The sequence below is a fragment of the Pseudoduganella sp. GCM10020061 genome (assembly GCF_042683405.1).
In the GTDB taxonomy this organism is placed as follows: domain Bacteria; phylum Pseudomonadota; class Gammaproteobacteria; order Burkholderiales; family Burkholderiaceae_D; genus Telluria.
On the sequence record NZ_JBHUJS010000002.1, the window covers coordinates 395,356 to 451,494 of the forward strand.

At 66.5% G+C, this 56,139-nt stretch carries 50 protein-coding genes and 1 pseudogene (2 of these 51 cut by a window edge); 29 read left to right on the plus strand and 22 right to left on the minus strand.

What is annotated here, in order from left to right:
- The 5 genes from ACFSQR_RS05610 to ACFSQR_RS05630 form a co-directional block, all read right to left on the minus strand.
- Positions 1-244 carry the 5' end (the start) of a TspO/MBR family protein gene (locus ACFSQR_RS05610; protein WP_377728638.1) on the minus strand. Its footprint begins 248 nt before the window's first position, so only the first 244 of its 492 coding nucleotides appear in the window; its start codon is at positions 242-244; the stop codon falls past the left edge of the window.
- 108 nt (positions 245-352) lie between these two features.
- Complete coding sequence (locus ACFSQR_RS05615; protein ID WP_377728639.1) at positions 353-847, minus strand: YybH family protein; 495 nt, start codon at positions 845-847, stop codon at positions 353-355.
- 172 nt (positions 848-1,019) lie between these two features.
- The gene (locus ACFSQR_RS05620; RefSeq protein WP_377728640.1) at positions 1,020-2,012 is read right to left on the minus strand and encodes a DUF2268 domain-containing putative Zn-dependent protease; all 993 of its coding nucleotides are present in this window, start codon (positions 2,010-2,012) and stop codon (positions 1,020-1,022) included.
- A 71-nt stretch (positions 2,013-2,083) separates the two neighbouring features.
- On the minus strand, positions 2,084-4,174 hold the full coding sequence (pbpC, locus tag ACFSQR_RS05625) for a penicillin-binding protein 1C (protein ID WP_377728641.1): 2,091 nt from the start codon (positions 4,172-4,174) through the stop codon (positions 2,084-2,086).
- On the minus strand, positions 4,175-9,829 hold the full coding sequence (locus ACFSQR_RS05630; protein ID WP_377728642.1) for an alpha-2-macroglobulin: 5,655 nt from the start codon (positions 9,827-9,829) through the stop codon (positions 4,175-4,177).
- A 186-nt stretch (positions 9,830-10,015) separates the two neighbouring features.
- On the opposite strand from ACFSQR_RS05630, the gene ACFSQR_RS05635 reads away from it, so the two are divergent.
- The 4 genes from ACFSQR_RS05635 (at position 10,016) to ACFSQR_RS05650 (ending at position 13,743) form a co-directional block, all read left to right on the plus strand.
- Positions 10,016-11,443: an L-cystine transporter gene (locus ACFSQR_RS05635; RefSeq protein WP_377728643.1), complete on the plus strand. Its 1,428-nt coding sequence runs from the start codon at positions 10,016-10,018 to the stop codon at positions 11,441-11,443.
- 67 nt (positions 11,444-11,510) lie between these two features.
- On the plus strand, positions 11,511-12,269 hold the full coding sequence (locus ACFSQR_RS05640; RefSeq protein ID WP_377728644.1) for a histidine phosphatase family protein: 759 nt from the start codon (positions 11,511-11,513) through the stop codon (positions 12,267-12,269).
- A gap of 13 nt (positions 12,270-12,282) precedes the next feature.
- On the plus strand, positions 12,283-13,176 hold the full coding sequence (locus tag ACFSQR_RS05645) for an NAD(P)H-hydrate dehydratase (RefSeq protein WP_377728645.1): 894 nt from the start codon (positions 12,283-12,285) through the stop codon (positions 13,174-13,176).
- 168 nt (positions 13,177-13,344) lie between these two features.
- A complete protein-coding gene (locus ACFSQR_RS05650) occupies positions 13,345-13,743 on the plus strand; it encodes a hypothetical protein (RefSeq protein WP_377728646.1) in 399 nt (132 codons plus the stop codon).
- Positions 13,744-13,830: 87 nt separating this feature from the next.
- On the opposite strand, the gene ACFSQR_RS05655 is transcribed toward ACFSQR_RS05650, so the two are convergent.
- The 3 genes from ACFSQR_RS05655 to ACFSQR_RS05665 form a co-directional block, all read right to left on the minus strand.
- Entirely contained in the window at positions 13,831-17,031 is a 3,201-nt protein-coding gene (locus ACFSQR_RS05655) for an efflux RND transporter permease subunit (protein WP_377728647.1), read from the minus strand.
- 3 nt (positions 17,032-17,034) lie between these two features.
- Positions 17,035-18,210 carry an efflux RND transporter periplasmic adaptor subunit gene (locus tag ACFSQR_RS05660; protein ID WP_377728648.1) on the minus strand — a complete coding sequence of 392 codons (1,176 nt, stop codon included), beginning with the start codon at positions 18,208-18,210 and terminating at the stop codon, positions 17,035-17,037.
- 187 nt (positions 18,211-18,397) lie between these two features.
- The gene (locus tag ACFSQR_RS05665) at positions 18,398-18,820 is read right to left on the minus strand and encodes a divergent PAP2 family protein (protein ID WP_377728649.1); all 423 of its coding nucleotides are present in this window, start codon (positions 18,818-18,820) and stop codon (positions 18,398-18,400) included.
- Positions 18,821-18,961: 141 nt separating this feature from the next.
- On the opposite strand from ACFSQR_RS05665, the gene ACFSQR_RS05670 reads away from it, so the two are divergent.
- A complete protein-coding gene (locus ACFSQR_RS05670; protein ID WP_377728650.1) occupies positions 18,962-19,996 on the plus strand; it encodes a DUF475 domain-containing protein in 1,035 nt (344 codons plus the stop codon).
- A gap of 26 nt (positions 19,997-20,022) precedes the next feature.
- Here the strand turns inward: ACFSQR_RS05670 and ACFSQR_RS05675 are convergent, their stop codons facing one another.
- Positions 20,023-22,275, minus strand: a complete 2,253-nt coding sequence (locus tag ACFSQR_RS05675; protein ID WP_377728651.1) for a hypothetical protein — start codon at positions 22,273-22,275, stop codon at positions 20,023-20,025.
- Positions 22,276-22,377: 102 nt separating this feature from the next.
- Positions 22,378-23,373 (minus strand): serine/threonine protein kinase, encoded by a 996-nt coding sequence (locus ACFSQR_RS05680; RefSeq protein ID WP_377728652.1) that lies wholly within the window; start codon positions 23,371-23,373, stop codon positions 22,378-22,380.
- Positions 23,374-23,422: 49 nt separating this feature from the next.
- On the opposite strand from ACFSQR_RS05680, the gene ACFSQR_RS05685 reads away from it, so the two are divergent.
- The gene (locus ACFSQR_RS05685) at positions 23,423-24,112 is read left to right on the plus strand and encodes a UPF0149 family protein (protein ID WP_377728653.1); all 690 of its coding nucleotides are present in this window, start codon (positions 23,423-23,425) and stop codon (positions 24,110-24,112) included.
- Positions 24,113-24,157: 45 nt separating this feature from the next.
- On the opposite strand, the gene ACFSQR_RS05690 is transcribed toward ACFSQR_RS05685, so the two are convergent.
- From ACFSQR_RS05690 to orn, 5 genes are all read right to left on the minus strand, one after another.
- A complete protein-coding gene (locus ACFSQR_RS05690; protein ID WP_377728654.1) occupies positions 24,158-24,586 on the minus strand; it encodes a VOC family protein in 429 nt (142 codons plus the stop codon).
- A 79-nt stretch (positions 24,587-24,665) separates the two neighbouring features.
- Positions 24,666-24,830 carry a hypothetical protein gene (locus ACFSQR_RS05695; protein ID WP_377728655.1) on the minus strand — a complete coding sequence of 55 codons (165 nt, stop codon included), beginning with the start codon at positions 24,828-24,830 and terminating at the stop codon, positions 24,666-24,668.
- Between the two features lie 51 nt (positions 24,831-24,881).
- On the minus strand, positions 24,882-26,012 hold the full coding sequence (locus ACFSQR_RS05700; RefSeq protein WP_377728656.1) for an HPP family protein: 1,131 nt from the start codon (positions 26,010-26,012) through the stop codon (positions 24,882-24,884).
- A gap of 122 nt (positions 26,013-26,134) precedes the next feature.
- Entirely contained in the window at positions 26,135-26,581 is a 447-nt protein-coding gene (trxC, locus tag ACFSQR_RS05705; protein WP_377728658.1) for a thioredoxin TrxC, read from the minus strand.
- Positions 26,582-26,667: 86 nt separating this feature from the next.
- On the minus strand, positions 26,668-27,252 hold the full coding sequence (gene orn / locus ACFSQR_RS05710) for an oligoribonuclease (RefSeq protein ID WP_377728660.1): 585 nt from the start codon (positions 27,250-27,252) through the stop codon (positions 26,668-26,670).
- A 50-nt stretch (positions 27,253-27,302) separates the two neighbouring features.
- On the opposite strand from orn, the gene ACFSQR_RS05715 reads away from it, so the two are divergent.
- From ACFSQR_RS05715 to ACFSQR_RS05750, 8 genes are all read left to right on the plus strand, one after another.
- Positions 27,303-28,565: a M48 family metallopeptidase gene (locus ACFSQR_RS05715; protein WP_377728661.1), complete on the plus strand. Its 1,263-nt coding sequence runs from the start codon at positions 27,303-27,305 to the stop codon at positions 28,563-28,565.
- Complete coding sequence (locus ACFSQR_RS05720) at positions 28,562-28,894, plus strand: 4a-hydroxytetrahydrobiopterin dehydratase (protein WP_377728663.1); 333 nt, start codon at positions 28,562-28,564, stop codon at positions 28,892-28,894. Before ACFSQR_RS05715 ends, ACFSQR_RS05720 begins: the two co-directional genes overlap by 4 nt.
- Positions 28,891-29,784, plus strand: a complete 894-nt coding sequence (gene rsgA / locus ACFSQR_RS05725) for a ribosome small subunit-dependent GTPase A (RefSeq protein WP_377728664.1) — start codon at positions 28,891-28,893, stop codon at positions 29,782-29,784. The genes ACFSQR_RS05720 and rsgA overlap by 4 nt, the downstream gene beginning before the upstream one ends.
- A 61-nt stretch (positions 29,785-29,845) precedes the next feature.
- The gene (locus tag ACFSQR_RS05730; protein WP_377728665.1) at positions 29,846-32,683 is read left to right on the plus strand and encodes an ATP-binding protein; all 2,838 of its coding nucleotides are present in this window, start codon (positions 29,846-29,848) and stop codon (positions 32,681-32,683) included.
- Positions 32,684-32,873: 190 nt separating this feature from the next.
- The gene (gene argF / locus ACFSQR_RS05735) at positions 32,874-33,797 is read left to right on the plus strand and encodes an ornithine carbamoyltransferase (RefSeq protein WP_377728666.1); all 924 of its coding nucleotides are present in this window, start codon (positions 32,874-32,876) and stop codon (positions 33,795-33,797) included.
- A gap of 23 nt (positions 33,798-33,820) precedes the next feature.
- The gene (locus tag ACFSQR_RS05740; RefSeq protein ID WP_377728667.1) at positions 33,821-35,050 is read left to right on the plus strand and encodes an argininosuccinate synthase; all 1,230 of its coding nucleotides are present in this window, start codon (positions 33,821-33,823) and stop codon (positions 35,048-35,050) included.
- 139 nt (positions 35,051-35,189) lie between these two features.
- Positions 35,190-35,819 (plus strand): ricin-type beta-trefoil lectin domain protein, encoded by a 630-nt coding sequence (locus ACFSQR_RS05745; RefSeq protein WP_377728668.1) that lies wholly within the window; start codon positions 35,190-35,192, stop codon positions 35,817-35,819.
- Positions 35,819-36,598, plus strand: a complete 780-nt coding sequence (locus ACFSQR_RS05750; protein WP_377728669.1) for a hypothetical protein — start codon at positions 35,819-35,821, stop codon at positions 36,596-36,598. Before ACFSQR_RS05745 ends, ACFSQR_RS05750 begins: the two co-directional genes overlap by 1 nt.
- A gap of 42 nt (positions 36,599-36,640) precedes the next feature.
- Here ACFSQR_RS05750 and ACFSQR_RS05755 read toward each other — a convergent pair whose 3' ends face one another.
- Positions 36,641-37,798 (minus strand): branched-chain amino acid ABC transporter substrate-binding protein, encoded by a 1,158-nt coding sequence (locus ACFSQR_RS05755; RefSeq protein ID WP_377728670.1) that lies wholly within the window; start codon positions 37,796-37,798, stop codon positions 36,641-36,643.
- Between the two features lie 98 nt (positions 37,799-37,896).
- On the minus strand, positions 37,897-38,916 hold the full coding sequence (gene murB, locus ACFSQR_RS05760) for a UDP-N-acetylmuramate dehydrogenase (RefSeq protein WP_377728671.1): 1,020 nt from the start codon (positions 38,914-38,916) through the stop codon (positions 37,897-37,899).
- A 106-nt stretch (positions 38,917-39,022) separates the two neighbouring features.
- Here murB and ACFSQR_RS05765 point away from each other — a divergent pair, with 106 nt between their 5' ends.
- The 7 genes and pseudogenes from ACFSQR_RS05765 (at position 39,023) to ACFSQR_RS05795 (ending at position 45,469) form a co-directional block, all read left to right on the plus strand.
- Complete coding sequence (locus tag ACFSQR_RS05765; protein WP_377728672.1) at positions 39,023-39,508, plus strand: YajQ family cyclic di-GMP-binding protein; 486 nt, start codon at positions 39,023-39,025, stop codon at positions 39,506-39,508.
- Positions 39,509-39,540: 32 nt separating this feature from the next.
- Complete coding sequence (locus tag ACFSQR_RS05770) at positions 39,541-40,806, plus strand: nitronate monooxygenase (RefSeq protein WP_377728673.1); 1,266 nt, start codon at positions 39,541-39,543, stop codon at positions 40,804-40,806.
- A gap of 551 nt (positions 40,807-41,357) precedes the next feature.
- Entirely contained in the window at positions 41,358-42,116 is a 759-nt protein-coding gene (locus ACFSQR_RS05775; RefSeq protein ID WP_377728674.1) for a PEP-CTERM sorting domain-containing protein, read from the plus strand.
- 254 nt (positions 42,117-42,370) lie between these two features.
- Positions 42,371-43,606, plus strand: coding sequence for a sensor histidine kinase (locus ACFSQR_RS05780; protein ID WP_377728675.1), 1,236 nt, complete (start codon positions 42,371-42,373; stop codon positions 43,604-43,606).
- An 83-nt stretch (positions 43,607-43,689) separates the two neighbouring features.
- On the plus strand, positions 43,690-44,454 hold the full coding sequence (locus tag ACFSQR_RS05785; RefSeq protein ID WP_377728676.1) for a LytR/AlgR family response regulator transcription factor: 765 nt from the start codon (positions 43,690-43,692) through the stop codon (positions 44,452-44,454).
- Between the two features lie 48 nt (positions 44,455-44,502).
- Positions 44,503-44,631: pseudogene (locus tag ACFSQR_RS05790) on the plus strand (LytTR family transcriptional regulator DNA-binding domain-containing protein); the annotation flags it as partial.
- A gap of 127 nt (positions 44,632-44,758) precedes the next feature.
- Positions 44,759-45,469: a sensor histidine kinase gene (locus tag ACFSQR_RS05795; RefSeq protein ID WP_377728677.1), complete on the plus strand. Its 711-nt coding sequence runs from the start codon at positions 44,759-44,761 to the stop codon at positions 45,467-45,469.
- 31 nt (positions 45,470-45,500) lie between these two features.
- Here the strand turns inward: ACFSQR_RS05795 and ACFSQR_RS05800 are convergent, their stop codons facing one another.
- The gene (locus ACFSQR_RS05800; protein WP_377728678.1) at positions 45,501-46,148 is read right to left on the minus strand and encodes a class I SAM-dependent methyltransferase; all 648 of its coding nucleotides are present in this window, start codon (positions 46,146-46,148) and stop codon (positions 45,501-45,503) included.
- Positions 46,149-46,181: 33 nt separating this feature from the next.
- Complete coding sequence (locus tag ACFSQR_RS05805) at positions 46,182-47,123, minus strand: CysB family HTH-type transcriptional regulator (RefSeq protein WP_377728679.1); 942 nt, start codon at positions 47,121-47,123, stop codon at positions 46,182-46,184.
- A 141-nt stretch (positions 47,124-47,264) separates the two neighbouring features.
- Between ACFSQR_RS05805 and ACFSQR_RS05810 the strand changes: the two genes are divergently transcribed.
- Genes ACFSQR_RS05810 through cobA form a run of 6 tightly spaced genes read left to right on the plus strand, consistent with a single transcriptional unit; the run spans position 47,265 to position 53,250 of the window.
- Positions 47,265-48,953 carry a nitrite/sulfite reductase gene (locus ACFSQR_RS05810; RefSeq protein ID WP_377728680.1) on the plus strand — a complete coding sequence of 563 codons (1,689 nt, stop codon included), beginning with the start codon at positions 47,265-47,267 and terminating at the stop codon, positions 48,951-48,953.
- Positions 48,946-49,479, plus strand: coding sequence for a DUF934 domain-containing protein (locus ACFSQR_RS05815; RefSeq protein ID WP_377728681.1), 534 nt, complete (start codon positions 48,946-48,948; stop codon positions 49,477-49,479). The genes ACFSQR_RS05810 and ACFSQR_RS05815 overlap by 8 nt, the downstream gene beginning before the upstream one ends.
- Positions 49,476-50,204 carry a phosphoadenylyl-sulfate reductase gene (locus ACFSQR_RS05820; RefSeq protein WP_377728682.1) on the plus strand — a complete coding sequence of 243 codons (729 nt, stop codon included), beginning with the start codon at positions 49,476-49,478 and terminating at the stop codon, positions 50,202-50,204. The genes ACFSQR_RS05815 and ACFSQR_RS05820 overlap by 4 nt, the downstream gene beginning before the upstream one ends.
- 12 nt (positions 50,205-50,216) lie before the next feature.
- On the plus strand, positions 50,217-51,149 hold the full coding sequence (gene cysD, locus ACFSQR_RS05825) for a sulfate adenylyltransferase subunit CysD (protein WP_377728683.1): 933 nt from the start codon (positions 50,217-50,219) through the stop codon (positions 51,147-51,149).
- The gene (locus ACFSQR_RS05830; protein ID WP_377728684.1) at positions 51,149-52,465 is read left to right on the plus strand and encodes a sulfate adenylyltransferase subunit 1; all 1,317 of its coding nucleotides are present in this window, start codon (positions 51,149-51,151) and stop codon (positions 52,463-52,465) included. The genes cysD and ACFSQR_RS05830 overlap by 1 nt, the downstream gene beginning before the upstream one ends.
- The gene (gene cobA / locus ACFSQR_RS05835) at positions 52,462-53,250 is read left to right on the plus strand and encodes a uroporphyrinogen-III C-methyltransferase (RefSeq protein ID WP_377728685.1); all 789 of its coding nucleotides are present in this window, start codon (positions 52,462-52,464) and stop codon (positions 53,248-53,250) included. Before ACFSQR_RS05830 ends, cobA begins: the two co-directional genes overlap by 4 nt.
- Here the strand turns inward: cobA and ACFSQR_RS05840 are convergent.
- Entirely contained in the window at positions 53,185-53,385 is a 201-nt protein-coding gene (locus tag ACFSQR_RS05840; protein WP_377728686.1) for a DUF2892 domain-containing protein, read from the minus strand. The two genes, cobA and ACFSQR_RS05840, sit on opposite strands and share 66 nt — an antisense overlap.
- Before the next feature lie 128 nt (positions 53,386-53,513).
- Here ACFSQR_RS05840 and ACFSQR_RS05845 point away from each other — a divergent pair, with 128 nt between their 5' ends.
- Both ACFSQR_RS05845 and ACFSQR_RS05850 read left to right on the plus strand, forming a co-directional pair.
- The gene (locus ACFSQR_RS05845; RefSeq protein WP_377728687.1) at positions 53,514-54,338 is read left to right on the plus strand and encodes a hypothetical protein; all 825 of its coding nucleotides are present in this window, start codon (positions 53,514-53,516) and stop codon (positions 54,336-54,338) included.
- Positions 54,339-54,376: 38 nt separating this feature from the next.
- Positions 54,377-54,634, plus strand: coding sequence for a hypothetical protein (locus tag ACFSQR_RS05850; protein ID WP_377728688.1), 258 nt, complete (start codon positions 54,377-54,379; stop codon positions 54,632-54,634).
- A gap of 42 nt (positions 54,635-54,676) precedes the next feature.
- Here the strand turns inward: ACFSQR_RS05850 and ACFSQR_RS05855 are convergent, their stop codons facing one another.
- Both ACFSQR_RS05855 and lptG read right to left on the minus strand, forming a co-directional pair.
- Positions 54,677-55,054 (minus strand): sirohydrochlorin chelatase, encoded by a 378-nt coding sequence (locus ACFSQR_RS05855; protein WP_377728689.1) that lies wholly within the window; start codon positions 55,052-55,054, stop codon positions 54,677-54,679.
- Positions 55,054-56,139 carry the 3' portion of an LPS export ABC transporter permease LptG gene (gene lptG, locus ACFSQR_RS05860; protein ID WP_377728690.1) on the minus strand. It continues 81 nt past the right edge of the window, so the window shows 1,086 of its 1,167 coding nt (coding positions 82-1,167); the start codon falls outside the window, past its right edge; the stop codon is at positions 55,054-55,056. The genes ACFSQR_RS05855 and lptG overlap by 1 nt, the downstream gene beginning before the upstream one ends.

The following is a 56,139-nucleotide window of genomic DNA, read 5'->3' on the forward strand; positions in this document are numbered from 1 at the left end:
GCGTGCGCGGCGCGGTTGCCGTTCCGCGAATGCGCCACACCGTCCACACGGCCAGCGCCATCAGCGTATAGAGCACCGACCACACAGGGCCGAACACCGAACCGGGCGGCGCCCAGGACGGCCGCACCAGCTGCGCGTAGAAGTTCTCGGCTCCCGCCGAGGCCATCGCACCGATGCCGGCCGCCGCGAACGTAATCGCGAACCAGGCCAGCAGGCCCTTCACCTGTTTCCCTCTTTGTCCCATGCTCCCTCCCGATCAATATGGTGATCATATCGGAAGAGCGCGCGGGGGACCGTCCCTAACGGAGACTGCTCCGTGGTCTTTGCCTGAACGGTCCGCGTTCCCTGCCCTTTACTGCGGCTTGGGGGCGCGGCGCGGCATGGAGTTCATGTTGTCCATGTCGGCGGCGATCTGCCATTTGCCGTCGGCGCCGCGCTTCAGCACGATGATGAACTTGCCGCCGTCCGGCTGGCCGGCCTGCTGTGCGAAGCCGCCGACGATGTAGGCCATATCCTTCGATTCGGAGTAGGCGATCGCGCGCAGGGCCAGCGGCCCGCCGGCGTTGCGCGCGTAGGCTGCAGTGATTTGCGCGGCGCCCTGCGCAGGCATCTGGCCGTTCGGAAGGGCCATGCCGTCCGCAGCGAACAGCGCGGCCACGGCAGCAGGGTTGTTGGCGCTCCAGTGTTTTTCGTAGTCGCGCAGGATGCGCTCGGCCTCCGGCGGCAACTGCACCGATGGCAGCGCCGGCGCTTGCGGCGCTGCGGCCTGCGGCGCGGGCGACTGGGCAAATGCGAGGATAGGTGCGGCGGACAGCGCGAGCACGCACGCGGCGGACTTCAGGTTCATGGGATTCCCTTGTGAGCGTTGGACGATGCGGTGCGGCGCTTCCAGTGTGGCCGCTCCTGCTGCGCGAGTATGTCGCGAATTGATTGTCCAGGCAACATACAGACGTCGCGCTCCGGCTCGCAAAGGCGGAGCGTGCCACGTAGGCCAGCCCCCTTCAGCTCATCGCCGGGAATTAGTCGAGGGTGACCTTCTCACCGGCTTCGAGTTCGGCCAGCGCCTGCTCGATCTCGGGGCGCAGCTCGCTCAGCGGCGTGTGCGCCAGCTCCTGCAGCGTGTGCCGCTTGGCCAGCTTCTTCGCTACCAGGTAGCCCATCACATAGCCGGAACGCGACGGCACTTCGGCCTTCTCGTCGAGGCCGAGGAAGTAGCGGCGGTAGTCGTCGGACGACTTCGAGTCGAGCAGCGCGCGCAGGTTCTTTGCCAGTCCCGGCACGTCGGCCAGCACGCGCTCGGGCGTATTGCGCGGCAGGCCGAAGATCTCGACGCCGCCAGTGCCGGGATTGAGCGCCTGCGCCACGTAGGTCGCCAGGCCCTCGCCCCACAGCGCGCCCAGGATGCCTTCCGGCTGGTCCTTGTGCTTGAACTGGCGGTGGTAGATGTGGAACAGCTCGTGGTGGAAGAACGGTTCAGGATTCGCACCTTTCCCGTACACCCAGGTGATCATGTCCAGGCCGAACAGCAGCGCGGAGTTGCCCTTGATGTTGCGCACGCCGCCATCGAAGCCGCCGAGCGAATACATGAAGTAGATGTCGCCGCTGTAGGCCAGGTCCGGGAACGACTTGCGGAAGGTGGTCTCGTACCTGGTCAGGTCCTTCGAGATGCGGTTCGAGACGTCGCGCATCACGTCCATCTGCGAACCGATCCGCTCCTGCACCATCTTGTAGCGCCGCACGATCTCGTCGTCCAGCGGCTTCCCGTTGCGGATGCCGACCACGTCGGCGGCATACACCTCCGGATAGCGCCTGGCGACCATGCGGTTGAACAGGACGGCCTGCGCTTCGGGCGCGAGGCCCTGCGTCTTCCCGTAGAACTCCCAGAAGGCCGGCATGAGGTTGATCACGCGGTAGCCCGGCTGCGGAGCGGCCGGCTTGCCGGCGCCGAATGCGGTAGTGGAGACGAGGAAGGCTGCAGCCAGCGGCAGCGCGCATCGCAGGAGACGGTTCATCTTGGGGTCCGATGTTAAAAAGACCACAAGCGTAATCCACTTGCTGGGATTTCGCAACTTAGCAGCAGGGATCACCTTTCATTGCCGCGAACTTGGAACGCATGTGCTACGGCCACCCGCCCCTGCCCATCGACCAGCGCCAACTTGTGGCGTCCCGCGACGGGACGCCATGACAGCGGCACATCGGCCGGCGCCAGGCGCTCCCCGTTCAACTGCCAGTACAGCCCCTGCCCGGCCTGCGCGCTGAAGCTCACCCGTTCCAGCTGTTCCGGGATGTCCGGATCGAGCGCCAGCAGCGCCCCGTCGGCGGGGTACAGGATGCGCGGGTTGCGCTGCTGCGGCGTCACCAGCGCCACCACCGCAGTGGCGGTGCCTGCGAGGAAGGCCTCCTCGCGCGGCGGCTCGAGCGCCGGGTCGAACGACACGGACTGCTTCACGACACCAGGCGGCGCCGCAGGCGGCTGGCCCGGCGTGTGCGCGTGCAGGTAATCCATCACGTCGCGCCACAGCGGCGCGGCGCCGGTCACGCCGGACACGTCCCACATCGGGCGTCCGTCGAAATTCCCGACCCACACGCCCACGGTGTAGCGCGCGGAATAACCCACCGCCCAGTTGTCGCGCATGTCCTTGCTGGTGCCGGTCTTCACCGCCGCCCAGTAGGTGGTGGCCAGGTCATTGCGCAGTCCGAAGGTAACGCTGCGCGCCGCCCGGTCCGACAGGATGTCCGAAACGATCCACGCCGCGACCGCATCGGCCACGCGGCGGCGCTGTTCGGGCGCGCGCGGCGCCAGCGCCGGCGTGCCGGCCATGCCGCCGTTGGCCAGCGTGCGGTAGGCATTGGCCAGGTCGAGCAGGGTCACCTCGGCCGATCCGAGCGCGAGCGCGAAACCGTAATAGCCCGCGTCCTCGCCGATCGTGCCCAGGCCCAGCGCGCGCAGGCGCTGCAGGAAGCGCTCCACGCCAACCAGCTGCAAGGTGCGCACGGCCGGCACGTTGAGCGATCCCGCCAGCGCATTGCGCACACTGACGTAGCCCTTGAACTGCCTGTCGTAGTTGTTGGGCACATACATGCCGCCGGCCGTCGCGATGTCGAGCGGCGCGTCGTCCACCAGCGAGGCCGCCGTCAGCAGGCGCCGCTCGATCGCCAGCGCGTACAGGAAGGGCTTGAGCGTGGACCCGGCCTGGCGCGGCGCGGCCACGCCGTCGACCTCCACGTCACCGGCATTGCCGACGTAGGCCAGGATGTCGCCGGACGCGTTGTCCAGCACGACCACGGCGCCGTCGTTCACGTTGCGCTCGCGCAGCGCGGCAAGGCGCTGGCGCAAGGCCGCGGTCGCGTAGCGCTGCAGTCCCGCGTCGAGCGTGCTGCGGGCGTTGGCGGAAGCGCCGGACAGCAGCTTGCGCGCGACCTGCGGCGCTGCCATCGACATGGCAGCGCTGGCCGCCGGCCGGTCCAGTGCGCGCAGCGTATCCCATTCGATGCCGGAGCACGGCGCAGCGAGCTGCATCGCGCGCGCCAGCGCGCAGGCGCGCCGCGCCACCGTGCGCGGCGATGCGCCGGGCGCGCGCACCAGGCTTGCCGCGATCACAGCCTCGGTCTCGTTCAGTCCGGACGCGGCCTTGCCGAACAGCCCGCGCGCCGCCGCGCCGATGCCGCGCATCTCGCCGCGAAACGGCGCCAGGTTCAGGTATGCCTCCAGGATCTGCTGCTTGCTCCACGCGGCTTCGATCTCGCGCGCGGCGAGCGCCTGGTCCCATTTCTGGCCGAGCGTGCGTCCGCCCTTGCCGCGCGCCAGCGCCGGATCGAGCATGGCCGCCAGCTGCATGGTGATGGTGGAGGCGCCGCGCGAGCCCGTCCCGGCCACGCTGTCCAGCGCCGCCTTGCCCATTGCGCGCAGGTCCACGCCGCCGTGCTGCATGAAACGCTGGTCCTCGGCGTGCACGATCGCGCGCCGCATCGCGGGCGAGATGTCGGCAAAGGCGACCCAGTGCAGGCGGCGCGCATCCATGTCGATGCGCAGCGACTGCACGGGCTCGCCGTGCCGGTCGAGCAGCACCGCATCGGACGGCCGGTGCGCCGCCCTCACCTGTTCCAGCGTGGGCGGCTGCGCCGCTGCCGCCCACGGGCACAGCGCCAGGACCAGGGCGAGCGCGCCGCGCACCTACTGCGCCACCGTCATGGGAGCATTCGGCAGGTCGCCGAACATCTCCGGGTTGTACATGGCTTCGACGTGCGTCGGCGGCAGCACGAACTGGCCCGCGTTATTCAGCCGGACCGTGTATTCCAGGCTCCATTTGCCCTTGGGGACGAACTCGTAATACGTGCGCAGGCCGGTATGGGCGCGCTCCCTGAAGGCCGGGATCACCCAGCCCCGCTGACGCTCGCCCGCAGACTGGATCTGCGAGTCGCCACCGAGTCCGCTGCCGAGCACCGTGGCGCCGGCCGGGATCGGATCGTCGACCACCACCCAGGTCATGTCTGCCTGCGCTTCGAGGTCGAGGCGCACGCGGTACACGTCGCCGCGCGACCACTTGCCCGGCTCCTTGCGGTCGACCGGCGTCACCGTACGCACGATGCGGTAGCCCGACGACAGCGGCGCGGCCAGCGGCACCGCCGCCAGTGACTGGACCGTCGCCCATGGCGCGCCGGCGCCGCTGTGCGCCAGTCCGAGCTGCTGCACGCCGGCGGGCCAGGCAAAGCGTGCGGTGTCCTGCCCCTCCGGCGCCGGCATCCCCACCGTTGCCGTCGAGGCGCCAAGGCGCGCGGCGGAGGCGCCGGTCACGGGAATACTCTCGAAGCGGGCCGAGAACTTCTCCATCGCCAGCACGCCCCACGCGTTCGCCACCGTCGTGTCCCAGCGGCCCTTGCGCTGGCGTCCGAGCGCACCGCGCGCCAGGCGTCCCATGTCTTCGCGCCATGCCGGGTTGTCCAGCATCGCCAGAAGCAGCCGGTTCGCGTTCGCGTCGGAAGACATCATCAGCCACCACCAGTCGTCGCTGCGTTCGGTCGAGAATCCCAGCGTGGTGCCCTGCAGGTTCAGGCGGGCGCGCAGCACCTGCCCGGCCTGCGCGAGCCGGGTGTCGCGCTCCGGCAGGCCCGGGCTGCGCTTCAGCACGAGGTACCAGTCGATCAGCGCCGCGGTCGGCCACAGGTTCGGCGCAACGTCGAAGGAGCCGAGCAGGTCGGCGCCGACCGGCTGCGAGCGCGACAGCGCCTCCAGCGCGCCGACCTTGCGCACCGCGAGGTCGGCCGTGCGCAAGGGACCGTGCCGCACCAGCGTGCCGCGCACGAAACCGGTCAGCCCCTGCACCATGCGTTCGCGCAGCGCGGCGGGAATGTCATAGCCGGCCTCGTGGGCCACGCTCAGCACATAGGCCGTCAACGTGTCCGACCCGCGCTCCATCAGCGTGAAGTACTTGACCAGGCCATCGCCGTCCAGGTGGGCGGGCAGCGCCGCCATCAGCACGTCCCAAGCCTTCCGGTCGCGCAGGGCGACCGCGCGCGAGGCGCGCTGCTCGAAGCAGGTGTACGAATAGGCTTGCATGTACTCGATCACGCCGGGCATCGCCGAAGCGAGCCTTGGCGTGAAACGCACCGCGATGCCGCCCCGTCCCGGCAACGCTCCGGCCGGCGCCTGCACCGGCAGCGCCAGCGGACGGTCGACACGCACCAGCGTGGCCTGCAGCGTGCGCACCGGCACCGCCGAGCCCACTTCCTGCTTCGTGCGCAGCAGGTCGCGCGCCTGTCCGGAGACCGCTTCCGCCTGCCATGCGAGCGACTTTGCACCGGCCGGCACGCTGTAGTCCCAGCCGATCTCGCGCGCCTGCCCGGCCTCCAGCGTCACCTGCTGCGCAGGCAGCACCGACGGCGCACCGCCGTCGGCCGCCACCGAGGCGGCGACGCGTGCGCTCATGCTGCCGCCGGAGGCGTTGCGGACGGTGAAATTGGCGCGCGCGCGGTCGCCCTCGCGCACCAGCTGCGGCAATCCGGACAGCAGCATCAGGTCCTGCGAGCTGCGCACTTCTGCCGCCCCGGTGCCGAACAGGCCTTCGCCGGCGCTGGCGATGGCCACGATCCGGAACGATGTGAGCGAATCGTTCAGCGGCACCTGCACACTGGCTTCGCCGTTCGCGTCCAGCGCCACGCGCGCCTTCCAGAACAGCAGCGTGTCGAACAGCTCGCGCCCCGCGCCGCGCCCGCCTCCGCCGCCCGGCGGCAGCGCCTTGCGGCCGAAGTGGCGCTTGCCCACCACCTGCATTTGCGCCGTCGACGTTTCCACCTGCAGGCTGCGCTCCTGCATCATCGCCTCCAGCAGGTTCCAGCTGGTGTTGGGCATCAGCTCCAGCAGCCCGGTGTCGACGGCTGCCAGCGCGATCTCCGCGCCGGCCGGCAGGCGCTTGCCGTCCGCGCGCGCGACCCGCACCCTGACGGCGGCCTTCTCGCGCACCTTGTAGACCTCCTTGTCCGCGCTCACCTGCACCTTCAGTTCATGCGCGGCCCAGCCGACCTGGACCCGCGCGATACCCAGCTTGTACGCAGGCTTGCCCAGGTCGACCAGCGCGGTCGGCTGGATGCCGGCGACGCGCCCGCGCACCACCAGCGCCGACACAAACACGTTCGGCGCATAGCCCGGCTTGACCGGGATGGTGAAGGTCGGGTCCTTGCCGCGCAGCCGCCGCACATAGCTGTCCATGACGCCTTCGCGCTCGACCGTCACCAGCGCGGTCGCCTCACGGAACGGGCTGCGCACCTGGAAGGTGGCGCGCTGCCCCGGCTCGTAGCGCTTCTGCAAAGGCAGCAGGTCGATGCGGTCGCTGTCCGAGACGTCGAACCATTGCTCGTCGCCGCCGGCCAGCCAGACATCGCGGCTGGCGAACACCGCGCGCCCCTGCGCATCGGCGGTGCGCGCCTGCACGATCACATTGCCTTGCGCGGGCGAAGCCACCGTGCATTCGAGCAGGCCCTTGTCGTCGGTGACGCCCTCGCACGCCTGGGCCACCTTGCGCACCTGCGCGGTGTGCTGGTAAGAATACAGGCCGCCCACCAGGCGCTTACGGTGGGTGTACGTGGTGCGCTGGAACAGCTCGATCGTCACGCGGCTGCCCGCGACCGGCTTGCCGTCCAGGTCCAGCACCACCGCCTGGAAGCGCAGCGCGTCCTGCTTTGCCACCCAGTCGTCCTGGCGCAGCCCGAGCGTGACGGAGGCCGGCCACAGCGCGACCCGCTGCGACACCGTCTGCACCTCCCCGTTCGGGTCCTGGTAGGACATCTCGGCGACCAGGCTTCCCGGCGTTTGCACCGCCGGCAGCTGGTCGATCGTCACGCGCGCGCCGCCGGCCTTGTCGAGCACGGCCTGCCGGGTGCGCACGTCGGGCGCCGCGCCGGCGCCCTCTTCCTCCTCGTAGCCTTCTTCCTGGAACGTGGTGGCCGATGTGGCGGCCGATTCGCGCACCTCCTCCGCGGCGAAGGCAAACGCCTCGTAGCCGGGGAACGACACCGAGCGCGGCGTCACGGTGGTGCGCACCGTGACCGGCGCGAACGAGGCGCCGCCGCCGGCCAGGTAATTGAGCTGCAGGTCGAGCGGCAGCGACGCCGGCGCGACCTGCGCCGCGCGCGGCCCCTGTACGCTGCCCTTCATGAGCGGCACGCGGAACTGCTCCACGCGGAACGAGCCGGACACGCGCCCGCCGACGAACACTTCGTACGTCCCGAGCTTCGCGCCATCCGGCACTTTCCACTCGCCCGCCGCCACCGCATTGGCGTCCCATTGCAGCGGCAGTTCGAACTTCTCGTCCGTCCCCTGGTGCACGATCCAGGCCTTTGCCGGCCGCGCGGACTGGTCGGCCACCTTCAGTTCGCTGGCGCGCCAGCCGTACGCGTCCGGCCGGCGCCGGTCGCCCGCGGCGACCGCCTCGACCCCGCGCATCGTGTGCTTGCGCAGGAAGTGCTTCATGTGCACCGTTTCGCCGGTACGCAACAGCATGCGGTCGAACACGGTCGCGGCGATGGTATCGTCGTCGGTCAGGCTGGCAGTGTTGACGCCAAAGCGGTACGGCTCGATCCCGTCGTTCCAGGACGACAGCGTGAAGGTCATGTCCTCGCCCAGCGTGGCGCTGACGAACAGGCGCTCGCCGCCGCGGCAGCCGGACGGCAGTTCCTGCGCGATCCGCGCGATGCCGTTGGCGTCGGTGCGGCCGGTCCACAACGGTTTGGCCTTGCAGCCGCGCACCGTCACCTGCGCGCCCGGCACCGGGCGTCCCTTGTCGAGCGAGGTCACCCACACCACCGACGAACGGCCGCCGCGCTTGAAGTGCGCCACCATATTGGTGACCAGCGCGGCGGCGCTCACGTAGGCGCTGCGCTTTTCCCCGGCCAGCGCCTCGCCCAGCATCGGGCTGGCGATTTCCACCACGTAGAAGCCGGGACGCGCGAGGGGGATGCCGATCACCTCCATGCCCGCGCCCTGCCTGCGCGGCAGCGTGATCTGCCGGGTCGCCACTGATTTCGGCAGCAACGGCTTTTTCATCTCCTCCAGGTACAGTTCGCGCGGCGACCATGAGCCCGGGTACGACAGCTTCTCCAGCCAGCCGATCACCTGCTCTTCGCTGGCGCGCACCACCGCGCCTTCAATGCCGGCGCCGGCGACCCTGGCCGCAAGCGGCCGCTCGACCGCGCGCACCGTGACCGGCAGCATGGGATTGGCGCGCGCCTCAAGGATGCCGAAACGTGCGGGGAACTTGACCAGCGGCGGGTACGGGCCGGTCCTGACCTGCATCGGGAACGACGCGGCATTGACCAGCGCCCGCCCGGCATCGTCGGCAAGGCCGGGTGGCAGCGACAGCGTCAGCGTGGCGTCCGGCGGGAACGGTCCCTTGAAGGTGATGCCGTCGACGGTGTTGGCGTCGTCCTGTTCCCGCTCCTGCACTGCCGGGTAGGCCTTGCCGTCCGCCCCGCGCAACGTGACCGCTGCCAGCGCTGCGCGCTCGACCGGTGCGCTGAAACTCAGCGACAGCGGCAGGAACGGGATGCAGCCGGCCTTGGGCGCCATGCGCTGGCAGCCGAAAGTGGCGCTGAAATCCGGGCGCGTGCGGAATGCGAGTTCCTGCGCCTGCGTGGTCGCCACGCCCGACTGGCCCGCGATGCCCGCGCCCCACACCAGCTGCATCCTGGCGCCGGCCGGCAAGGTGCGCTGGCACTGCAGCGCGACGACACGGTCGTCCGGCGCCTTGCCCTCCGGCGCGAACTGGCGCACGAAGTAGCGGTGCGCGGCCAGCATGCGCCCGCGCTCGGCGCCGCCGAGCACGCGCACGCCGATGCGCTCGTTCACGCCCTCGGCCTTGCACCAGGCGTGCGCCGCGACCGAGGCCGGCGTGGCGTCGCCGTCCAGGCCCAGCAGGAATACCTGGTCCTCGTCCACCTGCCAGCCTTCGCTGGGTTGCGACTGCATCACCGCGGGCCCGCCCGTGTCGAACGCATAGACGGCACCGGCGACCGGCCGGCCGCCCAGGTCGCGCAGGCCGGCCCGAAGCGTGAAGCTGCAGCGCTGCCCGGCCGCCAGGTCTTCCGTGAAATCGTAGCTCCAGTTGCGGGTGTCGATCCAGCGCCCCTGGCCGGCTGTCGGACACGACACCGTAAACGGATCCGGCTGCGCCAGCGTGCCCAAGGGGACCATGTCGGCAGAGAAGCGGGCGGTTGCCTGGCGCACCTTCTTCACGGTTCCCGTGGGGGAGAACGATTCCACGGCCGCCTGGCCGAAGGCCGGCGCAGAAGCAGTGGCGAGGCAGGCCAGGGCCAGCAACAGGGTCGGTGCGCGCATAGATTCCTTCCGTCCGTCGGGAAACGCCAGCATAGATAGGTGAACTCAAGCAACATTATGGTACGTCAACGGCCATTCTCATGTTGCTTTATTCGCATGCTCGTCGCTGCCGCCCCCGCCGCCGCCGCTGCAGGGGAGCGCAAATACCGATAGAATGATCCGGCAATTATTTTTTGGAAAGAAACAATGTCCCTCCCGCTCATCCTCAACCTTGTCTGCGCCCTTGGCGTGTTCGCCTGGCTGTACTGGATGCAGGAGCGGCATGCGACATTCACCCGCCGCGTGTTTGCCGCCCTTGGGATCGGCCTGTTGCTGGGCGCCGCGCTGCAGGGCCTGTACGGGGCCGAGTCGGCGGTGGTCAAGGACACCGCGGCCTACCTCGACATCGCGGGCGTCGGCTACGTCAAGCTGCTGCAGATGATCGTCATCCCGCTCATCATGGTGTCGATCATCTCGGCCATCCTCAAGCTCAAGGATGCGTCCTCGCTGGGCAAGATCAGCGTGCTGACGATCGGGCTGCTGATGGGCACGACACTGATCGCCGCCTCGGTCGGCGTGCTGATGGCCCATACCTTCGACCTGACGGCGATCGGCCTGACCTCGAGCAGCGCCGAAGTCGCGCGCGGCGAGTACCTGCTGAACAAGGTGCCGGAAGCGCAGGCGATCTCGCTGCCGGGCATGATCCTGTCGTTCATCCCGGAGAACCCGTTCCTGGACATGACCGGCGCGCGCAATACCTCCACCATCGCCGTGGTGCTGTTCTCCATCTTCGTGGCGATTTCGGCCACCGGCATCGCCGCCAAAAAACCGCAGGTGTTCGCCTCGTTCGACCACTTCATCGAAGTAGTCCACGCGCTTGTCATGCGCATGGTGACGCTGGTGCTGCGCCTGACCCCGTTCGGCGTGTTCGCGCTGATGACCAAGATGGCCGCCACCTCCAGCATCGACAACATCCTCGCGCTGATCAACTTCGTGGCCGCCTCGTACAGCGCGATCCTGATCATGTTCGGCGTGCACCTGCTGCTGATCGCCGCGGTCGGGCTCAAGCCGCTGCGCTTTGCGAGGAAGATCATGCCGGTGCTGGTGTTCGCCTTCACCTCGCGCACCAGCGCGGGCTCGATCCCGATGAGCGTGCAGGCCCAGACCACGCGCCTGGGCACCCCGGAAGGCATCGCCAACTTCGCCGCCTCGTTCGGCTCGACCATCGGCCAGAACGCCTGCGCGGGCATCTACCCGGCGATGCTGGCGGTGATGATCGCCCCGACCGTGGGCATCGACCCGTACACCGCCTCGTTCCTGCTGCCGATGCTGGCAATTGTCGTGATCGGCTCGGTCGGCGTGGCCGGCGTGGGCGGCGGCGCCACCTTCGCCGCCCTGATCGTGCTGTCCTCGCTCAACCTGCCGGTGGCCCTGGCCGGCCTGCTGATCTCGATCGAACCGCTGATCGACATGGGCCGCACCGCGCTCAACGTGAGCGGGTCCATCACCGCCGGCACCGTCACCAGCCGCCTGCTGGGCCAGACCGACACCGCCGTATTCAACAGCGATGCCGAGGTCGATCTCGACGTCGTGGAACAGCCCAGCGCGCCAAGCGCCCCGCCGGCCGCGCGTTAATCGTGCGCTGAGCCGCTGCCGAATCCGTCTATGATTGACCCAATTTTGACGGACCGACAGGCTGGCGATGGAACAGAAATGGCCCCAGCAGATCTGGCTGGTGCGGCATGGACAGAGCGCGGGCAACGTCGCGCGCGACGCGGCAGAAGCGGCAGCACACCACATCATTGACATCGAGCATCGCGATGTCGACACACCGCTCTCCCAGTTGGGGGTGCAGCAATCCGAAGCGCTGGCACGTTGGTTCGCGGCAATGCCGCCGGACCAGCGCCCCAATGTGGTGCTGCATTCGCCCTACGTGCGTGCCGCCGAAACCGCACGCATCGTGCTGCACCAGATGGGCGGCGCCGACACCGTGCAGGCCGACGAGCGCCTGCGCGAAAAGGAATTCGGCATCCTTGACCGCTTGACTCCGCTCGGCATCGCCCATAAGTACCCGGAACTGCACGAGCAGCGCAGCCACGTCGGCAAGTTCTACTTCCGCCCGCCGGGCGGCGAAAGCTGGTGCGACGTGATCCTGCGCCTGCGCAGCGTGCTCGACACCATCGTGCGCGAGCACCGCGGCGAACGCGTGCTGGTGGTGGCGCACCAGGTCATCGTGAACTGTTTCCGCTATCTGCTGGAAAGAATGACGGAAGCGGAAATCCTGGAATTCGACCGCGCCGGCGACGTGCCGAACTGCTCGGTGACCTCGTACCGCTTCGACCCGGCGCGCGGAACGAAAGGCAAGCTGGTGGTGGACCTGGTGAACTTTATTGCGCCGCTGGAAGATTCGGGAACGCCGGTGACGGTACAGAAAGATGTGCCCGCTGCTCCGAAAGCGTAGGCGGCCCCACCCGATGCCGCCCCGCACCGCGCAGACCATCGACGACGCCCTGCTGGCCGGCTGGCCCCTGCCGCAGCCGGACGCAGGCGGCGACAAGGAAGTGCGCGGCCACGTGCTGGTGCTGGGCGGCTCGCACGAAATGCCGGGATCGGTGATCCTGGCCGCCACCGCCGCCATGCGCGCGGGCGCGGGCAAGCTGACGATCGCCACCGGCGCCAGCGTGGCGCAAACGGTGGCGCTGGCGATGCCGGAATCGCGCGTGATCGGCCTGCCCGAAACGCCCGACGGCGGCATCATTCCCGGCGCTGCGGCGCGCCTGGACCGGATTGCCGACCGCGTCGACGCGGTACTGGTCGGGCCGGGCATGCAGGACGATGCGGCCACCGCGGCGCTGGTGCGCGAGCTGCTGGCCAGGCTGGGCAGCACGCCATTGGTGCTGGATGCCTGCGCGATGGACATCGTGGCCCGGCACGAAGAACGGTTTGAAGTACCAGTCATCGTCACGCCACACGCAGGCGAAATGGCGCACCTGACGGGCGGTGACAAGCGCGACATCCTGGCGGATCCCGACCGCTTCGCGATCAGCGCAGCCGAACGCTGGAATGCCGTGGTGGCGCTCAAGGGCGCGCGCACGGTGATCGCGACACCCGGCGACGGCAAGTTGTGGCAGCACGAAGGCGGCAATATCGGCCTGGCGACCTCCGGCTCCGGCGACACGCTCGCCGGCATCGTGGCCGGCCTGGCCGCGCGGGGGGCGACCCTCGCGCAAGCCGCTTGCTGGGGCGTGGCATTGCATGCCCGCGCCGGCGAACGGCTCGCGGCACGTTTCGGCGTGCTCGGCTACCTTGCGCGCGAGATTCCCGCTGAGGTCCCCGCCCTCATGGAAGCGCTGGCGCGCCAGGATTGACCCTGCCGCCGGGCAGCAAGCCTGTCCCGGCAGGAATGGCTGTGACAGTGACCGCAGGCCATGAACCTTTACCGGCCCCGCTGGTCAAAACTCCGCAGCTCGATTTCACTCGGCTTGTTGCCGGTGGAACAGGCGGCGGTTACCCGACTTAACCATGAGGAGCTTTGAATGAACGCACTGACCAACACCCCGAAGGTACTGCTGGGCGCCGCACTGCTGGCCGCGCTGCTCGGCGGATGCAAGAAGACCGAAACCACCACCACCACGACCACTGAGCCGGCGGCCACGGCTCCGGCCACGACCACCGGCACCACGGGCGCGACCGGCACCACCGACACCGGCACCATGACCCCGCCGGCCGAGACCACCACCACGACCACCACCACCACCACCCCGCCGGCCGACACCACCGGCACCACTCCGCCGGCCGACGCGACGGGCACCACCGGCACCGGCACCGGTACCGGCGCCACCACCAGCGGCACCTCGACCGGCGGCGAGACCGGCACTGGCACCGGCACCGGCACCGAGGACACCTCGACCAAGCGCAACCGCGACAAATACTGACGCGGCGGGGACGGTCCCCAGATAAAAAAAGAGCCTGCTGTTGCAGGCTCTTTTGTTTTACGGCAGCGCCCTGGCGGGCGCCCGGGCTCAGGCGGCTGCGCCGCGGCGGCCCATGGCGAAACCGACCAGCTTCATGACCATGCGGTAGATGAAGCGCACGAACGTAATCGTCAGCAGCGCTTCGACGAAGGTCATGATGAACGCCGGCAGCGCGGACCAGCGGCCCACACGGCGGTGGAACTTCGCGCCCATGCGGTCGACCGAGATCTCGATGCTGTCGTAGAAAGTCGGCACCACCAGCAGCGTCAGGATGGTCGAGGTGATCACGCCGCCGATGATGGCAATCGCCATCGGACGGTAGAACTCGCCGCCCTCGCCCAAGCCCAGCGCCACCGGCAGCATGCCGGCGATCAGCGCGAACGTGGTCATCAGGATCGGACGCAGGCGGACCCGGCCAGCGTGCATCAGCGACTCCTCGCGGCCATAGCCTTCCGCCTCACGCTTGCGGGCCGCGTCCAGCAGCAGGATTGCGTTCTTGGCCACCAGGCCCATCAGCATGATGATGCCGATGAAGCTCATCAGGTTCAGCGTGTTGCCGGTGATCAGCAGCGCCAGCACCACGCCGATCAGCGACAGCGGCAGCGACAGCATCACGCCCATCGGTGCGGTGAAGGAGCCGAACTGCATCACCAGGATCAGGTACATCAGGCCGATACCGGATACCAGCGCGATCGTCATCTCGCGGAACAGCTCGGCCTGGTCTTGCGACTGGCCGGCCAGTTGCAGGCCGTAGCCTGGCGGGAACTGGAATTCCTTGGCCAGCTTCATCGCGTCTGCAGTGACCTCGCCGTTGGAGCGGCCCTGGGCATTTGCCGAGACAGTAATGGTACGGTTGCCGTCGGTGTGCTGGATGCTGGACGGACCCTTGCCCATCGTGATGGTAGCGATCTGGTCGAGCGGCACCATCTGGTTGGTTCCGGTGACGGCGATCGGCAGGCGCTCGATGTTCGAGGCATCCACGCGATCTTCCGGATGCAGGCGCACCGACACATCGCGGGTTTCGCCGGATGGATCGACCCAGTCGCCGATCTCGACGCCGGCGAAGGCAACGCGCAGCGATTGGGCGGCATCGCTGACCGAAATACCCATCGAGTTGGCCAGCCCGCGGTCCAGTTCGATCTGCAGTTCGTTCTTTGGATCCTGCTCCGACAGGCCGACATCGACCGCACCGGGAACCTGGCGCAGCTTGTCCATGTAGGCACTGGTCAGTTCCATCAGCTTGCGCGAATCGGCGCCGAAGAAGCGAATCTGGACCGGCTTGCTACCGCCGTTGTTCAAGTCTTCCTGCACCGTGTACTCGGCGCCGACCAGGTGGCTGACCTTTTCGCGCAGTTCCTTGGCGATTTCCTTGGCGCTGCGTTCACGCTCGTTTTTCTTGCCGATGTCGACGTACACGCGGCCGCCGCTGGCACGGATCCACGAGTTGGTTTCTTTGGTTTCCTTGATTTCGCGCGCCAGTACCGCCGCCGCTTCCATCTTCAGGCGGGCATATTCCAGCGAGGACGACGCCGGAGTGCGCACATCGATCGCAATCGTGCGCGAGTTGACTGCCGGCAGGAAGCTGGAACCGCCGAAGAAGCCGTGCAGCGCAATCGCGGCCACGAAGGTGCTCAGCGCGATCGCCGCCATCCACTTGCGGTGGTGCAGCGCCCAACCGACCACGTTGCCGTAGCGGTCAGCCTGGTGATCGAACCACTCGTTGAAGCGGTGCAGTACGGCCGAGATGCCCTTCTTTGGCGCCGTATGGTAGTCGGGCGGATCGCCCCAATAGGCCGACAGCATCGGATCGAGCGTGAAGGAAATGAACAGCGACACCATCACCGATACCGTGACCGTCAGGGCAAACGGACGGAACCATTCGCCGGCCATGCCCGGCATGAACGCCACCGGAATGAACACCGCCATGATGGAGAACGTGGTGGCAGCCACCGCCAGGCCGATTTCAGCGGTGCCCTCGAGCGCCGCCTTGCGGCGGTCCGAGCCCATTTGCATATGGCGCACGATGTTCTCGCGCACCACGATCGCATCGTCGATCAGCACGCCGATCGCCAGCGACAGCGCGAGCAGCGTCATGAAGTTCAGGGTAAAGCCGCAAAGCCAGATACCGATGAACGCGGCCACCACCGAGGTCGGCAGCGACAGCGCGGTAATCAGGGTCGAGCGCCAGGAGTTCAGGAACGCGTACACCACGAAGATGGTCAGCAGCGCGCCCAGCACCAGCGCTTCGATCACGTTGTTCAGGCTGCTCTGCGCATCCTCGCCGCCATCGCGGGTGATTTCCAGCTTGGTGCCGGCAGGAAGCTCGGCCTGGATTTCATCCACCAGCTTGCGCACGTCCTTCGCCACCGAGACGGTGGAGGCATCGCGCGAGCGGTTGACCTGGATGCCGACGTTCGCCTTGCCGCTGCGGATCGTCATGCTTTCCGGCTCGGCGAAGCTGTCGGCGATCTCGGCCACCTGGCCAAGGCGCACGATCTCGTCGCCGCGGCGCTTGATCACGATCTGCTGGAAGTCTTCCGGACGCTCGATGCGGCCGACCAGGCGGATACTCTGCTCTTCCAGTGTGCCGCGCACCTTGCCCACAGGGGCATTGGTATTCTGGGTACGCAGCGCGGAGGTGACCTCGCTCACCGAGACATTGTATTCGCGCAGCTTTTCGGCACGCAGCAGCACCGTCAGCTCGCGCCGCAGGGCGCCGTTGACGTTGACATTGGACACCCCTGGCACGCCGCGGAAGCGGTCGGCCAGCTCATCCTCGGCAAAGCGCGAGATCTCGGCATGCGACTGGCTGCTGGTGGACAGGGCCAGGTTCATGATCGGCTCCTGGCTCATGTCGAAACGGCGCAGGATCGGCTCGCGCATCTCGATCGGCAGCTTGTAGCGCACCGCCGCGATCGCGTTGCGCACGTCGTCGCTTGCCTCGATCAGGTTGCGGTCGAAGTCGAACTCGATCTCGAAGAAGGCCGAGCCTTCGTTGGCGCGGGAACGGATCTCCTGCACGCCCTGGACGCTCTGCAGCGATTTCTCGATGCGGTTGACGATTTCACGCTCGACCGTGTCGGGCGAGGCGCCGGGGTAAGGAATCGACAGGAACAGCGAAGGGATTTCGACGTCCGGATTCTGATTGACGCGCAGCTTGGACAGCGCAAGCATGCCCAGCGCCATCATCGCGACGATCAGGACAACCGTAGCGATCGGTCGCTTGATACTGAAGTTGGACAGGAACATGGTTTAGTTTCCTTGTGCTGGCTGGGTGGTGCCTGCGGCGCTGGCCACTTTGGAAGCAGCCGACATCACGACCTTCTGGCCCGGTTCGAAGTTCGAGCTCGGGGTGCGCAGCACCACGTCGCCGGCGGCCAGGCCGCTCTTGACTTCGAAGAAACCGGTGCGGGCGTCGCGCGGGCCCAGCTTGAGGTCCGCCTTTTGCAGCTTGCTGTCCTTGACGCGCCATGCGTAGGCGCTGTCGCCGTTACGCACCAGCGCCTGCTCCGGCAGCGCCACGGCATCACGCGAATCGGACAGGATGGTGCCTTCAGCATACAGGCCCGACACGCGCGGCTGCGGCGAATCCGGGCTGAACGAGACCAGCACTTCGACCTGGCGGGTGACGTCGTTGGCGGCCGGATCGACACGGCGCACCACGCCGCGGAATTCCTGGTCGCCGTAGCCGTTCACGCGGAAGGTGACCGGCAGGCCCGGACGCACCTCGGAGATCTTGTCGGCCGACACGCGGCCTTCGAAACGCATCGAGTTCGGGTCGATGACTTTCAGCAGTTCCTTGCCGATCGAGGCGGTGTCCCCGGCCGATACCTTGCGGTCGGACACGACACCGTCGAACGGGGCGCGCACGGCGGTGCGGGCCAGCTGCTGGCGCGCGGTGGCGGCGCGCGAGCGCGCGGCGGCCAGGTCGGACTGGGCATTGTTGCGGCGCACCTGGGCGTCGTCCATGGCCTGGACCGACGTCATGCCGGACTCGCGCAGGGTCTTCATGCGGGTCAGGGTGCGTTCGGCCTGCTCGAAGGCCTGGGCCGATGCGCGCGCGGCTTCGTCGGCGGAGGACAGGGCGTCGCGGATCGCGGTATCGTCCAGGCGCACCAGCAGGTCGCCCTTGCGCACCACGTCACCATTCTCCTTCAGCACCTGCAGGACCACGGCCGACACCTCGGCGCGCAGGTCGGCGCGGCGTTCAGGCTGGACCGAACCGGTCACGACCGGGCCGGACGTCATGGCGTTCGACTTGACGGTCAGGATATCTTCCGGAGCGACGGTCAGGCTGGTGGGGGCTTTTTTGCCATTGGCCTGCGCGGTGGCCGGGGCGCCGGCTTTGGCAGGCTCCTTCGGAGCTTCCTTGCTGCAAGCAGCAAGGGCCGAAGCGATGGCGAGGACTAGAATGGTTTTGCGCAGCATTATGGTTCTCCGGAATGTTATCTCTATAAACCTAGAATTAGGTAAGGTCTGCTGCGGCGAAGTATCCGGAGCAGCACGACGTTCGTCAATCGGCCATCTGTCGGTTTGCGGTTTTCGATGGCTGAACTGCGGTTTTTGGCGACTGAAATGCATGCGGCCGTATCGCCGCCCATCCTGCCGCCCCGCGTCAGGCGGCTGGCGCCAGTGTAAATACCGCGTAACCGACCAGCATGCCGGTCACGATCCCGCCGCAGATTTCGACCAGCGTGTGGCCCATCCGTTCGCGCAGCGCCGGCAGCGGATCCTTGCCCACGGCCAGGCGGTTGATCGCCGCAGCCTGGCGCCCGACGTGCTGGCGCAGGCTGTTGGCGTCGATCATCACGATGAACGCCAGCGTCACCGCCACGCCGAAGGCCGGATGCCCGATCCCTTCGCGCAGCGCGATCAGGGTCGCCATGCTCACCACCACCGAACTGTGGTTGCTGGGGAAACCGCCATTGCCTACCAGGTCAAATGCCCAGCGGCGCTTGCGCGCGCTGTTGATCAGGAATTTGATGGGCCCGACCACAATCCAGGTAATGAACGGGGTCAGCAGGTAGGCGAGGTCCATCAGGCGACTTTCTTATAGTGGGAAAACCACGGATTATGGCAGCCGATTACCCTTCTGTACATCGGTCCTTGCCACCGCCGACGCCGCAAGCGCGTAAGATGGGGCAAGCGTAGCATCCCATTCAACATTGACGAGGAAGCAATGCGTCATTTCCGCGTTTCGCTGGCCGTGACCGTCATCCTGCTGGGCCTTGCCACATGGTGGGGCTACTACCAGCTCGGCTGGCGCGGCGCGCTGGCCGGACTGTGGCTGGCGATCGTACTCGGCATCATGGAAGTGTCGCTGTCCTTCGACAACGCGGTGGTCAATGCCTCCGTGCTCAAGCACTGGAACCCGTTCTGGCAGAAACTCTTCCTCACGGTCGGGATCCTGATCGCCGTGTTCGGCATGCGCCTCCTGTTCCCCTTGCTGATCGTCGCGGTCGCCACCGGCCTGGGGCTGGTCGAAGTCGGGGCGATGGCGCTGGACGACCCGGGCTCCTACGCCCGCCACCTGAACGAGCATGCCGCCCAGGTGGCGGCCTTCGGTGGCGCGTTCCTGCTGCTGGTGTTCCTGAACTTCGTGTTCGACGAGCAGAAGACCCTGCACTGGCTGGGCCGGGCCGAAGCCAAGCTGGTTGAGTTCGGCTCCGAAGGGCTCGCCATCGTGATCGTCATCTCGGCGCTGTTCGGCTGCGTATCGATGGTGCCGCTCTCCAGCCGCTATGCCGTGCTGGCGGCGGGCGTGGCCGGGGTGGCGGTGTATGCGGCGGTGCGCTGGATCGCGGTGGTGCTGGCGCGCGGCCAGTCGGGGGTGGCGCACCGTGCGGTCGTCAGCGGCAGCCTGGGCGGCTTCCTGTACCTGGAAGTGCTCGATGCCTCGTTCAGCTTCGACGGCGTGATCGGCGCCTTTGCGGTGACCAACGACGTCGTGGTGATCATGCTCGGGCTGGCGATCGGCGCCGTGTTCGTGCGCTCCACCACCGTCTACCTGGTGCGCGAAGGGACGCTCGACCGCTTCGTGTTCCTCAAGCATGGCGCGCACTATGCGATCGGGATCCTGGCCGTGATCATGCTCGCCAGCGTCGAATATCACGTCCCGGAGTGGCTGCCGGGCCTGTCGGGTGTGCTGTTCATCGCGGTGTCGCTGTGGTCTTCGGTGCGCTACCAGCGCGCGACACAGGCTGATGGGAGTTGAACGGGCGCCGGTCCTGACTTATTACATTACGCGGCCTGGGTCAGGCGCTGCAGGACCTGGCGGGCCAGCGTTTCCGATTCCGCCTGCTGGCTCGCTTCGATGGCGCTTTGCTCGGCCAGCTGGCAGCTGGCGCGTTCCTGCGCCAGCCGCTGTTCCAGCGCGGCCAGGGTAGCGTCATCCGCTTCGGCGCGGCGGCGCTCGAGTGCCACCAGTTCCTCGCGCGCACGGGCCATCGCCATGGTGCGCTCCGCGGCTTTCTGCTGCATCTCGGCCTGCTCCTGGGCAGCCGCCAGCAGCAGGCGCTGGGCGTCGCGCTTGTCCAGCGCGGCCTGGGCGGCGGCGCGCTGCGCCAGTTCGGTCTCGCGCACCAGCGTGGCCAGTTCGCGCTCGGCCGCTTCCTTCTCCGCGGCGGCGGCGATGCCTGCCTCTTCGGCGGCGACACGGGCGGCCAGCGCCGCATTGGCGCGTTCGTCCATCGCCGCGCGTTCGCGCTGCGCCGCCACTTTCTGCTGCATCAGTTCCATCGACGCGCGCTCGGCAAGCACGCAGGCGCGCTCCGCTGCCGCAGCCTGCTCCAGCACTTCCTGCGCGGCCTGCTGCACGCGGGCGCGCTCTTCCTGCGCCACGGCCAGCGCCTCGGCCGCCGCTGCCTGTTCCTGCGCAGCCAGCGCTTCGGCAGCTGCCGCCTGCGCCATCCGGTCCGCCGCCTCCGCCTGGCGCTGCAGCGCTTCGCCGGCCGCGCGTTCGGCGTCGGCCTGCATGCGCAGGGCTTCTGCTTCCTGCCGCGCGGCCTGGGCACGCAGGTCCGCGGCCGCTGCCGCCTGTTCCTGGGCTGCGCGCTGTTCCTGCACGCGCATCAGTTCCGCTTCTTCTGCGATTGCGCGGGCACGCCCGGCGCGCACCAGCGCTGCGGCCTCCTGCGCGCGCGCCTGCGCCAGTTCGGCGGCCTGCCGCTGCGCTTCGGTCTGCGCGGCCAGCGCGGCCTGCAGCGCCTCCTCGGCCGCATTCTCGGCGGCGGCCAGTTCGGCGGCCTGCCGTTCCAGCGCGGCACGGGCATCGGCCAGTTCGCGCGCCCTCTTCTGTTCTTCGGCCTGCGCCAGCGCGGCGGCAGCCGCGGCTTGTTCCGCCAGCGTGCGCGCCTGCGCCTCCCCGGCGGCGACGCTTTCCGCCGCGACGCGTTCCTTGGCGCGGGCGCCCGCTTCTTCCTCGGCCATGGCGCGCGCCAGCGCGACTTCGCGCAGCTGGCGGTCCACCTCGATGCGCTTCCCGGTCGATTCCAGGATGCGCGCCTCCGCGGCGCGGCGTGCTTCGGCGGCAGCCAGCGCGTTCGCTTCGATGCGCTCGCGCTGCAGCGCCTGCTCGCGCAGCTCCTTTTCCGCTTCCAGGCGCAGGTGCAGGGCACGGGCGGCGGCGCGCTCGGATTCGCTGTGCGCCAGCGCGATCGCCTCGCGTTCCTGCTCCAGGTGGGCCAGCGCGCGGGCTTCTTCCAGCGCATGCGCTTCGGCAGCGGCGCGGGCAAAGGCAGCGGCCAGCGCGACCTGGTCGGCGCGCTCGCGCTGCTGCGTCATCTCCAGCGCTTCGGCTTCGGCCGCGGCCAGCTGCTCGGCGGTCTGGCGGGCGCCGCGCGCGTGGCGCTCGCGCTCGCGGGCCAGCGTGGCAAGGCGGGCCTCGGCCGATGCGATCTGCAGTACCTCTTCCTTGGCCGCTTCCACCGCCGCCAGCCGTTCGACCGCGTGCACGCGGGCCTGCTCGGTCTCGGCCAGCAGGGCGCGCTCGGCCTCTTCGGCATGCGCTGCCAGCGCAGCCTGCGCTTCCATCTGCTCGGCTGCGCGGCGGCGGGCTTCTTCCTGCTCCTTCTGGCGCGCCTCGGCAGCCAGCTTCATCAGGGTTTCCGCTTCCACGCGGGCGCGCAGTTCGGCGGTTTCCTGGCGCACGGCGTCGAGGCGGTCCGCGCTGGCCCGGGCGGCGGCGCGCAGCGTCTCCAGCCGGTCACGGTTCGCCTCGATCACCTGTTCGGTGGCGCTGGCCTGCTCCAGGGCAGCGGCCGCCGCGGCGGCGTCCATGGCGGCGCGTTCTTCAGCCAGGCTGCGCGCGCGCGCTTCGGCGGCGGCGCGGCTCTCGGCAGCGCAACTGGCCTTCGCTTCCGCTTCGACGCGGGCGATGGCCTGGTGGATGGAATGGATGTTGACCGGCGCTGCAGCGACGGCGACGGGCGCTGCTTCCTGGTTGGGAAGGCAGATGGTGATGTCGGCGTCGTCGTGCTGGGCTGCGGTGTGCATCGGGTCCTCGCGGAGATTCGGGTAGTCTGCCGGAGATTATCCGGCCACCCGCGCGCGCACAGAACCCGGATCAGGGCCGGGAAAACCCTCTTTCTCGCCGCTTCAGACGGGCCACAGGGGCGGCTCGTCCATGAGCGCGACCTGCTCGCGCAGCTCCAGCACGCGGTCCTGCCAGTAGCGTTGCGTGTTAAACCACGGGAAGGCGGCGGGAAACGCCGGGTCGTGCCAGCGCAGCGCCAGCCAGGCCGAGTAATGGATCAGGCGCAGCGTGCGCAGCGCCTCTACCAGGTACAGCTGGCGCGGATCGAAGTCGCAGAAATCCTCGTACCCGGCCAGCACGTCGGACAACTGGCGCACCATGTCCTGGCGCTCGCCGGACAGCAGCATCCACAGGTCCTGCACGGCCGGACCGCTGCGGCAGTCGTCGAAATCGACGAAATGGGGCCCGTCCGGCGTCCACAGCACATTGCCGGCATGGCAATCGCCGTGCAGGCGGATGATGGCCACATCGCCGGCCCGTTCATAGCAGCGTGCCACGCCGTCGAGCGCCTGGCTGGAGACGCTGGCATAGGCGTCGGCCAGGTCGCGCGGAATGAAGCCGTTGTCGATCAGGTAGCGGCGCGGCTCGTGGCCGAAGGTGTCCGGCGTGATCGCGGGGCGCTCGGCAAAAGGACGGCGCGCGCCGACCGCGTGGATGCGCCCGATGAAGCGGCCGGTCCATTCCAGCGTCTCCGGATCGTCCAGCTCCGGCGCCCTGCCGCCGCGGCGCGCGAACACGGCAAAGCGGAAGCCGCCGTGCGTATGCAGGGTGGCGCCTGCCAGCACCAGCGGCGCGACCACCGGAATCTCTTCCGCGGCCAGTTCCGCCACAAAGGCGTGCTCCTCGGCGATCTGCGCGTCGCTCCAGCGTCCGGGGCGGTAGAACTTGGCGACCACCGGCGGCCCCTCCTCCATGCCGACCTGGTACACGCGGTTTTCGTAGCTGTTCAGGGCGAGCAGGCGGCCATCGCCGCGCAGGCCGACACCATCGAGCGCGTCGAGCACGCAGTCGGGCGAGAGGCCGTCAAATGTCTGGGGAGCGGAAGTCATATCCGCCATTGTAAGGTGTGGTGCGGTAAACTACGGCCTTCAACCTAGAAAGAGCACCATGCAACTCGACCAGCCCCTCAGCGATAAAGAATTCGACGACCTCGACAAGTTCCTCCTGTCCGACAGCAGCCCGGAAGACGCCATGACGATGGACATGCTGCACGGCTACCTGACGGCGGTGGCGATCGGTCCGGAACCGATCATGCCGGCCGAGTGGCTGCCGCGCGTCTGGGGCGACGATCCGAAGCAGGGTCCGAAATTCAAGAACGCCAAGGAAGAAGACCGCATCCTCAACCTGATCATGCGCTTCATGAACGAGATCCTGGTGACGTTCGAAGTCGCGCCAAAGGAATTCGAGCCGCTGTTCGTCGAGCACGAAGTGGACGGCGAACGCCTGATCGACGCCGAGTCGTGGTGCTGGGGCTTCTGCGAGGGCATGGAGATCCGCCCGGAATCGTGGGAAGAGATCTTCGACTCGGAGCAGGCGCCGCTGATGAACCCGATCATGCTGCTGGGCGCGGACGAAATCGAGGAAGAAGACCTGCCGCTGGTGGAAGACCCGAAGAGCGCACACAAGCTGGCGCTGGAAGTGGAAGCCAACCTGCCGCTGATCCACCGCTTCTGGGTGCCGCGCCGCAAGGCGCCGGTGCAGACGCTCAAGCGCGAAGAGCCGAAGGTCGGCCGCAACGACGACTGCCCATGCGGCAGCGGCAAGAAGTACAAGAAGTGCTGCGGCGCCGATAGCTGATCCATCGGCCCGGATGCCGGCTTCGGCTCCGGCATGGTCCGTCCGCTAGAAGGTGATGCGCACGGACGACGCGCTGCGTTCCGCCTCGCCATGATAGACGGCCTCGATGTTGTTGCCGTCGGGGTCCAGCACGAATGCAGCGTAGTAGCCCGGATGGTACGGGCGCTCGCCGGGAGCGCCATTGTCCGACCCGCCACTGCGAAGGGCTTGCTGATGGAACGCGTCCACCATGGCGCGGTCCTTCGCCTGGAACGCCAGGTGATGGCGGCCGGTCAGCTTGCCCTGCGCCGCCTTGCTATCGGCAGTGGAGACGAACAGCTCGTCGGCCCAGAAATAGCCTTCTCCCGTGCCACCGATGGGCACCTCCAGCACTTTGAAGACCGCTTCGTAGAATGCCTGGGAAGCGGGAAGATCGCGCACGACCAGCTGGATATGGTCGATCAGGCGTCCGCGGTGAAGCTCCTGCGTTTCCATAGTGTCCTCCGTGGAGATGGCATCCAATCATACTGGATGCGTTCTCCGGATGACCGCCCGGTTGATGCGGCGCTACCGCCTACTCGTCATGCAGAGGGATGTCGTTCTCCCTCAACATCTCCAGCGCCCTTTCGTAGCCGCGCAACGCGGATTGCCGCAACCAGAAAATGCCCGCTTCCTCATCCTGCGCGACGCCATCGCCCTCGACCAGGAGGTTCGCATGCTCGTCGTCATGCTTCCTCATTCCTGGTCGGCTGGATGCCCACATTACCTCAACAGGAAGCACTGTCGCAATCTAGGCCAGGCGCGACTCATAGAGGGACGCGACGAGGTCGGACTGGGTGACCATGCCGGCGAACCGGCCGTAACTGTCCACCACGGGAATGTGGTGGTAGCCGGCGTTGGCCATCAGCGGCACCAGCTCCACCGCGGCCATATCTGTGCGCGCCGTCACAGGACTGCGCGTCATGATGTCTGCGACCGTCTGCGGGCCGCGCTTCCGGGCAAGCAGGCGGCGCAGGCGGCGGCGCAGCGTTCCATAGTCGTCCATGCCGAGTCCGTGCACGAAGTCGTTTTGCGACACGATGCCGCGCACCCATCCGTCCGCATCCAGCACGGGCAGCGCGTGCACCTTGTGCGCGCGCATTTGGCGCCACGCGTCGTCCAGGCGGGTGCCCTCCTCCACCGTGATCGCGTCGGCGGACATGATGTCGCCGCAGGTGATCAGGCCGAAGCGGCGCGAGTAGGCGTGCATTTCGGTCTGCAGGAACAACGATTCGAGGTCGTCGCGGCTCACGTCCAGCACCTGGCCGTAGCGTTTGAGGACCTGGTCCAGGTCCTCGGGCGTGAAGCCCAGGCGCGCAGTCGGTGCGGCGTCCCGTGTGGCGTGCACATTGACCTGTGCGGGCTGTTGCAGGTGCGGGTAGCGGCGCCCGGTGAGGTTGTTGTAGATGAGCGCGATGAGCACCATCAGGAGTGACTCGGCGCCGACTGGCGCGAGCGCGTAACCGTAGCCGGCCGCGTGCACTTGGGGGCCGCCCAGCACCGCGCTCAGGGCGACCGCGCCGCCGGGCGGATGCAGGCAGCGCAGCAGGAACATGCTGGCAATCGCCAGTGACACTGCGAGGCCGGCCGCCATCACGGGGTCCGGGAAGGCGCGCGCGCAGGCGACACCGACTGCGGCGGACAGCATGTTCCCGCCCACCACGGACCAGGGCTGCGCAAGGGGGCTGGCGGGAACGCAGAACAGGAGAACGGCCGATGCGCCCATCGGCGCGACCAGCAATAGCGGCGAGACGCCGCCCCACATCGCGGCGATGCCGCCGGTGACAAGCAGGCCGGCCAGGGCGCCAACGCCGCCACGGAACTGCTCCTTGAATCCGACTGTGTTCGGGTGCGGACGGAACCGCTGGTACCAATGTTTCATAAGTAAACGACGATGGGGACTGTCCCCGGAGGGGACCGTCCCCAGCTTTCTTTGCCGGAATCGCGGCTGCTCGAACTGGCAATCAGGGACGGTCCCCGTCGGGACAGTCCCGGACCGCAAGGTTAGCGGGTGTACTGGCGGGTCCAGGCGACGATGCTGCCGGCATCCATGGCGCCGGCCTGGCGCGCCACTTCGCGTCCGCCGACAAACAGCGCCAGCGTCGGAATGCTGCGGATGCCGAAACGCGCACCAAGGTCCTGCGCGGCTTCGGTGTCGACTTTCAGCAGCCGCACCGCCGGCTCCAGCTGCCCGGCAGCCTGCTTGTACGCGGGCGCCATCGACAGGCATGGCCCGCACCAGGGCGCCCAGAAGTCGACCAGGACGGGAATGTCGTTACGGCCGATGTGCTTGTCGAATCGCGCGCCCGCGCAGTCGAGCGGCGCACCGGTGAACAGCGTCTTGCTGCAGTTGCCGCACGACGGCCCCTCGCCGAGGCGCTCGCGCGCCAGGCGGTTGACCGCGTCGCAATGCGGGCAGACGACGTGAACTGACTCGTTGGACTGTGCCATGCTGATCTCCTGTAATCCGTTGCCATATCGCCGGCCGGGACGCGGCGCATGGGTCCCGGCCGAGTACCACCCTGGCCGGACGAGAATTACAGTTTAATGAAATGCTCGCGGTAGTAGCGCAGCTCTTCGATCGACTCGACGATATCGGCCAGCGCGGTGTGCTTCTGGTGCTTCTTGAAGCCGCTCGCCAGTTCCGGCTTCCAGCGGCGGCACAGCTCCTTGAGCGTGGAAACGTCGAGGTTCCGGTAGTGGAAGAACGCTTCCAGCTTCGGCATGCCGCGCGCCATGAAGCGGCGGTCCTGGCAAATGGTATTGCCGCACATCGGCGATTTGCCGGCCGGGACAAAGTTCTTCAGGAAGGCGATCAGCGCGGTTTCGGCGTCCGCTTCGGTGACATTCGATGCCTTGACGCGGTCGATCAGGCCGGAGCGGCCGTGGGTGCCCTTGTTCCACGAGTCCATCTTGTCCAGCGTTTCGTCGCTCTGGTGGATGGCGAATACCGGGCCCTCGGCCAGGATATTCAGGTGCATGTCGGTGACCACCACCGCCACTTCGATGATCTTGTCGTTGTCCGGGTCCAGGCCCGTCATTTCCATGTCCACCCACACCAGGTTGAACTCGTTCGGACGGTGAGTGGCCGTTGGCACGGGGATATCGGTCGCTTGTGACATAATTCTCTCTTATTGCGTAGTCAATACCGCCATTTTCTCACAGGCACAGCATGTATTCATTTGCGTTCTCGATTTTGTTCGTGGTTTTCTTCCTGGTCACGCTGTCATTGCGATTCTGGCTCGCGAACCGGCATATCCGCCACGTTTTGCGTCACCGCGACGCCGTTCCCGCCGAATTCGCCGCGCGCATTCCGCTCGACGCGCACCAGAAAGCGGCCGATTATACGATCGCCAAGACGCGCCTGGGCATGGTCAACACCGTCGTCGCCGGCGTGGTGCTGATCGGCGTTACACTGATGGGCGGCCTGCAGCTGCTGTCCGTCACGCTGCTCGAACAATTCGGTACCGGGATGGGCTACCAGATCGCGCTGGTCGCCGCTTTCGCCATCCTCTCCGGCCTGATCGACCTGCCGCTCGACTACTACCGCCAGTTCGTGCTGGAGCAGCGCTTCGGCTTTAACAAGATGACGCCGCGCCTGTTTGTCACCGACATGCTCAAGGGCGTGCTGCTCGGCGCCGCGCTGGGCCTGCCGCTGCTGTGGGTGGTGCTCACGCTGATGGAGAAGACCGGCGACCTGTGGTGGCTGTACGCCTGGCTGGTGTGGAGCGGCTTCCAGCTGCTCATGATGGTGCTGTACCCGACCGTGATCGCACCGATGTTCAACAAGTTCTCGCCGCTGCAGGACGAAAGCCTGAAGCAGCGCATCGAAGGGCTGATGCAGCGCGTCGGCTTCGCATCCAAGGGCCTGTTCGTGATGGACGGTTCCAGGCGCAGCGCGCACGGCAATGCGTACTTCTCGGGCTTTGGCGCCAACAAGCGCATCGTGTTCTTCGATACCCTGCTGGAGCGCCTGGCGCCGCAGGAGATCGAGGCGGTGCTGGCGCACGAACTGGGCCACTTCAAGCTGCGCCACATCGTCAAGCGCATCGTCGTGATGTTCGCGCTGTCGCTCGGCTTCCTGGCGCTGCTCGGCTACCTCAAGCAGCAGGAGTGGTTCTACTCCGGACTGGGCGTGACGCCCTGGCCGTTCGCACAGAACGACGCCATGGCGCTGATTTTGTTCATGCTGGTGCTGCCTGTGTTCACGTTCGTGCTGTCGCCGCTCACCTCGATCACCTCGCGCAAGCACGAGTTCGAGGCCGACGCGTTCGCGGCCCGGCATGCGGATGGCGGCGACCTGGTCTCGGCGCTGGTCAAGATGTACGAGGATAACGCGTCCACCCTCACGCCCGATCCGCTGCACTCGGCCTTCTACGATTCGCACCCGCCGGCATCGGTGCGCATCCAGCACCTGAACATGGCGGCCGCATGAAGCTCACCGAACAACGCTGCAGCCGCGACGCCGCGGCCCTGTCCGGCGACGACATCGCCGCCCTGCTCCCGCAACTCGACGGCTGGTCCGTCGATGGCGCCAGCCTGGTGCGCGAATTCGGCTTCAGGAACTACCACGAGACCATGGAATTCGTGAACGCGCTCGCGTGGGTCTCGCACACCGAGGACCACCACCCGGAACTGGTGGTGAGCTACAAGGCGTGCAGGGCACGCTACAACACCCACTCGGCGGGCGGCGCGATCTCGCGCAACGACTTCATCTGCGCAGCCAAGGCCGATGCCCTGTACCGCCAGCGGGCAGGCGCATGAGCGCCGCGCTGACCGGCACCATCATCGCCGCCCATGGCCGCCACTACCTGGCGGAAGTCGACGGCCGCCTGCTCCAGAGCGTCACGCGCGGCAAGAAGACCAACGTGGCGGTCGGCGACCTGGTGCACCTGAAAATGACATCGGCCGACCAGGCCGTGATCGAATCGATCGCCGAGCGCAAGACGCTGCTGTACCGCTCGGACCAGTACAAATCGAAGCTTCTGGCGGCCAACCTGACGCGCCTGTTCATCGTGGTGGCGACCGAGCCAAGCTTCGCGGACGACCTGGTCTCGCGCTCGCTGGTGGCGGCCGAAGCTGCCGGCATCGACGCGCACCTCATCCTGAACAAGGTGGATGTGGAGGAGCAGCTGCCGCGCGCGCGCGAACGCATCGGCGTGTACGGCGCGCTGGGCTACCCGGTGCACGAGCTGTCGGCACGCGCGCATCCGCAGCACGCGGTCGACACCCTGATGCCGCTGCTGGAGGGCCAGTCCTCGATCTTCATCGGCCAGTCCGGCATGGGCAAGTCCTCGCTCATCAACCTGCTGGTGCCCGACGCTGAGATCGCCACGCGCGAGATTTCGGCCGCCCTCGACACCGGCAAGCACACCACCACCTTCACCCGCCTGTACCGGCTGCCGAACGGCGGCTCGGTGATCGATTCGCCAGGCTTCCAGGAATTCGGCCTGTACCACCTGTCCGAAGGCATGCTGGAACGCGCCTTCCGCGATTTCGCGCCTTACCTGGGTGGCTGCAAGTTCTATAACTGCCGCCACCTGAGCGAGCCGCAGTGCGCGGTGCTGGGCGCGGTCGAGGAAGGCAAGATCGCGCGCATGCGCCACACTCTTTACGCGCAGCTGCTGCACGAATCCTCGCAAACCCTCTACTAGCGGTTCACAAGCGGCCCTTTCTCTCCTAGAATCGGCGGACGCGCGCTACCGAAGAGATCGCATGGAACGTTTTACTGTCGAAGACAATGTGCTCGAGTGGGAAAAAGAACTGCCCACGCTGAACGGCAATGCGCGCATCGCCACGCTCGTTCAGCTGGCCTGGCACTTGCGCCAGCGCGACTACCAGCGCTCGCTCGACCTGTCCAGGCAGGCGCTGGCCCTGCTGTCCGTCTCCACCATTCCGAAACCCGAGGCCGAGCGCATCCGCCTGCGCTTGGCGCTGGTGCGCGCCGGCACCATGCGGCTCGAAGGGCATCTCGATAGCGCCCAGGCCGAGGTCGAGCGCCTGCTGCGGGGCTGGGATGCCATCGGCGACCCGCTGGGCAGCAGCGATACGCACTGGACGATGTCCTGGATCGCGATCGACCGCGGCGACCACGCCCGCAGCGACCGCGAGCTTGTCCTGGCAGCGCAGCGCGCACGCGACGGCAATGACGACGTGCGCGCCGAGATTGCGGAAGCGGCGATCGCACGCTGGGCGGTGCTGCACGACCGCAGTTCGGCGGTGGCCAGGTGGGGCGAGCGCCTGACGCCCGAAGCCGCCCGGGCCGCGCCGCCAGCGCTGGCGACCTGGATCTACGACTATCTCGCACTGGCGGCCGGCGAAGCGGGCGAGTTCGCGGAGTCGGCCGGCTACTTCATCCACAGCTACGAGGCGGCGCTGCAGACCGGCCAGCTGCGCGCCGCGATCACCGCCGCGAGCAACGTGGGCGAATGCTTCACCTCCCTGAACGACCACCAGTCCGCGCTCGAATGGCTGCAGCGCGGGCTCGACCTGGCGCGCCCGACCGGACTGCCGCGCGACGTCGGCGGCTGCCTGATGAACACCGCCGACACGCTGCGCCGCCTCGGCAAGCTGGCCACCGCACGCACCATGCTGGACGAGGCGTTGGCGATCCTGCGTCCGCTCGCCAACGGGCGCGACTACGCGCTTGCCTTGCGCTACCTCGGCGAGCTGTGCCTGGACCAGAAGGATTTTTCCGGCGCGTTGGACGCGTTCCAGCGCCTGGACGAACGCGCGCTGGCACTGGACCAGGCCGACATGCGCAGCGCGGCGCTGCGCGGACAGGCGCATGCCCTGTCCCGCCTCGGAAAAGCCGTCCTCGCCCGCGACGCGGCGCTGGAAGCGGAGGCCCTGGCGCACGCCCACGAACACAGCCACAACCGCATCGCGGCGCTGCGCGAGCTGGCGGCGATCCACGCCAGCCACCACCTGCCGCCACCGGACGGCATGACTGCGCCGACGGCCGCCTTGCACTACCTGGAAGCCGCGCTCGCAGTAGGACAGGCGCTCGACGACTTCCTGGTGCCAGGCGAGCTGCTCGACGCCATGGCCGCCGAGCATGCGGCGCTGGGCGACTACCGCCGCGCATGGGAAGTCGCCTCGGAAGCATCCGCCATGCGCGACCGCACCCACAGCCGCGAAGCCGCCAGCCGAGCCGCCGCAATGCGCGTGCATAACCAGACCGACCGTGCCCGCAACGAAGGACAGCACCTGCGCCGCCTGGCCGAGTCGGAAGCACGCCGCGCCGAAGTCCTGCAGCGCACCAGCAGCACGCTCGAGCGCCTGTCCGCGATCGGCCGCGAAGTCACCGCGCAGCTGGAACCCGCCGCCGTGTTCGATGCGCTGAACCGGCACATCCACGGGCTGCTCCCCGCCACCACCTTCGCCATCTACCTGACCGATCCGGACGGCACCATGCTGGTACGCGCGTTCGGCGTCGAGCTGGGCCAGCCAATGGCGCATAACTCGTTCTCGCTCTCGAACCCGATCGCGAACACCGTGCGCTGCCTGAAGGAGCGCCGGGAGATTTACATCGGCAACTTCGCCGAGTCGCCGCACCGCAACCTCGTCCCAGGCACCGTCGACACCCAGACCGCGCTGTTCGCGCCCCTGATCGCCGGCGAGCGAACGATCGGCGTGATGACCGTGCAGTCTTGCGAAACCGATGCCTACGGCGACATCGAGCGGCTGGTGTTCCGCACCCTGTGCGCCTACGGCGCGATCGCGCTCGACAACGCGCGTGCCTACACCCAGCTGCGCGACGCCCAGTCCCAGCTGGCAGCCAAGGAAAAGCTGGCCGCGCTGGGCGCCCTGATGGCCGGCGTCGCGCACGAACTGAACACCCCGATCGGCAACAGCCTGCTGATCGCCAGCACCCTGCAGGACCGTACCGCGGAGCTGGCGAAGATGACGCAAACGGGCACGCTGCGCCGTTCGGAGCTGGAGCGCTATATCGCCGACGCCACCCACGCATCGGAACTGGCCCTGCGCGGCCTGACCAGCGCGGCGTCCCTGGTCAACAGCTTCAAGCAGGTGGCAGTGGACCGCACTACCGAGCAGCGGCGCAGCTTCGACCTGCGCCAGGTGTGCGAGGAGATCGTCGCCACCATGATGAACCGCGTGCGCGCGGCCGGCCATGCCATCGCCATCGAGGTCCCGTCCGGGCTGGTGCTCGACAGCTATCCGGGACCGTTCGGCCAGGTGATCACCAACTTCATCAACAACGCCCTGCTGCACGCCTTCGAAGGACGGCAAGACGGGCGCATGTGGCTGACCGGCCGCCAGCTGGGAGACGGCCGCATCGAGGTGCAGTTCGGCGACGATGGCAGCGGCATCCCGCGCGAGAACCTTGGCCGCATCTACGACCCCTTCTTCACCACCAAGCTGGGTCAGGGCGGCAGCGGGCTGGGACTGTCGATCAGCTACAACATCGTCACCGCGCTGCTGGGCGGCCAGGTGCGGGTGGCGAGCGGCGCCGGCGGCACCACCTTTACCCTCGAACTCCCGCTGGCGGCTCCCGCCAGCGCGCAAGCGGAGACCGAACCGATCTACTGAACGTCCATCCACGGCCCGAACGACGTCGCCCTGCCGCGAAGTCATGCCGGGCGACGCCAGGTGTGCGCGCGCACGTGCGCTGCACGGTTTTCCTGTTTTGCACCCGGCTTTGCCAAACCCCGTATAATTGACGGGCTAACAGCTTAGAAAGATCGTCCGCGCCCTGCCGCGGGCTGACCACCCCGTCTCTATGACAACCAACAAACCGATCAGGCACTTCCTCCAGTTCTCGGACTTCACGCGTGAAGAATTCGAGTACGTGATCAAGCGCGCCGCCATCATCAAGCACAAATTCAAGAACTACGAGATCTACCATCCCCTGGTCGACCGTACCCTCGTCATGGTGTTCGAGAAGAACTCGACCCGCACCCGCCTCTCGTTCGAGGCCGGCATGCACCAGCTGGGCGGCGCGGCGATCTACCTGAATACCCGCGACTCGCAGCTCGGCCGCGGCGAACCGGTGGAGGACGCCGGCCAGGTCATGTCGCGCATGTGCGACATCATCATGGTGCGCACCTTCGGCCAGGAGATCATCGAGCGCTTCGCAGCGCACTCGCGCGTCCCCGTCATCAACGGGCTGACCAACGAGCACCACCCGTGCCAGGTGCTGGCCGACGTGTTCACTTATTACGAACACCGCGGGTCGATCACCGGCAAGACCGTGGCCTGGATTGGTGACGCCAACAACATGCTGTATTCGTGGCTGCAGGCCGCCGAAGTGTTCGGGTTCCACCTGAACGTGGCGACGCCCAAGGGCTACGACATGGACATGGCGCTGGTGAACACCGACCGCTATACCGTATTCGACGATCCGCGCGACGCCTGCAATGGCGCGGACCTGGTCAACACCGACGTGTGGACCAGCATGGGCTACGAAAAGGAAAACGCCGAACGCCTCCGGGCCTTCGCCGGTTTCATCGTGGACGACGAGAAGATGGCGCGCGCCCACAAGGACGCGCTGTTCATGCACTGCCTGCCCGCGCACCGCGGCGAGGAAGTTGCGGCCAGCGTCATCGACGGCCCGCAGTCGGTCGTCTGGGACGAGGCGGAAAACCGCCTGCACGTCCAGAAGGCCCTGATCGAATACCTGCTGCTCGGACAGCTCCCAGACTAATCTCCCCTCCCTACGGAAACACCATGAGCGACGTTAAAAAAGTAGTGCTTGCCTATTCGGGCGGCCTTGACACATCCGTCATCCTGAAATGGCTGCAGGATAACTACAAGTGCGAGATCGTGACCTTCACCGCGGACCTCGGCCAGGGCGAAGAGCTTGAGCCGGCCCGCGCCAAGGCGATCAAGTTCGGCATCAAGCCAGAAAACATCTACATCGACGACGTGCGCGAGGAATTCGTGCGCGACTTCGTGTTCCCGATGTTCCGCGCGAACACCGTGTACGAAGGCGAATATCTGCTCGGCACCTCGATCGCGCGCCCGCTGATCGCCAAGCGCCTGATCGAGATCGCCAACGAGACCGGCGCGGACGCCATCTCGCACGGCGCCACCGGCAAGGGCAACGACCAGGTGCGCTTCGAGCTGGGCGCCTATGCGCTCAAGCCGGACGTCAAGATCATCGCCCCATGGCGCGAGTGGGACCTGCTGTCGCGCGAGAAGCTGCTCAAGTACGCGGAAGACGCAGGCATCGACATCGACATGAAGCACAAGGCCGGCGGCGCGCCATACTCGATGGACGCCAACCTGCTGCACATCTCGTTCGAAGGCCGCCACCTGGAGAATCCGGAAGCGGAAGCCGAGGAATCGATGTGGCGCTGGACCGTCAGCCCGGAAGCGGCGCCTGACCAGGCCGAGTACCTCGACGTCGAATACGAACAGGGCGACATCGTCGCGCTGAATGGCACGCGCATGTCGCCGGCCACCGTGCTGGCGGAACTGAACCGCCTGGGCGGCAAGCACGGTATCGGCCGCCTCGACCTGGTCGAGAACCGCTATGTGGGCATGAAGTCGCGCGGCTGCTACGAGACGCCCGGCGGCACCATCATGCTGAAGGCGCACCGCGCGATCGAATCGATCACGCTGGACCGCGAAGTGGCGCACCTGAAGGACGACCTGATGCCGCGCTACGCCTCGATGATCTACAACGGCTACTGGTGGGCGCCCGAGCGCGTCGCGCTGCAAACCCTGATCGACCACACGCAGCAAAGCGTGAACGGCTGGGTGCGCGTGAAGCTCTACAAGGGCAACGTGATCGTGGTCGCGCGCGACTCGAAGACCGACTCGCTGTTCGACAAGAACATCGCCACCTTCGACGACGACTTCGGCGCCTACAACCAGGCCGACGCCGGTGGCTTCATCAAGCTGAACGCGCTGCGCATGCGCATCGCCGCCGTCGCTCGCGCCAAGCGCAAGTAACAGAGAGCGTCCGCCAACAAGACCGCCCTTCGGGGCGGTTTTTTTTATGCGCGTCCCGAAGCGTGCGTTATTGAGCACGGAATTTCTTTGTGATATTGTCAATTGGAACGTTTTTTTGCCAACCACAATGAGGAAACCCATGAAACGTGCCGCCCTCCGTGCCCTGTCCGTCGTCGTGCTCGCCCTCGCCGCCCACACGGCAGCTGCGAACAACATTGCCTACCTCTCGTCCTCGAACGGATACATGCTGCACAACAGCGGCGGCAGCGCAGTGACGGCGGACTGGCGCGGCCAATCCGCGCTGGAAGGTTTCTCGGGCTACGGCCAGATCCGCCTGAACGGCCAGTGCCTGGGCGGCAAGGACAACCAGCCGCTGCGCTGGGAAGGCTGCCGCGGCGGCGACAAGAGCCAGGTGTGGGCCTTCAATAACGGCAAACTCAACAATGAACTGGGCTGGTGTGCCGACGTCGAAGGCGGCCGCAACGGCGCCGGCGTGCGCGTGCTGGCCTGGAACTGCAGCGGTTCGAGCAACCAGCGCTGGAAGGCGCACCAATTGCAGTCCGCGCAGTCGGTCGCGGCCCGGCTCGGCAATTCCGCAGCCGGCAAGACGCTGGTCGATACTGCGCGCGTGGCCCGTCCCGGAGAAGTCATCAGCCTGGCGACCGGTCGCGTGGTCTCGGCCGGCGGCGCCAACGCAGTGGCGGCCGGCGGAGCGAACGTGATCGCGGCCGGTGGCGGCAACGTCGTCTCGGCTGGCGGGGGCAACTGATGCGTGCGATCCCGGCGATGATGCTCGCGCTGGGGTCGGCGCTGGGCAGCGCTGCCGTGCAGGCAGCGCCGCTGACGCCCAACAGCGGGCCGCTGGCCGTGTCCGGTGAGCTGGCGGAAGGCGGCAGCGCCATCGGCCGCTTCGACGTCCAGGCGCTGCTCAAGGACGGCAATTTCACCGGCGCCGCGACGGTGACGGTGGACGGCAGTTCGGTCTCCGGGCCGCTGCTGGCAAACCGCAGCTACCTGGAAAATGGCCGCTGTTATTTTCGCGTCGAGAACGGCCGGGCACGCGCCGAGATCTCCGGCAGGTGCGACAGCGCGGGCCTGGAGGGCCGTTTCGAGACCTTCATCCCCGGCCTGGGCCTGAAAACCGGTATCTCCCGGGCTGCCTTCACGCTGGCGGGTGGCGAATCGGCCACCGCGCCTGCCGCATCCGGCAAGCTGCCCGGCGGGAAGCTGACGTGCGCCTTCAATGAACCGAAGGTGAGCTTCAAATGGGGCGAGCCGACCCAGTACAGCCTGCAGTATTCGAATATGGTCAGCCTGACGCTCGATGCCGGAGGCACTTACGCGGCCGGCTCCGGCAAGGGCGGCCGATACACCAGGCAGGGCGGCAAGATCCGGCTGGAATCGGGTCCGTGGGCGGGCGCCATCGGCTCGCTGGAAAACGACCGCTCGGGCACGCCCGCCGTGGTGTTCCACATCGAAGAGAACCGCCGCGCGGACGGCGTGCACCTGGTCGACCCCTACACCACGCGCTGCACCAGGGCGCGCTGACCAGGACGGGGCAGCGGACGGGCTGCCCTTTTCTTTTGCGTGCTAGCCGCCCTGCTCCGACCGCAGCACCTGCAGCTTCGTTTTCTTCCCCTGGCGGTAGGTGTACAGCGTGAGCGCGGCGTTGCGCAGGTCTCCCTTCTGGTCGAACGCGATCGTCCCGGTGATGCCCTCGTGCCGGATCTTCGCCAGCACCGGCAGGAACTTGCGCGGGTCGGACGACTGCGCCTGCTGCATGGCCGCCGCGAACACCATCACGCCGTCGTAGGCGTAGGGCGCGTAGGTCTGCAGCGGAATCCCGTAGCGCTGGCGGTAACGCTCTACGAAGGCCGTGAACACGGCCTCCTGCGGCCCGGTCACGCCGCCGGCGACGGCGCAGAACACGCGGTCTTCGCCCAGCGCGTCACCGGCGAGCACCGGCAGCTTTTCCGAGCAAACCCCGTCGCCCGCGACCAGGCGCGCCCTGATCCCCAGCGCCTTCATCTGCTTGAGCATGGGACCGGCCACGGCGTCCATGCCGCCGTAGAAGATCACGTCGGGCTTGCGCGCGCGGATCTGCGTCAGGATCGCGTTGAAGTCGGTCGCCTTGTCGTTGGTGAACTGGCGGCTGATGATGGTGGCGCCATTGCCGGCCCGCCTGACCTCCTTCACGAACTGGTCGGCCAGGCCCTGCCCGAACGCGGTGCGGTCGTCGATGACGGCGATGTTCCTGGCCTTGAGCGTGTCGACCGCATAGCGCGCCAGCGTGCGGCCGATCAGGTTGTCGTTGGCGACCACCCGGAATGCCGTCTTGTAGCCCTGCTGCGTATACAGCGGCGTGGTCGCTGCCGGCGATATCTGCGGGATGCCGGCGTTGGCGTAGATCTTGGAGGCGGGGACGGTGGTGCCTGAATTCAGGTGGCCCACCACCGCCGCCACGCGCGCATCGACCAGCTTTTGCGCCACCGCCGTGCCGGTCTTCGGGTCGCCCGCATCGTCTTCCGCGGCCAGGCGCCACGTGACTTTGCTGCCGCCGATGGTGATGCCCTTGGCGTTCAGGTCCTCGATCGCCATGCGCGCGCCGTTCTCGATGTCCTTGCCGAGGTGGGCGCCGGGACCGGACAGCGGCGAGGCCGCGCCGATCAGGATGTCGGTCCGGGCCAGGACGGATGGCGCGACGGCGAGGGACAGCAACGACGACAGGATCACGGCGGACGGACGCATGGCAGCCTTTCTGGGTGGGATGCCGCCGATTGTACTCAGCGTGGCGGAATCGGACAATTTATGGCCGATTCCGCCAAATTCACTGGGCTGCCCTCAGGTCAGATGAAGACCGGTTCCGGCTCCAATAGAACGCCAAAGCGCGCCTGAACGTCGGCCTGGATGGCGCGCGCGAGCGCGACCACGTCGGCCCCGGTCGCGCCGCCGCGGTTGACCAGCACCAGCGCCTGTTTTTCGTACACGCCGGCGTTGCCAAGCGATTTGCCCTTCCAGCCGCACTGGTCGATCATCCAGCCGGCCGCCAGCTTCTCGGTGCCGTCTGCCTGCGGATAGTGGACCAGCGTGGGGAACTGCTCCAGCAATGCGGCGCACTGCCCTGCCTGCACCACCGGATTCTTGAAGAAGCTGCCCGCATTCCCGATCACTGCCGGGTCGGGCAGCTTGCGGCTGCGAATGGCGATCACCGCATCGCTGACCGCGCGCGGGCCGGGCGCCTGCACGCCCTCCAGCTCGCGCGCCAGCTCGGCGTAGCGCAGATTGGGCTGCCAGTCGTTGGGCAGCGCGAACGTCACGTCCAGCACGATCAGCCCCGCCCCGGCGGCATGCTTGAAGATGCTGTCGCGGTAGCCGAAGCGGCACTCAGGCCCCGTCAGGGTGCGCACCTGGCCGGTCGCGGTATCGAACGCGGTCAGCGAATGGAAGCTGTCCTTGATCTCGGCGCCGTAGGCACCGATGTTCTGGATCGGCGCCGCGCCCACCGTGCCTGGAATGAGCGACAGGTTTTCCAGCCCGCCCAGGCCCTGCTCCAGCGTCCACAGCACGAAGCGGTGCCATTGTTCGCCAGCGGCGGCGCGCACCAGGGTGACATCGCCATCGCGCGCGAGCACCTCCCGGCCGGCGCCGCACATGTGGAGGACCAGGCCGTCATAGTCCCCGGTCAGCAGGAGGTTGCTGCCGCCGCCCAGCACCAGGCGCGGCATGGCGGACAGGGCAGGATCGGCGAAAACGGCACGCAGGTCGTCCGCGCTTTCTACCCGCAGGTAGTGGCGCGCACGGGCATCGATACCGAAGGTGTTGAGCTGGCGGAGGGAGAAACTATGCTGGATCAAGGAAAGTTGCATGGGAGACCGTAAATTTTCGCTCAATTATAGTGGGAACCCTCTAAATGTCGTCCGTTGTCGATTAAAATACCGGGATCGTCATTTTGGCAAGACAAAGGAATGAATTATGCCGTCGTTTGATGTTGTCTCCGAAGCGGACATGGTCGAAGTGCGCAACGCCATCGACCAGACCAACAAGGAAATCACCACCCGTTTCGATTTCAAAGGCAGCGACGCGCGCGTCGAGCAGAAGGAAAACGACCTGACCGCCTACGCGGACTCGGAGTTCCAGCTCACCCAGGTCAAGGATGTCATGACCAACAAGCTGGCCAAGCGCAAGGTCGATGTGCGCTTCCTCGACGAGGGCAAGGTCGAAAAAATCGGTGGCGACAAGGTCAAGCAGGTCATCAAGATCAAGAACGGGATCGAGGGCGACACCGCCAAGAAGATCGTCCGCGTGATCAAGGACAGCAAGATGAAAGTGCAGGCAAGCATCCAGGGCGACGCGGTGCGCGTGCAGGGTGCCAAGCGCGACGACCTGCAGGCAGCGATGCAGTTGCTGCGCAAGGAAGTTCCGGACACGCCGCTGGAATTCAACAATTTCCGCGACTAAGGTCCGGCAGCAAACAGCAACAAAGGATTTGAATGAAATGCGTTGACGATTTCCGCCTGAAGCTGGGCGGCAAGGAATATGTGCCGATCATGATCGGCGGCATGGGTGTAGATATCTCGACCTCCGAGCTGGCGCTGGAAGCGGCGCGCCTGGGCGGCATCGGCCACATTTCCGATGCCATGGTGCCCGACGTGTCGGACCGCAAGTTCGACACGACGTTCGTGAAGGACAAGACCAAGACCTACAAGTTCAATATCAACAATATGGACAAGTCGGTGGTCAAGTTCGACCTCGAACGCCTGGCCGAAGCGACCCGCCTGCACGTGGGCTCGACCATGCAGGCCAAGCAGGGCAACGGCCTGATCTTCGTGAACTGCATGGAAAAGCTGACCATGAACGCGCCGCGCGAGACGCTGCAGACGCGCATGTCGGCGGCCCTGGACGCGGGCATCGACGGCATCACCATGTCGGCCGGCCTGCACCTCGGTTCGTTCGCGCTGATCGCCGACCATCCGCGCTTCCGCGACGCCTTCCTGGGCATCATCGTGTCCTCGGTGCGCGCGCTGCAGCTGTTCCTGCGCAAGGTTTCCAAGCTCAACCGCCTGCCCGACTACATCATCGTCGAAGGCCCGCTCGCAGGCGGCCACCTCGGCTTCGGCATGGAAGACTGGAAGGACTACGACCTGCACACCATCATGGACGAGATCCACGCGTTCATGAAGGCCGAGCAGCTGGACATTCCGCTGATCGCCGCGGGCGGCATCTTTACCGGCAGCGACGCCGTGAGCTTCCTGGAAAAAGGCGCGGGCGGCGTACAGGTGGCGACCCGTTTCACCGTGACGCACGAATGCGGCCTGCCGGCCGACGTGAAGCAGGAATACTTCAAGGCAAGCGAAGAGGACATCATCGTCAACGGCGTCTCGCCGACGGGCTATCCGATGCGCATGCTGAAGAACACGCCTGCGATCGGTTCGGGCATCCGTCCGGGCTGCGAGTCGTATGGCTACCTGCTGGACGCGACCGGCAACTGTTCCTACATCAACTCGTACAACCGCGAGGTGCTGGCCAATCCGGACGCCAAGCAGGTAGTGGTGATGGACAAGACTTGCCTGTGCACGCACATGCGCAACTTCAATTGCTGGACCTGCGGCCACTACACCTACAAGCTGAAGGACACCACGCACAAGCGCGCGGACGGCACTTACCAGGTTCTGTCTGCCGAGCACGTGTTCAAGGACTACCAGTTCAGCGTCAACAACGAAATCGCGCTGCCCGAGCGCGAAGAAGCCGCCGCCTGACCAGGCGCGGCGTTCCCGCTGGACCTGCCCCGGCCATTCGGCCGGGGACGTCCGCGCGGGGCCATCACATCATTCCATTTCCCAATAAAATCTGCACCAGCCCAAGCGCTGGAACCGCAGACAATTTCCAACAGTCTCGGCATTTCCGCGACACAACACTTTAAGAAGAGCTATGCTGAATTACCCCTTTCGGAGTAATCAACATGAACTCGCCGCACGCCGCACCGTCCCCGCCTTCCCCTAGCAGTTTCCCCCATTTTTTCCACCCGACTATCCGCTGCAATCCCGGCTATTGCCTACGGCTAAGTCAATCCAGGTTCGCTTCCTGACATCGCGCAGGCCGAGGTCCCACGCGCTGAGTAGCATTCCCAGAAGCCGTTATTTTCCGCGCCAGAATCAGGGCGCCATTTATTTCAAGATACCAAGCCGGAGCATCAATCATGACCCCACACCGCGCCCAGCGAACCGCCAGCATTGCCGCCCTTCTCGCCTTCAGCCTTGCGCTACTTGTTCCGCATCAAGCCTATGCACAGGCAACGGGGCGAACGACCGTGGGTGCACTCACCTACACGCTGGTCGACCTCGACCCGCTCGACGGGATCACTCCCTCGTTGCAGTTCAAGCCAATGCCCTATGTTCCGGCGCCCGGACAGGAGATCGAAGGCCCACGCGTCAGCACCATGTACAGCGATGGCGACGCGTTCCAACACGTGGAGCGCTTCGGCACGGGCACCGGGGTGCTGGGCCAGGGCTTCGCGCGCGATGACAACCTGTCCATTACCGGCGTGCTGAGCGGCCGCGGCGATGCCCTGTCGCACCAGATCGAGATCAACGCGTTCGCACAGACCGACGGCAGCACCGTGCGCTCCGGGACGTCCAGCGTGTACACGGGAAGGCTGGAGTTCGACCTCTCGCCGAACACGGCGGTGGTGTTCGACCTGACGGTGGATGTCGAGGGCAACCTGGTGCATGGGCCGGAACTGCACGAGTTCTACCAGTCGGCCGTGACCTTGTACCTCGCGATCGGCAACTCGCCGTTTCCTGGATTCGACAGCCAGTACCGGCAGTACACGGCAAACACCTTGCCGGAGTTCGGCGGACAGCGCAGCCTCGACATCACGGAAATGCTCAGTGTGTCGTACCAGAACCTTGGACCGAACACCGTGAGCGGATTTACCTCCTTCGACGCATGGGGCCAGGCGTACGCCGGCCCGCTGCCCCCACCGATTCCCGAGCCGCGGATGCTGCCCATGCTGGCGGCGGGCCTGTTCATCGTCGGCTGGTGGTCGCGCCGCCGCCGGCCATCCTGACCGGCCGTAAGGAGCACACCAGGCACATCCCAGGATGTGCTTTTTTTATTCCTGTGCGGTTTTTCGCCACTATCCTGCAGCGCAGGCCGCGATTCCGACAGGCTGTCGCAATCGGCTGGCCCGGGTTCGGGCACCGCGCTACAGTTGCATCGTCCCAACAGTAGTGTCATTGTTATTATCTTTTCTACGAGCAATCGCAGCGCTGGCCTTACACTCGCCGATTGCACTGCTGAAGAAACGGAAATCGAAACATCATGGAACAAGGGCGCACACATCTCTCGACAGTAGGCTCGATCCTGGCCTGGCTCCACCGCGCCTTCGACGCCGTGGCCACCTGGGTCACCCAGCTGTCGTGGTGGAAGTTCCTGCTGTTCGCATCGCTGTCGCTGATCGCGGCGACCATCCTGCAGGACGAACTGTTCTCCGGTCCGGTCGAAGAAATCGTCGTGCATGACGAGCGCAACGGGCGCGGCCGTCCGGAAACGCAGATCATGATCGACGACCGCGGCATCCACTTCAATCCCGGCAAGCAACGCGCGCCCGGAGCGCCGGCCGCCGAAGCGCCGGCCGCCGAGGCGCCGCCCGAGTTGCCGGAAGTCCCGGTAGCGCCCGTCGCGCCGCGGCCGGGCGCGGCCGGCGACGTCCACATTCCCCTGCCGCCGCAGATCGGCGAAGAGCTCTCGATCGCGATCGAACAGGCGGTCGAGGACGCTGCCGAGCAGAAGGTCACCCGCTACCACAAGCAGGCGTCGACCTGGTTCCGCAGCTTCGTCCTGCTGCTGCTGATCGCGCTGTTTGCCACCAAGGCGCTGGTGGGCGGCAAGAAGCGCGCCGAACTGCAAAGCCGCGAGGCCACCGAAGCGGCAGAACGCGAGTCGATGCACCGCCAGCTGTCCGAGGCCAAGATGCAGATGATGCAGGCGCAGGTCGAGCCGCACTTCCTGTTCAACACGCTCGCCTCCGTCGAGCACCTGATCGAAACCGACCCGCCGCGCGCTTCGGCCATGCAGCGCAGCCTGATCCAGTACCTGCGCGCCGTGCTGCCGCAGATGCGCGACAACAACGTGGTTACCAACCTGGGACGCGAGGCCGACATGGTGCGCGCCTACCTGAACCTGCTGAAGATGCGGATGGAAGAGCGCCTCACCGTCAGCATGGAAGTGCCGGAATACCTGCGCAGCGCGGCGTTCCCGCCGATGATGCTGCAATCGCTGGTGGAAAACGCAATCAAGCACGGCCTGGAATGCAAGCCGGAAGGCGGCACCCTGCGCATCTTTGCCGACGTGGTGGGCGAGCGCCTGCGCGTGATCGTCAGCGACAACGGTGTCGGCTTCGGCATGGTGCCGAGCACGGGCACCGGAACGGGGCTCACCAACATCCGCGAGCGCCTGAAAATGCTGTTCGGCGAGCGCGCCACGCTGCGCATCGGCCCCAACGAGCCGACCGGCGTCGTGGCCACCATCGAAGTGCCTTACCAGCCGGCGAAATAGCCTGGGCGACGGCGGCCCCGCTTATTGCCTATTCGGGCAAATCGTTGAATAATGACCTACCCAAAATTACAACAAGCACCATCATGCCGACCGCAATCATTGCTGATGACGAAAGACTGATGCGCGACCAGCTGCGCATGCGCTTGAACCAGGTGTGGCCGGAACTCGAGATCGTCGGGGAAGCCAAGAACGGCGAAGAAGCCGTCGACCTGGTCCGCGAGCTCAAGCCCGACCTCACCTTCCTCGATATCCGCATGCCGGGCAAGACCGGCATGGAGGCCGCGCGCGACATCGGCAGCGCCAGCAATATCGTGTTCGTGACCGCCTACGACCAGTATGCGGTGGAAGCGTTCGAACGCGGCGCCATCGACTACGTGCTGAAACCGCCCGAGCCCGAGCGCCTGGGCGTGACCGTGGAACGCCTGAAGGAGCGCCTGGCCGCACCGAAGGCTGCCTCCGCCGCGCCGGACGTCACGGCCATCCTGTCGCAACTGGCCGAGAAGATCGCCGCCCCGAAACCGAAACACCTGCAATGGATCCAGGCCAGCATCGGCTCGGACCTGCGCATGATTCCGGTCGAGGAGATCCTGTTCTTCCGCTCCGACGAAAAATACACCTGCGTTCAGACCGAGAAGTTCGAGGCGCTGATCCGCAAGCCGGTGCGCGACCTGGCCGATGAGCTCGACCCCTCGCTGTTCTGGCAGATCCACCGCGCCACGCTGGTCAACGTGAACGCCATCGAAGGCGTGACGCGCGACCTGCGCGGCCGTCACCTGGTCATGGTCAAGGGCCGCCCGGAGAAGCTCGAAGTCAGCCGCAGCTTCCTGCACCTGTTCAAGCAGATGTAACGCCCCGAAATGGGGACCGAAATGGGGACAGACCCCATTTTGGGCTCGCTGGTCAACGTGAACGCCATCGAAGGCGTGACGCGCGACCTGCGCGGCCGTCACCTGGTCATGGTCAAGGGCCGCCCGGAGAAGCTCGAAGTCAGCCGCAGCTTCCTGCACCTGTTCAAGCAGATGTAACGCCCCGAAATGGGGACAGACCCCATTTTCGAAATGGGGTCTGTCCCCATTTTGGGTTTCCCCTCTTTGCTGCTCCGCAAGGCACTGCGGCTCCTGCCGGCGTAAGCTGGACTCCGGAGCCTCGACCATGCCCAACACAGTCCATCAATTCCGAGTTGGCGGCCGCCGTGCCAGCGACGAGGTGTCACACGCCCAGCTGCGGCAGTTGTCCGCTGCCCTCCAGACCATTCGCGAACACGAGCGCACCCACATCGCGCGCGAACTGCACGACGATACGGCGCAGCTGCTGACCCTGCTGCGCATGGACCTGGCGCTGCTGATGCAGAACAAATCGCTGGCACCCGACGCGATCGACCTGATCGAAGGCATGGACAAGAACCTGATGGGCGCGATCACCTCGGTGCGGCGGATTGCGCGCAACCTGCGTCCGCGCGCGCTGGACGAAGGCGGCCTGTATTACGCGCTTCGCGCGCTCTGCACGGAGTTCAGCGAACGCAACGGCATCCGCTGCGGCTTTTTTGCCGATGAGGAGGAACTGCAGCTGGACGACGCCCTCAGCACGGCGGCCTACCGCATCGTGCAGGAGGGGCTGACCAATGTGGCGCGGCATGCCAAAGCGACCGAAGTGTCGGTCAGCGTGGGGCGATCCAATCATCACCTGCTGATTGGAATCGCCGACAACGGCAAGGGGATCGACCCGGTGGACATGGAAAAGCCCGAGTCGCTCGGGCTGGTGGGCATGCGCGAGCGGGTCTGGGCACTCGAGGGGGACATCAGCATCGGCCGCAACGAAGAGAGCGGGACGCGGATCGATATCTCCCTGCCGGTGCCGGGCTAACCTGCGCGCGTCCCGCAACCCGCCGCGTCGCTTATTTCAGGCGGCCGGTGAGCATCCAGTAGTGGTCGAGGCGCTCGATGCGCACTTCGCGCACGTGCGAAGCGAAACGCTTGCGCAGGCTGCTGTCGGCCGGGTAGTTGCGCAGCACCTCGTAGCGCTTGCCCGACGGCGCGGTAAAGATCTGGAAGGTGTTGCCTTCCAGGTCGGTGCGCGCGATCGGCGGCGTCTGTTCTTCCATGAAGTTGTCGTCGACCAGGATCAGCAGCACGTCCTTGCCAAGCCTGGCGCGCAGCTGCTTCAGGTATTTTTCCTGGTCCTCGCGCTTGATATGCGACCACAGGAAGCCGGCGAAGCACGCCGTAAAGCGGCCAGCCATGTCCGGCAGCGCGAACGCGTCGGCCTGCTGGAATTCCACGCTGGCGGCGTCGACCCGTTGGCGGGCCATCTCCAGCATCTCCGGGCTGGAGTCGATGGCGAGCACCGAATCGGCCGAGCACGCCAGCGTTTCGGTCCAGTAGCCGGTGCCGCAGCCCAGTTCCAGCACCTTGTGGTTGCTGACCAGCTCGGCGATGCGTTCGTGCAGTTCGTCCAGGTCATCCTGGCGGTCGGCATCCTCGTAGCGGCTGTCGTAGGTGGTGGCGATGTCCGCGTAGTAGGCGGCAAGCGTGTCTTGGTTCATAGTTTCTGTTTAGGTGTCGCTGGGGACAGTCCCCTACAACTCGTAGTTTTCCTTAACGCCGCTCATGGCCTGCTCGACCATCTTGCGGGTCAGAACCGGCGCGAGCAGTTCGATGAAGGTGTAAATGTAACTGCGCAGGTAGGCGCCCTGCTTGATCGCGATACGCGACACATTCATGCCGAACAGGTGCCCGACCGGGATCGCACGCAGGTTCTTGTCGCGCTCGGGGTCGAAGGCCATGCCCGCGATGATGCCTACGCCCATGCCCAGTTCCACATAGGTCTTGATCACGTCGGCGTCGATCGCTTCGAGCAGCACGTCCGGCTTCAGGTTGCGCAGGCCGAACGCATGGTCGATCTTGCTGCGGCCGGCGAAGGCGGCATCATAGGTGATGACCGGGAAACTGGCAATTTCTTCCAGCGAGAGCGCTTTCGAGCGCAGCAGCGGATGCTCGGCCGGCACCACCACCACGTGCTCCCACTGGTAGCACGGCAGCGTTACCAGCCCTTCGATGCTGGCGATCGATTCGGTCGCGATCGCGATGTCGGCCTGGTCGCGCGTCACCATCTCGGCGATCTGGCGCGGATTGCCTTGCAAAAGCGACAAGCGCACCTTCGGGTATTTCTGCATAAAGGCCTGCACCACCTTGGGTAGCGCATAGCGCGCCTGGGTGTGCGTGGTGGCGATGGTAAAGCTGCCGCTGTCCTGCGCGGCGTACTCCTTGCCGATGCGCTTGAGGCCGTCGATCTCCTGCATGATCAGCTCGACCGACTGCAGCACCAGCCTGCCCGGCTCGGTCAGGCCGCGGATGCGCTTGCCGTGGCGGGTAAAGATATCCACGCCCAGCTCCTCTTCCAGCTCGATGATCGCCTTGGACACGCCCGGCTGGGACGTGAACAGGGCCTTGGCGGCATCCGTCAGGTTGAAGTTCTGGCGCACGGCTTCGCGCACGAATCGTAGCTGGTGGAGGTTCATGCTGGGATGGTTGGGTTGCGCATGTTCGCTATTTTATAAGAATGCTTATGCCTCAGACGCATATAAGCAAATAAATTCTTAGTCGTTTGGAATAAAGCCACGGTTCTTTACCATGAAGGCATCATTGCACCAGGATCGCCCATGTATCGCTACGACCAGTATGACCACCTCATCGTCCGGGAACGGATTGCGCAGTACCGCGACCAGGTCCAGCGCCGCCTGAACGGGGAGCTGACGGAGGAAGAATTCCTGCCGCTGCGCCTGCAGAACGGCTTGTACATGCAGCGCCACGCCTACATGCTGCGCATCGCGGTGCCGTACGGCCTGCTGTCGTCCACGCAGGTGCGCAAGTTCGCCCACATCGCGCGCAAGTACGACCGCGGCTACGGCCACTTCACCACGCGCCAGAACATCCAATTCAACTGGATCGAGCTGGAAGACACTCCGGACATCCTGGCCGAGCTGGCCTCGGTCGAGATGCACGCGATCCAGACCTCGGGCAACTGCATCCGCAACGTCACCTCGGACCAATTCGCGGGCGTGGCGGCGGACGAACTGATCGATCCGCGCCCGTACGCGGAGATCCTGCGCCAGTGGAGCACCTTCCACCCCGAATTCATCGCCCTGCCCCGCAAGTTCAAGGTGGCGATCAACGGCGCGGTCGAGGATCGCGCCGCGGTGGCCGTGCACGACATCGGCCTGACCGTGGTGACCAACGACGCCGGCGAAGTGGGCTTCAGGGTGCTGGTCGGCGGAGGCCTTGGCCGCACGCCGATCATCGGCACCGTGATCCGCGAGTTCCTGCCGCGCGAGCACCTGCTCACCTACATCGAAGCGATCATGCGGGTCTATAACCTGTACGGCCGCCGCGACAACAAGTACAAGGCGCGCATCAAGATCCTGCTCAAGGCCATCGGCGCCGAGGAATTCACGCGCCAGGTCGAGGCGGAATGGGCCGACCTGAAAGGCAGCCCGTCCACGCTGACGCAGGAAGAAATCGAACGCATCCAGGCCTTCTTCCGCCCGCCCCAGTACAAGACGCTGCCGGCGCTCGACCCGCAAGCGGGGCGCGAGGACAACCGCGCGTTCGGCAACTGGTTGCGCCGGAACGTCAAGCCGCACAAGGTGCCGGGCTACGCGGCCGTGGTGCTGTCGCTGAAGAAGACCGGCGTGCCGCCGGGCGACGCGACCGATGCGCAGCTCGACTTCGTGGCCGACATCGCCGACCGTTACAGCTTTGGCGAAGTGCGCGTGACGCACGAGCAGAACCTGGTGCTGGCCGACGTCGAGCAGGCGCGCCTGTTCGAGCTGTGGCAGGAGATCAAGGCCCAGGGCCTGGCCACGCCGAACATCGGCCTGCTGACCGACATTATCAGCTGCCCGGGCGGCGACTTCTGCTCGCTGGCGAATGCCAAATCGATCCCGATTGCCGCCGCCATCGCGCAGCGCTTCGACGACATCGACTTCCAGCACGATATCGGCGAAATCGAACTGAATATCTCCGGCTGCATCAACGCCTGCGGCCACCACCACGTGGGCAGCATCGGCGTGCTGGGCGTGGACAAGGACGGCGCGGAGTTCTACCAGGTCTCGATCGGTGGTGCGCAGGGCAACAACGCGGCCATCGGCAAGATCATCGGCCCGTCGTTTTCGGCCAGCCAGATGCCGGAAGTGATCGGCCGCCTGCTGCAGGTGTACGTGCGCGAGCGCTATGAGGACGAGCCGTTCGCGGCGACCGCGCAGCGCCTGGGCATCGGCCCGTTCAAGGATCTTGTGTACGCGACGCCGATCGGCGACGACGCGCACGTGGAGGAAGAAGCATATGCTTGAGAAGCACAAACTGGTCATCAAGGGCCGTGAAGTGGTCGCCGACGACTGGGCCGTGCTGCGGCTGGACGAAGGCGCGGACGCGGCCACCGTGGAGGTCCCGGAAGGCAAAGTGATCGTGCCGCTGGCGGTATGGGAAGCGCAGAAGGACGCGCTTGCCGCGCGCCGCCCGCTGGGCGTGTGGCTGCCATCCGATACCCCACCGGACGCGCTCAAGGGCCAACTCGATGCGTTCGACGTGGTCGCGGTGGACTTCCCCAGGTTCTCCGATGGCCGCGGCTACTCGATCGCGTACAACCTGCGCATGCGCCTTGGTTGGAAAGGAGAGCTGCGCGCGATCGGCGATGTGCTGCGCGACCAGCTGTTCTCGATGCAGCGCGTCGGCTTCGACTGCTACGCCACGCGCCAGGACCGTTCGATCCACGACGCGCTCAAGGGCCTGACCGTGTTCAGCGAAACCTATCAGGCATCGGTGGACAACAGCCTGCCGCTTTACCGCCGCCAGGTTCGCACCCCGGAGGCAGCGTGAAGAACGACGCGGTGAATTTCGATGCGCGCGTGGCGGACACGCGCGCCACCCTGGAGCGCCTCGCCCGCGATTTCTCCCCGGCGGTGTTCGCATCGAGCCTGGCGGCCGAGGACATGGTCATCACCGACATGATCCTGCGCGCGCAACTGCCGATCGCGATCTTTTCGCTGGAAACCGGCCGCCTGCACGCGGAAACGCTGGCGGTGCTGGACAAGGTGCGCGAGGTGTACGGCTACGACATCATGCTGTACCGCCCGCAGGCGGACGCCATCGACGCCTATGTCGCGCAGAACGGCCTGAATGCGTTCTACGACAGCGTCGAGATGCGGCGCGAATGCTGCCGCATCCGCAAAGTCGAGCCGCTGGGCCGCGCCCTGGCCGGCAACAAGGCCTGGATCACCGGCCAGCGCCGCGCGCAGTCGAGCACCCGCGCCGAACTGGCGGTACAGGAAGAAGACGCCGCCCATGGCATGACCAAATTTAATCCACTGGCCGACTGGTCGGAAGAAGACGTCTGGAACTACCTCCGCGCCAACAACGTGCCGTACAACGCGCTGCACGACCAGGGTTTCCCGTCGATCGGCTGCGAACCCTGCACCCGCGCGGTGGAACCGGGCCAGGACGTGCGTGCCGGCCGCTGGTGGTGGGAGAACCCGGAATCGAAGGAATGCGGCCTGCACGTGGTCGATGGACGCCTGATCCGCATCAAGCCGGTTGCGGCATAACGAGAGCTACGAATGAATACTGTTACCGAGCATTTCCTCGCTGACGTCAACGCGCGCCACCTCGACGCGCTGGAATCGGAAGCGATCCACATCCTGCGCGAAGTCGCTGCCGAGTGCAGCAACCCTGCCCTGCTGTTCAGCGGCGGCAAGGACTCGGTCGTGCTGCTGCGCCTTGCGGAGAAGGCATTCAGGCCGGGCAAGTTCCCGTTCCCGCTGGTGCACATCGATACCGGACACAATTTCGACGAGGTGATCGCCTTCCGTGACGCCCGCGTGGCAGAGCTGGGCGAGCGCCTGATCGTCGGCTCGGTCGAGGACTCGATCAAGCGCGGCACGGTGCGCCTGCGTAATCCGCAAACGGACTCTCGCAACGCGGCGCAGGCAGTTACACTGCTGGAGACGATCGAGGAGCACGGCTTCGACGCCTGCATCGGCGGCGCCCGGCGCGACGAGGAGAAAGCACGTGCGAAGGAGCGCATCTTCTCCTTCCGAGACGAGTTCGGCCAGTGGGACCCGAAGGCGCAGCGTCCGGAACTCTGGGACCTGTACAACACGCGCGTGCATCCGGGCGAAAACATGCGGGTCTTCCCGATCTCGAACTGGACCGAGCTGGATGTGTGGCAGTACATCGCGCGCGAAAAGCTGGCGCTGCCGTCGATCTACTTCGCGCACGAACGCGACGTCATCGCCCGCAACGGACTGCTGGTGCCGCTGACCCCACTGACGCCGCCTCGCGATGGCGAGACGGTGGAGACGCGCACGGTGCGCTTCCGTACCGTCGGCGACATCTCATGCACCTGCCCGGTCGCGTCAGATGCGGCCACGGTGGCCGAGATCATCGCCGAAACGGCGGTCACCGACATCACCGAACGCGGCGCGACCAGGATGGACGACCAGACCTCGGAAGCCTCGATGGAAAAACGCAAGAAGCAAGGTTATTTCTGATGAACGCGATGAACGAACAACCGATCGAACACAGCCTGCTGCGCTTCATTACCGCCGGCTCGGTCGACGATGGCAAGAGCACGCTGATCGGCCGCCTGCTGTACGACAGCAAGGGCATCTTTGCCGACCAGCTGGCGGCGGTCTCGCGCGCCAGGAACAAGCGCACCGTGGGCGACACCATCGACCTGTCGCTGCTGACCGACGGCCTGGAAGCCGAGCGCGAACAGGGCATCACGATCGACGTGGCGTACCGCTACTTCGCGACGCCGCGCCGCAAGTTCATCATCGCCGATACGCCGGGCCACGAGCAGTACACCCGCAACATGGTGACGGGCGCTTCGACCGCAGATGCCGTCGTGATCCTGATCGACGTATCGAAAGTGAAGCTGCGCGAGGACGGCGGCGTGGACCTGCTGGTGCAGACCAAGCGCCACTCGACCATCGCCAAGCTGTTGCAGATCGAGCACGTGGTGGTTGCCGTCAACAAGATGGACCTGGTTGGCTACGACCGCGACGTGTACGAGCGCATCGTCAAGGCCTACCGCGAGTTCGCGGCGGCGCTCGGCCTGGCGTCCGACATCACGGCGATCCCGATGTCGGCGCTGGCGGGCGACAACGTGGTCGAGCGCGGCGCGCGCATGCCGTGGTACCAGGGACCGACGCTGATCGAGCTGCTCGAGTCGCTGACCGTGTACGACGAAGCGCACACCGCGCCGTTCCGCTTCCCGGTGCAGCTGGTGGCGCGCCACAACGGCCACGAGGCCAACGACTTCCGCGGCTACATGGGCTGCATCGAATCGGGCAGCGTGAGCGTGGGCGACGAGCTGGTGGTGCAGCCATCGGGACAGCGCGCGACGGTCCGGGAGATCTCGACCTTCGACGGTTCGCTCCAGAGCGCTGCCGCAGGCCAGTCGGTGACGCTGCTGCTCAACGAGTACGTGGACATCTCGCGCGGCGACCTGCTGTCGGGCGCGGACAATCCTGCCACCCTGCTCAGGCAGGTGCACGCGGACGTGTGCTGGCTGTCGGAAGAGCCGCTCGACCTGCGCCGCAAGTACATCGTCAAGCATGGCACCCGGCAGACCACGGCCAAAGTCAAGGCGGTCGAGTCGATTCTCGACATCAACACGCAGGAGCGCCATCCGGCCGAGGGCCTCAATCTCAATGACGTTGCGCGCATCTCGTTCGCGGTGCAGCAGCCGCTGGTCGCCGATGCGTATTCGGACATCCGCGCCACCGGCGCATTCATCCTGATCGACGAAGTCACGCACCAGACCGTTGCAGCGGGCATGATCCGCCTGGACGGGCAGGAATGAGCCTGCCCGGCAAGGTGTACCTGGTCGGCGCCGGCCCCGGCGCCCAGGACCTGATCACCTTGCGCGGCGCGCGCCTGCTCGCGCAGGCGGATGTGGTGCTGTACGACGCGCTGGTCACGCCGGAGATGCTGGAACTGTGCGCGCAGGCCGAGCTGATCGCGGTCGGCAAGCGCAGCGGCCAGCGCTCCACCGCGCAGCAGCACATCAACGAACTGCTGGTGGAACAGGCGCGCCGGCACCGCATCGTGGTGCGCCTGAAGGGCGGGGATCCGATGATGTTCGGCCGCGCGGACGAGGAACTGCGCGCGCTGGAAGAAGCCGGCATCGAGGTGGAAGTCGTCCCCGGCATTACCACCGCGCTGGCCGCCGCCGCCAGCACGCGCCAGCCGCTCACCAAGCGCGGCGTGGCGCGCAGCGTCGCCTTCTTCACTTCCAGCACGGCGCCGGGCCATCCCGAGGAAGCGGCCCTGCCCTCCACCGACACGCTGATCCAGTACATGGGCGGACGCGAAGCCATGGCGACAGGCCAGCGCCTGCTCGCGCAGGGGCTGGCGCCGGAGACCTGCGTGGTGATTGTCGAGAACTGCAGCCGCAAGGACGAGCGCATCGTGCGCATGGACCTGGCCGGTCTGGCGCAAGGCCTCCGGCAGGCGCACGGCCCGGTGCTGGTCATGGTGGGCGCCGCGATGGCGCGCCGTCCGCACCAGGCGCCTGACCGCTCAGTGCAGGTCGAGCCTGCGCGTGTCGATGCCGAGGATGCTGTAGAGCGGGTCCCAGCCCGCTAGCGCGGTCGCCAGCGGGATCAGTCCCAGCAGCGCCCAGCGCCGGGTGTCCTCTCCCAGCACGAAATACGCGCCCAGGATGACCAGCGCCAGCACCAGGCGCACCACACGGTCGAACTGTCCTACGTTCGCTTGCATATGCCCTCCCTGCCACTCAGTATAGGCGGCGGGAGCACGCACGCCACTGCCATTGTCAGCATCCCGGCCTGTTCTACGGTAAGCCATGCATTCCGGCTTGCGCGTACACTCGGCCATGGAGGGCATCCATGAGCAATCTCGACTATCCGCCCGACTTTCCCTCGACACGGGCCGAGCTTGAGGCAGGCATCCTGGCGCTGGAGGAAGGCGACTATGCGCACGCGCATACGATCCTGCTCGCCCTGTTCATCTCTCCCGACATCCCATCGTGGTTCCGCACAGCATTCTGTACTGCGCCCATGCGCGAGCTCTCCCTGACATTCCTTCCGACCCGTGCCGCGCTGCGCCGGATGCGGCAGCGCGCCGACACCCGCATGATGGACGGCGACCACAACCCGGCGCTGCTGCAGCGGGCACTCATGCTGGACGACGCACTGGGCGACATGGTGGGACGCTACCGGCTGCTGCGGCGCCTGGACGTTGTCGCAGGCAATTTGCTCGTCACCTGCCGCGACGGCGCCATGACCGCGTTCGCGGAGCACGCCGATATGCGGCGCGCGCGACGCTACCTGGGTGACTACCGCGATATGCTGGCGTCGCTCTCCGCGCTGCAGGACATGAGCTGGCTGTACAGCAAGACCGACGGATGGGCCGAAGGGGCTGCACTCGCGAATACGCGCAGCTACCTGTACCAGCTCGCCGTGGTCGAGGCGGTGCTGCGCGCCAACGGTGAGTTCCCGGCGGCCGACAGCGTGCAGGAGCAGGCTGCGCAATGGATCACCCGCGCGAAGTTTCGCCGGCTACTGGCGCAGGAACGGAGCCAGCCGGGCTGGTGCGACGACGCGCTGCGCAAGTGGTACGAGAGACAGCAGCCTGGCCGGAACAGGCTGTTTGAGGGGCGTCACGGGTATGCCTCTCCTCGTCCCCACGGTGGACCGAACGCGCTAGCATAGGACAAGTTGCGTCCTATACTGTGAGTTCAGGGGTTCCCATGACAATGCCGCCCATGCAGATTGACACGCAGCAGGTAGTAGAGAAACTCACCGGTGCCGGCGTTCCGCACCGGCAGGCGCGCGCGCACGCTTCAGTGCTGAGCGATGCGTTGCAGGATGTCGATTTGCGAAACTGGAAGCGAAAATTGATTCGCTCGACGCAAAAATGGACGCCAAAATCGATGCTGCAGTTGCGAAGCTTAAAGCTGAGGTTGCGCTTTGGATCGTCACTGCCGGGATTTTTCAGACAGGCCTGATCACTGCGTTGCTGATCGAAATCGTCAACTGATCCTTGAGATTCACTTCGATGGGATTGCAGAGCTGCAGTAATGCGCGAGCGCCTGCAGCACCGCCGGATCCTCTCCGGCAGCACCAACCACTTCCAGAGTCATCTGCGGCAGCTCGGCGCGCAAAGCATCCGCCATCAGTGGCAAGTCGCGCAGCACGTGCCCGCCCTGCCCCAGGAACACTGGCACCACTGTCACGTGCGTGACGCCCGCTGCGGCCAGCTCGCGCACATGCGCAGGCAGGCGCGGCTCCATCAGTTCGAGGAAAGCCAGCGACACGTCGACATCCGGCCGCTGCGCCTGCACGAGGTCGCGCAGGCGCTCGAACGGCGCCGCCCAGCTGGCCGAACGTGCGCCATGCGCGAACAGGACCAGGGCGCGGCGTGCCATCAGTGCCGCTCCACCCATCGCAGGGCAAAGAAGGCCAGCAGCAGGAACAGTGCACTCGGCGCAATCGCGGTGACGAAGGCCGGCAAGGCGCTCAGCAGGCCGATATGCGAGAACAGCGTGTTAATCAGCATGAAAGCGACGCCGATCATGATGCCGACGAAGATCTTGAGGCTCACGCCGCCGCTGCGGGTATGCAGGTAGGCGAACGGCAGCGCGAGCGCCATCAGCACGAAGATCGCCAGCGGGTCGATCAGCTTTTTCCAGAATGCGATCTTGAAGCGCTCGGTCTCCTGCTTGTTCTCGGCCAGGTGGCGCGTATACACCGCCAGTTCGCTGGCCGACATGCGCTTCGGCTCCGCACTGGACACGGACAGGATCTTCGGCGTGATCTCGGAGATCAGGTCGCGGGTGGCCACCTTTTCGGTGACCACGCGGCTGGTCTCCTGGCCGAACAGCGGCAACGCCGGCTCGCCGGGCTTCGGCAACTCGCGCGTGTTGGTAAAGCGCGTCTCCGTCACGTCGTTCAGGCGCCAGGTGTTCTCGCCCTGGAAGGTCGCCTTGGCCGCGGTGGTCAGCGAGCGCAGGCGCATGTCGTTATCGAATTCGAGCACCTTCAGCTCGATCAGCTCACCGTCGTCGCCGATCTTGCGGGTGTTGAAGAAGCGCGCGCCGACGATGTCGCCCTTGGTGCCGTCCGAGCGCACCACGTCCTTGGTCCACAGGCCCGAACGGAACTCCGTCGACACGGTCGTGCCGCGCATCGCGAGCTTGAGCGTCTCGGCCATCGGCGCCACGCGCGGCGTAATGAGCTCGCCGAACACGAAGGTGACCGCGACGAAGATGACGCCGATCTTGAAAAGGATCCATGCGGCCATGCGGGTCGACATGCCGGACGCACGCAGGATGGTGAACTCGGACGTTGCCGCGAACTGCGCCATCGCGTAGATGGTGCCGATCAGCGCGGCCACCGGCATGGTCTCGTACACGTGGCCGGGCATGAGCATCAGCACGTACAGCAGCGCGTGATGGAAGCCGTAGCCTTCCTTGCCGAGGCGCGGCAGTTCGGAGGTCAGGTCCATGAACGC

What these genes read in the sequence shown, in the direction of transcription:
- ACFSQR_RS05615 (WP_377728639.1), bottom strand. Translation starts at nt 847, where the DNA reads ATGAACCTGAAGTCCGCCGCGTGCGTGCTCGCGCTGTCCGCCGCACCT.
- ACFSQR_RS05620 (WP_377728640.1), bottom strand. Translation starts at nt 2,012, where the DNA reads ATGAACCGTCTCCTGCGATGCGCGCTGCCGCTGGCTGCAGCCTTCCTC.
- ACFSQR_RS05630 (WP_377728642.1), bottom strand. Translation starts at nt 9,829, where the DNA reads ATGCGCGCACCGACCCTGTTGCTGGCCCTGGCCTGCCTCGCCACTGCT.
- ACFSQR_RS05635 (WP_377728643.1), top strand. Translation starts at nt 10,016, where the DNA reads ATGTCCCTCCCGCTCATCCTCAACCTTGTCTGCGCCCTTGGCGTGTTC.
- ACFSQR_RS05640 (WP_377728644.1), top strand. Translation starts at nt 11,511, where the DNA reads ATGGAACAGAAATGGCCCCAGCAGATCTGGCTGGTGCGGCATGGACAG.
- ACFSQR_RS05645 (WP_377728645.1), top strand. Translation starts at nt 12,283, where the DNA reads ATGCCGCCCCGCACCGCGCAGACCATCGACGACGCCCTGCTGGCCGGC.
- ACFSQR_RS05650 (WP_377728646.1), top strand. Translation starts at nt 13,345, where the DNA reads ATGAACGCACTGACCAACACCCCGAAGGTACTGCTGGGCGCCGCACTG.
- ACFSQR_RS05655 (WP_377728647.1), bottom strand. Translation starts at nt 17,031, where the DNA reads ATGTTCCTGTCCAACTTCAGTATCAAGCGACCGATCGCTACGGTTGTC.
- ACFSQR_RS05660 (WP_377728648.1), bottom strand. Translation starts at nt 18,210, where the DNA reads ATGCTGCGCAAAACCATTCTAGTCCTCGCCATCGCTTCGGCCCTTGCT.
- ACFSQR_RS05665 (WP_377728649.1), bottom strand. Translation starts at nt 18,820, where the DNA reads ATGGACCTCGCCTACCTGCTGACCCCGTTCATTACCTGGATTGTGGTC.
- ACFSQR_RS05670 (WP_377728650.1), top strand. Translation starts at nt 18,962, where the DNA reads ATGCGTCATTTCCGCGTTTCGCTGGCCGTGACCGTCATCCTGCTGGGC.
- ACFSQR_RS05675 (WP_377728651.1), bottom strand. Translation starts at nt 22,275, where the DNA reads ATGCACACCGCAGCCCAGCACGACGACGCCGACATCACCATCTGCCTT.
- ACFSQR_RS05680 (WP_377728652.1), bottom strand. Translation starts at nt 23,373, where the DNA reads ATGGCGGATATGACTTCCGCTCCCCAGACATTTGACGGCCTCTCGCCC.
- ACFSQR_RS05685 (WP_377728653.1), top strand. Translation starts at nt 23,423, where the DNA reads ATGCAACTCGACCAGCCCCTCAGCGATAAAGAATTCGACGACCTCGAC.
- ACFSQR_RS05690 (WP_377728654.1), bottom strand. Translation starts at nt 24,586, where the DNA reads ATGGAAACGCAGGAGCTTCACCGCGGACGCCTGATCGACCATATCCAG.
- ACFSQR_RS05695 (WP_377728655.1), bottom strand. Translation starts at nt 24,830, where the DNA reads ATGAGGAAGCATGACGACGAGCATGCGAACCTCCTGGTCGAGGGCGAT.
- ACFSQR_RS05700 (WP_377728656.1), bottom strand. Translation starts at nt 26,012, where the DNA reads ATGAAACATTGGTACCAGCGGTTCCGTCCGCACCCGAACACAGTCGGA.
- trxC (WP_377728658.1), bottom strand. Translation starts at nt 26,581, where the DNA reads ATGGCACAGTCCAACGAGTCAGTTCACGTCGTCTGCCCGCATTGCGAC.
- orn (WP_377728660.1), bottom strand. Translation starts at nt 27,252, where the DNA reads ATGTCACAAGCGACCGATATCCCCGTGCCAACGGCCACTCACCGTCCG.
- ACFSQR_RS05715 (WP_377728661.1), top strand. Translation starts at nt 27,303, where the DNA reads ATGTATTCATTTGCGTTCTCGATTTTGTTCGTGGTTTTCTTCCTGGTC.
- ACFSQR_RS05720 (WP_377728663.1), top strand. Translation starts at nt 28,562, where the DNA reads ATGAAGCTCACCGAACAACGCTGCAGCCGCGACGCCGCGGCCCTGTCC.
- rsgA (WP_377728664.1), top strand. Translation starts at nt 28,891, where the DNA reads ATGAGCGCCGCGCTGACCGGCACCATCATCGCCGCCCATGGCCGCCAC.
- ACFSQR_RS05730 (WP_377728665.1), top strand. Translation starts at nt 29,846, where the DNA reads ATGGAACGTTTTACTGTCGAAGACAATGTGCTCGAGTGGGAAAAAGAA.
- argF (WP_377728666.1), top strand. Translation starts at nt 32,874, where the DNA reads ATGACAACCAACAAACCGATCAGGCACTTCCTCCAGTTCTCGGACTTC.
- ACFSQR_RS05740 (WP_377728667.1), top strand. Translation starts at nt 33,821, where the DNA reads ATGAGCGACGTTAAAAAAGTAGTGCTTGCCTATTCGGGCGGCCTTGAC.
- ACFSQR_RS05745 (WP_377728668.1), top strand. Translation starts at nt 35,190, where the DNA reads ATGAAACGTGCCGCCCTCCGTGCCCTGTCCGTCGTCGTGCTCGCCCTC.
- ACFSQR_RS05750 (WP_377728669.1), top strand. Translation starts at nt 35,819, where the DNA reads ATGCGTGCGATCCCGGCGATGATGCTCGCGCTGGGGTCGGCGCTGGGC.
- ACFSQR_RS05755 (WP_377728670.1), bottom strand. Translation starts at nt 37,798, where the DNA reads ATGCGTCCGTCCGCCGTGATCCTGTCGTCGTTGCTGTCCCTCGCCGTC.
- murB (WP_377728671.1), bottom strand. Translation starts at nt 38,916, where the DNA reads ATGCAACTTTCCTTGATCCAGCATAGTTTCTCCCTCCGCCAGCTCAAC.
- ACFSQR_RS05765 (WP_377728672.1), top strand. Translation starts at nt 39,023, where the DNA reads ATGCCGTCGTTTGATGTTGTCTCCGAAGCGGACATGGTCGAAGTGCGC.
- ACFSQR_RS05770 (WP_377728673.1), top strand. Translation starts at nt 39,541, where the DNA reads ATGAAATGCGTTGACGATTTCCGCCTGAAGCTGGGCGGCAAGGAATAT.
- ACFSQR_RS05780 (WP_377728675.1), top strand. Translation starts at nt 42,371, where the DNA reads ATGGAACAAGGGCGCACACATCTCTCGACAGTAGGCTCGATCCTGGCC.
- ACFSQR_RS05785 (WP_377728676.1), top strand. Translation starts at nt 43,690, where the DNA reads ATGCCGACCGCAATCATTGCTGATGACGAAAGACTGATGCGCGACCAG.
- ACFSQR_RS05795 (WP_377728677.1), top strand. Translation starts at nt 44,759, where the DNA reads ATGCCCAACACAGTCCATCAATTCCGAGTTGGCGGCCGCCGTGCCAGC.
- ACFSQR_RS05800 (WP_377728678.1), bottom strand. Translation starts at nt 46,148, where the DNA reads ATGAACCAAGACACGCTTGCCGCCTACTACGCGGACATCGCCACCACC.
- ACFSQR_RS05805 (WP_377728679.1), bottom strand. Translation starts at nt 47,123, where the DNA reads ATGAACCTCCACCAGCTACGATTCGTGCGCGAAGCCGTGCGCCAGAAC.
- ACFSQR_RS05810 (WP_377728680.1), top strand. Translation starts at nt 47,265, where the DNA reads ATGTATCGCTACGACCAGTATGACCACCTCATCGTCCGGGAACGGATT.
- ACFSQR_RS05815 (WP_377728681.1), top strand. Translation starts at nt 48,946, where the DNA reads ATGCTTGAGAAGCACAAACTGGTCATCAAGGGCCGTGAAGTGGTCGCC.
- cysD (WP_377728683.1), top strand. Translation starts at nt 50,217, where the DNA reads ATGAATACTGTTACCGAGCATTTCCTCGCTGACGTCAACGCGCGCCAC.
- ACFSQR_RS05830 (WP_377728684.1), top strand. Translation starts at nt 51,149, where the DNA reads ATGAACGCGATGAACGAACAACCGATCGAACACAGCCTGCTGCGCTTC.
- cobA (WP_377728685.1), top strand. Translation starts at nt 52,462, where the DNA reads ATGAGCCTGCCCGGCAAGGTGTACCTGGTCGGCGCCGGCCCCGGCGCC.
- ACFSQR_RS05840 (WP_377728686.1), bottom strand. Translation starts at nt 53,385, where the DNA reads ATGCAAGCGAACGTAGGACAGTTCGACCGTGTGGTGCGCCTGGTGCTG.
- ACFSQR_RS05845 (WP_377728687.1), top strand. Translation starts at nt 53,514, where the DNA reads ATGAGCAATCTCGACTATCCGCCCGACTTTCCCTCGACACGGGCCGAG.
- ACFSQR_RS05850 (WP_377728688.1), top strand. Translation starts at nt 54,377, where the DNA reads ATGACAATGCCGCCCATGCAGATTGACACGCAGCAGGTAGTAGAGAAA.
- ACFSQR_RS05855 (WP_377728689.1), bottom strand. Translation starts at nt 55,054, where the DNA reads ATGGCACGCCGCGCCCTGGTCCTGTTCGCGCATGGCGCACGTTCGGCC.